Source organism: Streptomyces erythrochromogenes (assembly GCF_036170895.1).
Classification (GTDB): domain Bacteria; phylum Actinomycetota; class Actinomycetes; order Streptomycetales; family Streptomycetaceae; genus Streptomyces; species Streptomyces erythrochromogenes.
Genome location: NZ_CP108036.1, coordinates 4,145,187 through 4,200,818, shown reverse-complemented (window position 1 = coordinate 4,200,818; position 55,632 = coordinate 4,145,187). Strand labels below are relative to the sequence as shown.

Below are 55,632 nucleotides of genomic sequence, written 5' to 3'. Positions count from 1 at the left end.
GGAAGGGCATCGTCATGCCGGTGAGGGGGATGAGCCCCATGACTCCGCCGGCGACGACGAAGATCTGGAGCGCGAAGGCGCCGGAGAGGCCGATGGCGAAGAGCTTGCCGAAGGGGTCGCGGGCGGCGAGGGCGGTGCGGACGCCCCGCTCGATGATGAGCCCGTAGACCAGCAGGAAGGCCATCACACCGGAGAGGCCGAGCTCTTCGCCGACGGTGGAGAAGATGAAGTCGGAGTTGGCGGCGAAGCCGATGAGGTCGGAGTTGCCCTGGCCCCATCCGGCGCCGAGGACCCCGCCGGAACCGAAGCTCATGATCGACTGGCCGACCTGCTCGCAGGCACCCGAGGTGGCGTAGCAGCCGAAGGGGTCGAGCCAGGCGTTGACGCGGGCCTGGACGTGGCTGGCGAAGGAGGCCACCACGACCGCGCCGCCGACCGACATCAGCAGGCCGATGACGATCCAGCTGGTGCGCTCGGTGGCCACGTACAGCATGATCACGAACATGCCGAAGAAGAGCAGCGAGGTACCGAGGTCGTTCTCGAAGACCAGGACCAGCAGGCTCATCGCCCAGATCATCAGGATCGGGCCGAGGTCGCGGCCGCGCGGCAGGTAGAGGCCCATGAAGCGGCGGCTGGCCAGCGCGAGCGCGTCGCGCTTCACCATCAGGTAGCCGGCGAAGAAGATCGCGATGACGATCTTCGCGAACTCGCCGGGCTGGATGGAGAAGCCGCCGACGCTGATCCAGATCTTGGCGCCGAAGACGTCGGCGCCCAGGCCCGGGACGACGGGCAGGATCAGCAGCACCAGCGCGCCGGCCATCGAGATGTAGGTGAACCGCTGCAGGACACGGTGGTCCTTGAGGATCAGCAGCACGGCGGCGAACAGGGCGATGGCGAGCGCCGTGTAGAGCATCTGGTTGGGCGCGGAGGGCGAGAAGGCGCCGAAGCTGCGCTTGGCGAGGTTCTGCAGCCGCTCGGACTGGTCCAGGCGCCAGATCAGGACGACGCCCAGGCCGTTCAACAGGGTGGCGAGCGGCAGCAGCAGCGGGTCGGCGTACTTCGCGTACCGGCGTACGACGAAGTGCGCTATGCCGGCGAGGACGGCGAACCCGGCCCCGTAGACGAACATGCCGGGGGGCAGCTCGCCGTGGATCGCCAGACCCACGTTGGCGTAGGCGAAGATCGGGATGACCACGGCGAAGGCGAGCAGCATGAGCTCGGTGTTCCGCCGGCTCGGCAGCTCGATGGCGCCGATGGTGGTCGTATTGGTGACAACGCTCATGGTGTGGCAGGCCCCCTGCGCCCGCGGGCTACTTTCCGCACAGGCCGACCAGCTGCTGCTCCTCGGGAGTCAGGCTGGGGCCGGGTGACTGGCTGTTCTGCGCCTCGGCGCCTCTGCGCTCTTCGTCCTTCTTGCAGGCGGAGACCTGGACGCCGAGGTCGTCCAGCTTCTTGCGGGCACCGTCGAGGCTGCCCTCGCTGATGGTGGCCTCGACCAGCTTCCGCTTGAAGGGCGGCAGGTACTTCAGTTCGATGTCGGGGCGGTCGGTCTCCACCTTGGAGAGCTCCAGCGGTCCGAGCTTCGGACTGATGCCGCGGAAGAGTGCGACGTGCTCGCCCTTCACGCCGACGTAGAACTGGGTCTGGGTCCAGCGCCAGCCGGCGTAGAGGCCGCCGCCGATGACTCCGGCGACGACGAGCAGGGTCAGTGTGCGGGTGGTCCACTTGCGCCCTTTGCTGCGGCGCCTGCGGGGGTGGTCGTACGTGTCGTCGTAGCCGGAGCCGCCGTCGTAGCCGTCGGCCTCGCCGAACGAGCCGTAGCCGCCGCCGCCCTGGCCGTTGTCGCCGTACCCGTAGCCGGAGGCGTCGCCGCTGCCGGGGGGGCCGAAGGCGCCCGCGGGCGGCGGGGCCTGGCGGCCCAGCCCGGAGGCGCGGCCGGCCGGGGTCTGCATGGCGTTGCCGCCGTCGAAGAGCTGGTGCTGGTTCTCGGCGACCGCGCCGACGACCACCGGGGTGTCGCTGACCTGGGCGGCGAGGGTGTCGCCGCTGTCGGTGTCGAGGACGTCGGCGACGATGCAGGTGATGTTGTCGGGTCCGCCGCCGCGCAGCGCGAGCTGGATCAGCGACTGCACGGTCTCGCGGGGGCCGTGGTAGTCGGCGAGGGTCTCCTCCAGTGTCTGGTGGGAGACCACGCCGGAGAGCCCGTCGGAGCAGATCAGGTAGCGGTCGCCGGCGCGGACCTCACGGATGGAGAGGTCGGGCTCGACGATGTCGCCGCTGCCCAGCGCGCGCATCAGGAGGGAGCGCTGCGGATGGGTCGTCGCCTCCTCCTCCGTGATGCGGCCCTCGTCGACCAGGCGCTGCACCCAGGTGTGGTCCTGGGTGATCTGCGTGAGGACGCCGTCGCGGAGCAGGTAGGCGCGGGAGTCGCCGACGTGGACGAGGCCGAGGCGCTGGCCGGTCCACAGCAGGGCGGTGAGGGTGGTGCCCATGCCCTCGAGCTGGGGGTCCTCCTCGACCATGACGCGCAGCTGGTCGTTGGCGCGCTGCACGGCGGTGGCGAGGGAGGTGAGGATGTCGGAGCCCGGGACGTCGTCGTCGAGCTGCACGAGGGTGGAGATCACCTCGGAGCTCGCGACTTCGCCGGCGGCCTGGCCTCCCATGCCGTCGGCGATCGCCAGGAGACGCGGGCCGGCGTAACCGGAGTCCTCGTTCCCCTCGCGGATCATGCCCTTGTGGGATCCGGCTGCGAACCGCAGGGACAGACTCATGCGCACCTGCCCTGTCGACGAAGCTTCCTCCGGGTACAACCGGTCTCGAGCCACACTGCCCACCCTCCGGTCGGGAGCGCGCCCGTGTCCGTGTCCTCGGTGGCACGGATCACCGCCGCACGCTCGCTCCGCTCGCTCATTCTCGTACTACTTCCGCAGCTCGATGACGGTCTTGCCGATGCGGATCGGTGCGCCCGGCGGAATGGGCGTCGGGGTGGTCAGCCGGGTCCGGTCGAGATACGTGCCGTTGGTGGACCCGAGATCCTCGACGATCCACTGGCCGTCACGGTCGGGGTAGATCCTGGCATGGCGGCTGGACGCGTAGTCGTCGTCCAGCACGATCGTGGAGTCGTGGGCGCGGCCCAGGGTGATCGTCTGTCCGGCGAGGGCCACGGTGGTACCCGTGAGGATGCCCTCGGAGACGACGAGCTTGGTCGGCGCACCGCGACGCTGGCGCTGCTGCGGAGGAGCGGCCTGGCGGCCGCCGCCCTGCTGCGGGGCGCCGCCGGCGCCGCCGCGGCGGGAGGAGCCGCGTTGGGTCACTCTCGTACCGAAGAGATCGCTGCGGATGACCTGGACGGCCACGATGACGAACAGCCACAGAACGGCCAGGAAACCCAACCGCATGACCGTCAGGGTCAGCTCTGACATTGCCCCCGCTTCACCCTTCGGCTTGCCGGTAAATGATGGTGGTGCTGCCCACGACGATCCGCGAGCCGTCGCGGAGCGTAGCGCGGGTGGTGTGCTGCCCGTCCACCACGATGCCGTTGGTGGACCCGAGATCCTGGATCGTCGAGGGCGTTCCGGTCCGGATCTCACAGTGCCGGCGCGATACGCCGGGGTCGTCGATCCGCACGTCGGCTTCCGTGCTTCGGCCGAGTACGAGCGTGGGGCGCGAGATCTGGTGGCGGGTGCCGTTGATCTCGATCCAGTGCCTCCGCGGTCCGCCGGACCCCGCTGGCGGGGCCGCCGAGCCGGGACCGCCGGGGGCGGGCCGGCGAGCCGGTCCTCCCGGGGGCGGGCCGGCGGGCATGGGCGGTGCGGCGACCGGCGGGTAGCCGTAGCCGCTCGCCGGGGACGGAGCTGCCCCCTGCGGCTGGGAGGTGCTGGAGGCGAGGGTGCGACTGCGGACCCGGTAGAGCCCGGTGTCGAGGTCCTCGGCCTTCTCCAGATGGACCTTGATGGGGCCCATGAAGCTGTACCGCTGCTGCTTGGCGTAGTCGCGGACGAGGCCCGCGAGCTCGTCGCCGAGCTGCCCGGAGTAGGGGCTCAGACGGTCGTAGTCGCCGGCGCTGAGCTCCACGATGAAGTCGTTGGGGACGACGGTCCGCTCGCGGTTCCAGATGGTGGCGTTGTTGTCGCACTCCCGCTGGAGGGCTCCGGCGATCTCCACCGGCTGGACCTCGGACTTGAACACCTTGGCGAAGGTGCCGTTCACCAGACCTTCGAGTCGCTGCTCGAACCGCTTCAGAACTCCCATGGGGCACCTCCTCCGTCGTTGTCGCCCTGTACTGCTTACTGATCGTATCCACGCGTGGCGGATTCGGGTGGTTCCCCATCGCTCCTGTGAGGACGAGTGTTGGTCCTCACAAGGGATCGTAGGGGCGCCCGAGGAACAGTGTCCCGCACCGGGAGCGGAGTGCGGGAGGGGCAGGCCACGCCGGGGCGTGTGCCCCCGGGGAAAGCGATGTGAACCCACCCCGTTCTACGTGCTAATGTTTCGACGTCGCCAGGGGAACGGCCCGAAAGGGAAGACCACTGGGACGCTGCTCGGGCGAGTGGCGGAACGGCAGACGCGCTGGCTTCAGGTGCCAGTGTCCTTCGGGACGTGGGGGTTCAAATCCCCCCTCGCCCACATCGACGAGACGGTCGTCACTGCGAAAGCGGTGGCGGCCGTTTCGCTTTGCCCGCGACCGGGTGCGCGTGACGCGGAACGCACCGGCGGGTGGTGCCCGGCGTCGGGCGTGTGGCGTCGGTCACGGCGGAACCCCTCGCAGGGGCGTACGCAGTCAACTGCTGCCGCAGGATCCGACTTTCGTCACCGCGGATGAGACGAAAGAGGACGGCCGGTGCGGGGGCCGGGTGTCTAGGGTCGGGCGCGTGGATGTGATGGCGAAGACACGAGCGGGCTGGGACTGGCTGCGGGGCCCCGAGCCGTGGACGTGGCGGATGTTGGCGGGGGACCTCGCCCTCGCCGGTGTGCTGGCCATCCTCGGACTGGGCGTCGAGGAACTCGACCGGGGGTCCGGGCAGCGGATGCTGCTGGGCGCCGTCGTCGTGGTGGTCCTGGCCCTGCTGCGCCGGCGGCTGCCGGCGGCGACCCTCGTGGCGGGTTCGGCGCTGAGCGCCGCCCTCCCGGGGCTGTTCTTCGTCCTGCCGCTGCTGGGCTGGTCGGCCGGCCGGCGGATCGTCGGCGTGGGCCGGGCGCTCGGCGCCTTCACGCTGGCCTTCGTCGCGTCGATCGCCCTCAGCGTCCTGGACCAGTGGTCGCAGATGCGGCCGCTCCTGGTGATCGTGTTCTCCACGCTGATGTTCCTGGCGGTCACCGTGATGCCGGGGCTGGCCAGCCGGTACTGGTCCCAGCGCCGCACCCTGCTCGCGGCGCTGCACGAGCGCAACGGCCAGCTGCTGCGCGAGCGGGCCATGGTCGCCGGTCAGGCGCGGCTGCGCGAGCGCCAGCGCATAGCCCAGGACATGCACGACAGCCTCGGCCACCAGCTGGCGTTGATCTCCGTGCACACGGGTGCGCTGGAGGTGGATCCCGAGCTCACCGACCGTCAGCGGGAGGCCGTGGGCGTGCTGCGGCAGGCCTCGGTGTCCGCGATGCACGAACTGCGCGAGGTCGTCGGCATCCTGCGCGACGGCGTGGAGGCGCCCGCGCCGGTGGAGGAGGCGCAGCCCGCGGCGCGCGGAGTCGCCGGGATCGCGGGGGTCGTGGAGGCGGCGCGGGGCGCGGGGACCGAGGTGCGGCTGACCACCTCGGGGCGGCCGAGGCCGCTGGTCGCGGCGTGCGACCACGCCGCGTACAGGATCGTGCAGGAGGCGCTGACGAACGCGTACAAGCACGCTCCGGGGGCGCCGATCACGGTGGAGCTGCGCTACGAGGACGACTCGCTGGTGGTGGAGATCGCCAACGGGCCGTCGGCCGGACCGGACGAGGACGTGGTGTCGGGCGGGCAGGGCCTGACGGGGCTGCGCGAGCGGGCCCGGCTGGTCGGCGGCATGGTGCACGCGGGCCCCGCCGACGGCGGCGGGTTCCGGGTGGCCGGCGTGCTGCCGTACGGCACGGAGCCGGCCGGCGCCCAGGACGTGGCCGACGACTTCGGACAGCAGGCGCAGGCGCAGAAGGGCACCCCGCCCCAGGTGCGGGGGCGGCGCGGCGAGCAGCAGCCGATGGACTGGGCCGCGGTGGACCGGGACCTGGCCGTACGGGTCCCCAGCCGCGCCGGCGGGATCGCGGTGGGCTGCGGGATCGCCTTCGCGGCGGTGGTGGTGCTGGTGATCGTGATGGTCGCCGCGGCGGTGATGTTGATGGACACGGCGAGCGACTCGATGATCGGCCGGGACGAGTACGACGCCGTGCACGTGGGCGAGAGCGAGAAGTCGGTCCGCGGGCGGTTGCCGAGCGGCGAGAGCTTCCTGACCGCGGGGGCCGAGCGGAAGGGGCCGCCCCGGCCGGAGGGCGCGCAGTGCCTGGTGCTGCTGGCCGACCATCAGCCCAGCACACTGACCACGGACCTGGTTTTCCGGTTCTGCTTCCTGGACGGCAAGCTCGTGGACAAGCAGGCGTACGAGGTCAAGCAGTAGGAGCACGGGGTGACAGCCGAAGTGATCAGAGTGGTGATCGCCGACGACGAGCCGCTGATCCGGGCCGGGATCAGGATGATCCTGACCTCGGCGCCGGACATCGAGGTCGTCGCGGAGGCGGCGAACGGCCGGGAGGCGGTGGAGCTGGCCCGCTCGCACACCCCCGAGGTGATGCTGCTCGACATCCAGATGCCGGTGATGGACGGTCTGACCGCGCTGGTCGAGCTCCGGCGGGCCGCGCCGGAGGTGCGGGCCCTGATCCTGACCACCTTCGGCGAGAAGGAGAACGTGCTGCGGGCGCTGGGCCAGGGCGGGGCGGGGTTCCTGCTGAAGGACTCGGCGCCGGGCGAGCTGATCGGGGCGGTCCGGGCGGCCGCGGCCGGGGACGCCTACCTCTCGCCCGGGGCCACCCGGCACGTCGTGGACCAGCTGGCGTCGGGCAAGGCCGCCGCGCGCGGCGAGGAGGCCCGCCGGCAGGTCGCAGAGCTGAGCGAGCGGGAGCGGGGCGTGCTGGCGCTGCTCGGCGAGGGCCTGTCCAACGCGGACGCGGGCCGTCGCCTGCACATGAGCGAGGCCACCGTGAAGACGTACGTGAGCCGGATCCTGGCGAAGCTGGGCTGCGAGAACCGGGTCCAGGCGGCGCTGCTGGCCAGGGACGCCGGGCTGTAGCCGCTGGCCAGGGATGCCGGGCTGTCGATACGGTCAGCCCGTTCTCGAAGCGATCACATGACGAACGGGTGGGGGCGGCACCGATGGCGGCGACAGCGGGACAGCGGATTCCGGACGTGGCGGGGTTCGCGCCGCGCGTGGCGGCGGACTCGCCGAAGGAGGCGGGCAAGGCGCTGCGCGTCCGTGTGCCGCGGGCGGCGCACGCGGGCTTCACGATGCCGGCCGGGCGGCCGGACGCGGTGCGGGCGGTGGAGGAGTCCAACGCCGGGCGGGTGGCCGAGCTGACGCCCATACGGGTCGGCCGGATGGCCGCGAACCCCTTCGCGTTCCTGCGCGGGGCGGCCGGGCTGATGGCGCACGACCTGTCCGGCAGTCCCGTGACGGGCGTCGGTGCGCAGATCTGCGGCGACGCGCACGCGGCCAACTTCGGCCTGTACGGGGACGCGCGCGGCCGGCTCGTCATCGACCTGAACGACTTCGACGAGACCGTGTTCGGTCCGTGGGAGTGGGACGTCAAGCGGCTGGCGGCCTCGCTGGTGCTGGCCGGCCGGGTGGTCGGGGCGGACGAGGACACCTGCCGGGCGGCCGCGCTGGACGCAGTGGGCGCCTACCGGCGGACCATGCGGCTGCTGGCCAAGCTGCCCGCGCTCGATGCCTGGAACGCCATCGCCGACGAGGAACTGGTCTCGCACGCCGACGCCCGCGATCTGCTGGGCACCCTGGAGCGGGTCTCCGAGAAGGCCCGCAACAACACCTCCGCGCGGTTCGCCACCAAGTCGACCGAGATCGGACCGGACGGCGGTCGCCGCTTCGTCGACGCGCTGCCCGTGCTGCGCCGCGTCACGGACGGGGAGGCTGCGGCCGTCGCCGCCTCGCTCGGCCCCTACCTGCAGACCCTCCAGGGCGACCGGCTGCCGCTGCTGGCCCGGTACGCGATCCACGACGTGGCCTTCCGCGTGGTGGGCACCGGGAGCGTCGGCACCCGTTCGTACGTGGTCCTGCTGCTGGACCACCGGGGCGAACCGCTGGTCCTCCAGGTGAAGGAGGCCCGGCCCTCGGTGCTGCTCCCGCACCTGCCGGGGCTGGGCTTCACCTCGCCGCCGGAGGAGCACGAGGGCCGCCGGGTGGTGGCCGGGCAGAAGCGGATGCAGGTGGTCTCCGACATCATGCTGGGCTGGACCACGGTGGAGGGGCGCCCGTACCAGGTCCGCCAGTTCCGCAATCGCAAGGGCAGCGTGGACCCGGCGGCCCTGACCCCCGACCAGATCGACGACTACGGGCGGATGACCGGAGCGCTGCTGGCCCGGGCGCACGCGCACAGCGTCGATCCCCGGCTGCTGGCCGGCTACTGCGGGAAGAACGAAGAGCTGGACGAGGCGATGGCGGCGTTCGCCGTGGCCTACGCCGACCGGACCGAGGCCGACCACGCCGACCTGGTGGCCGCGGTGCGGGCCGGCCGCATCGCCGCGGAGACCGGAGTGTAGGTCGCGCGGGTCGCTGCGCGACGGGCGATGTTTCACGTGAAACATCGCCCGCGCGGGCGGGCCGTACCCTGGCCGGGTGAGCGAGCAGACCGAGCAGCCTGAGCAGACAGTCCCCGGTGGATCCGGCGACTCCGCCGTCACCGGTGAGGAGCGTCCCGAGGAACGCCCCGAGGCGCGCCTGGAGCGGGCCGTACGGGCCGCCGAGCAGGCGCTGATCGAGTTCGAGATCGCGGTGGAGACCTTCCGCGTGGAGGTGGAGAACTTCTCCCGCCTGCACCACCAGAAGCTCGGACCCATGTACACGCGGCTCGACGAGCTGGACGCGCTGATCGCCGAGGCGAAGGCGGCGCGCACCGGCGATGCCGAGGACCTGCGGCGGGCCCGGGACGCGCGCTCGCTGGTCATGCCGATGCCCGGGGTGGACGAGCTCTTCCACGACTGGCTGGGCTCGGAGGGCATCTCCGACGACGCCGCCGCGATGCTCACCGACCGGCCCGTCCGGCCGCCGGAGCGGGTGCGGCCCTCCGAGGAGGTACGCCGCCTCTACCGCGAGCTGGTCCGCCAGGCCCACCCCGACCTGGCCCAGGAGGAGGGCGAGCGGGAGCGCCGCGACGCGTTCATCGCGCGGGTCAACGCCGCGTACGGGCGGGGCGACGAGGGGCTGCTGCGCGAGCTGGCCGAGGAGTGGGCGGCCGGGCCGGCGCCCGAGGCGGCCGCGCCCGGCGAGAGCGAGGAGCTGTACGCCCGGCTGGAGTGGCTGGCGCGCCGCAAGGAGCTGCTGTCGCTCGTGGCGAAGGAGCTGGAGGAGAGCGCGATCGGGTCGATGCTGCGGATGGCTCCCGACGACCCGGACCGGCTGCTGGAGGAGATCGCGGAGCAGCTGTTGGCACAGGTCTCCGAGCGCGAGGCGGAGCTGGCGGCCGAGCTCGCCGCCGAGTGAGAGCGGGGCGCCCCGCACGGACGTGGCCGGGGCTGCGGGTCGGATAGGTTGGCCGCAGACCTGTGAAGAGAGAAGGCGACAGTTATGAACTTCGGACCGCTTCCCTCGGTGGATGCCGCCGCGGTGCCCTCCGAAGGCTTTGTCCTCGACGTCCGTGAGGACGACGAATGGGCGGCCGGGCACGTCGAGGGCGCTCTGCACATCCCCATGAGCGACTTCGTGGCCCGCTTCGGCGAGCTGACGGAGGCCGTCGAGGACGGCCGCCGCGTGTACGTGATGTGCCGGGTCGGCGGGCGCTCCGCGCAGGTCACCCAGTACCTGGTGCGCCAGGACATCGACGCCGTGAACGTCGACGGCGGGATGCAGGCCTGGGACGGTGCCGGGCGCCCGATGGTGACGGACAGCGGAAACCCGGCCTTCGTGCTCTAGGGGGTCAGGCGAGGGGGTGGGCGGCCAGCAGGTCGCCCAGGGCCTCTTCGTGCGCGGCCGCCGGGCCCAGCTGGAGCTCCAGCTGCTTGGCCCAGGCGTGATAGCGGTGCAGCGGGTAGTCGGTGTCGGCACCGAAGCCGCCGTGCAGGTGCTGGGCCGTCTGTACGACCCTGCGCACGCCCTCCGAGGCCCAGATCTTGGCGACCGCCACGTCGCCCGCACTCGGCAGCGGACCGCCGGCGCCGCCCGTGGCGGCGTCGAGCCGCCAGGCGGCCTGCCACAGGGTGACCTCCATGGCGCGCAGGTCGATGTAGCGGTCGGCGGCCTGGACGGCGACCGCCTGGAAGGTGGCCACGGGGAAGCCGAACTGCTCGCGCTTGCTGGTGTATTGGCTCGTCATGCGGAGGACGCCCTCGCCCAGTCCGAGCGCGAGGGCGCAGGTACCGGTGGTGAGGAGCTGGCGGAGCCGCTCCCAGGCCTCCGGGTTGTCGATCAGGTGGCTGCGCTCCACCCGTACGCCGTCCAGGGCGAGTTCGGCGAACCGCTCGCCGCTGGTGGAGACCTGCTCGGCGAGGGCGAGACCCTCGGCGGTGCGCGGGACCAGCGCGAGGACGGACTCGCCCTCGCCGGTGTGGGCCGGTACGGCGATCCAATCGGCGGTGTGCGCCCAGGGGACGGCGGTCTGGGTGCCCTCCAGGACCCACGCTTCGCCGTCGAGCCGTGCGGTGACGGCGAGTTCGGCCGGGTCGTGGCCGGAGCGGCCGTTGGCGGCCGCGGTGAGGACGAGCGTGCCGCGTCCGGCGCCGGGCAGCAGGGCGGCGGCCAGTTCGGGGCTGCCGTGCGCCTGGACGGCCATGGCGGTGGCGCAGTGCTCCAGCAGCGGGACCCGGGCCAGCACCCGGGCGGCCTCGCGCAGGACGAGGCACAGGGCGATGGTGTCCAGGCCTGCGCCGCCGTGCTCCTCGGCGAGGACGAGGCCGAGCAGGTCGGACGCGGCGAGCTTGGCCCACAGCGGGCGGTCGAAGTCGTCGGCGACGGCGCCCGGGGTGAGCGCGGGGCTGGGCACGCCGTCGGGCGCGACGTCCGCGAACACGGCCCTGGCCGCCTCGACGGCGGCCCGCTGCTCCTCGGTGAAGGTGAAGTCCACTGCCTGTCCTCCCGTTCTGACCTGACGGGGCGTCAAGATAGAACACGTTCCTGAAAATGGACAGGGGAGGACGGCCGGGGCGGGACCGGGGGGCAGTGACTAGCGGTCGAAGTCGATCTCCACTTCCTCGGTGACCGGGTGCGACTGGCAGGCCAGGACGAAGCCGGCGTCGGTCTCCTCGGCCTCCAGGGCGAAATTGCGGTCCATCCGGACCTCACCCGACACCACGAACGCCCGGCAGGTGCCGCAGACACCGCCCTTGCAGGCGTAGGGGGCGTCCGCGCGGTTGCGGAGCACCGCGTCCAGCAGCGACTCGCCGTCCTGGACGGGCCAGGTGCCGGAGCGCCCGTCGAGCCGTGCGGTGACCCGGCCGTGCGTGGCAGCCGCCGACGCCGTCGCGCGGGCCGGCGCGGGGGTGGTGTCCTCGACGTGGAAGATCTCCTCGTGCACCCGGGTCCGGGCGACGCCGAGCGAGCTCAGGGCGCGCTCTGCTCCCTGCACCAGGCCGTAGGGCCCGCACAGGAACCAGCCCGTGACCTCCGCCACCGGCAGCAGCGCGGGCAGCAGGGAGGCCAGCCGCTCCTCGTCCAGCCGGCCGGAGGGCAGTCCCGACTCCTGCTCCTCCCGGGAGAGGACCGTGACCAGCTGGAACCGCGACGGATAGCGGTCCTTGAGGTCGGCGACCTCCTCCAGGAACATCGTCGAAGCGGCCGTACGGTCGCTGCGCACGAGGCAGAAGCGGGCGTCGGGCCGCGCGGCCAGCAGGCTCGCGGCGATCGAGAGCACGGGTGTGATCCCGCTGCCGCCGACGATCGCGGCGTAGTGCCCGGAGGCGGGGGCCGCGGCGGGGTCCAGGACGAAGCGCCCGGCCGGGACCATGACGTCCAGCACGTCGCCGGCCGCGATCTCCTTGTGCGCGAAGGTGGAGAACTCGCCGCCCTCCACGAGCCGCACGCCGACCCGCAGCAGGGCCGGGCCCGGGCCGTCCGCCGTGGGGGCGGGCGAGCAGATCGAGTAGGTGCGGCGGACCTCGGTGCCGCCGTCGGGGGCGGTGCGGCGCAGCGTCAGGTGCTGGCCGGGGGCGTGCCGGTAGTCCTCGCGCAGCTCCTCGGGAACCCGCAGGGTCAGCGCCACCGAGTCGTCGGTGAGCCGGTCGACGTCCGCCACCGTCAGCGGGTGGAACGCGCCGTGGCGGGGGGCGGCCATCTACAGCTCCTTGAAGTGGTCGAACGGTTCGCGGCAGGCGGTGCAGCGGCGCAGCGCCTTGCACGCGGTGGAGGAGAAGCGGCTCAGCAGCTCGGTGTCGGTCGATCCGCAGTTCGGGCAGCGGACGGACAGGGTCACCGGGACGGGCCCGCCGGCCGCGTGCGGCCGGGGCGGGGCGATGCCGAACTCGGCCAGCTTGCGGCGGCCCTCGGCGCTGATGTCGTCCGTGGACCAGGCCGGGGCAAGCACGGTGGTCACCCGCACCTGGGGGATGCCGTGGCCGGTCAGGACCCGCTCGATGTCGGCGGACATGGCCTCGATGGCCGGGCAGCCGGTGTAGGTGGGCGTGAGGGTGACCTCGGCGTGGCCGTCCTCGTGCATCCGCACACCGCGCACCACGCCCAGCTCGCCGAGGGTGAGCACCGGCAGCTCGGGGTCCGGGACGGATCCGGCCAGCTCGGCCAGCTCGGCCTCCAGGCGGGTGGTCGGGACGCCGGCGGTGGTCACCATGACGCCCCCGGGTGGCTGCGGTGCAGATGCTGCATCTCGGCCAGCATCCGGCCGAAGGACTCGGTGTGCAGGCCCTGGCGGCCGGACCCGGCTGCCCAGGCGCCGGTGCGCGGTCCTTCGGGCAGGGTGAGCCCGGCCCGCTCGACGACGTCGGTCAGCGCGGCCAGCCAGCGCTCTTCGAGGGCGGCCCAGTCCACGCCGTCGAGGCCGTCCACCGGCTGGAAGAGCTCCCCGGTGTACTTCCACAGGGCCTTCAGCGCGGCCTGCATGCGGGCGCGGCTCTCTTCGGTGCCGTCGCCGAGCCGCAGGGTCCACTGCTCGGCGTGGTCGCGGTGGTACGCCGTCTCCTTGACGGCCTTGGCCGCGAGCGGCGCGAACGGGCCGTCCCCGCGGGCGAGTTCCGCGTAGAGCTCGTGCTGGTGGACGGAGAAGTAGAGCTGGCGGGCGATGGTGTGGGCGAAGTCGCCGTTCGGCTGCTCGACCAGCTGGAGGTTGCGGAAGGACCGCTCCTCGCGCAGGAAGGCCAGCTCGTCCTCGTCGCCGGCCATCGACAGCAGGATGCGGGCCTGGCCGAGCAGGTCGAGCGCGATGTTGGCGAGGGCGACCTCCTCCTCCAGGACGGGGGCGTGTCCCGCCCACTCGCCGAGGCGGTGGGAGAGGATCAGCGCGTCGTCGCCGAGGGCGAGGGCCGCCGCGGTGACGGTGGCGGCGTTGGTGTCGGTGCCGGTCACAGGTGGCTCACTCCCTCCGGGATGTCGTAGAAGGTGGGGTGCCGGTACGGCTTGTCGGCGGACGGGGCGAAGAAGGGGTCCCGCTCGTCCGGCGAGGAGGCGGTGATCGCGGTGGAGGGGACCACCCAGATCGAGATGCCCTCGTTGCGCCGGGTGTAGAGGTCGCGGGCGTTGCGCAGGGCCATCTCCGCGTCGGGGGCGTGCAGGCTTCCCGCGTGCGTGTGCGAGAGGCCGCGGCGCGAGCGCACGAACACCTCCCACAGGGGCCAGTTCTGCGTCATACCCGTGCCTCCTCGTTCTGTCCGGCGTGCTTCGCCGCTTGCTGTGCCGCCTGCTTCTGCGCGTACGCGGCGGCCGCGTCGCGCACCCAGGCACCTTCCTCGTGGGCCCGGCGCCGCTGGCCGATGCGCTGCTCGTTGCAGGGGCCGTTGCCCTTGAGCACGTCCCAGAACTCGGCCCAGTCGATGGCACCGAAGTCGTGGTGGCCGCGCTCCTCGTTCCACTTGAGGTCCGGGTCGGGCAGGGTCAGGCCGAGGGACTCGGCCTGGGGGACGGCGATGTCCACGAACCGCTGGCGCAGCTCGTCGTTGGAGTGGCGCTTGATGCGCCAGGCCATGGACTGCGCCGAGTGCGCCGACTCGTCGTCCGGCGGGCCGAACATCATCAGCGAGGGCCACCACCAGCGGTCGACCGCGTCCTGGGCCATGGCGTGCTGGGCCTCGGTGCCCTTGGAGAGGGCCATGAGGAGCTCGAAGCCCTGGCGCTGGTGGAAGGACTCCTCCTTGCAGATCCGGACCATGGCGCGGGCGTAGGGCCCGTAGGAGCAGCGGCAGATCGGCACCTGGTTGGTGATCGCCGCGCCGTCCACGAGCCAGCCGATGGCGCCGACGTCCGCCCAGGTCAGGGTGGGGTAGTTGAAGATCGAGGAGTACTTCTGCTTCCCCGAGTGGAGCTTGTCGAGGAGCTCGTCGCGGCTGGTGCCGAGGGTCTCGGCCGCGCTGTAGAGGTACAGGCCGTGGCCCGCCTCGTCCTGGACCTTGGCCATCAGGATCGCCTTGCGGCGCAGCGAGGGCGCCCGGGTGATCCAGTTGGCCTCGGGCTGCATGCCGATGATCTCGGAGTGGGCGTGCTGCGCCATCTGCCGGACCAAGGAGGCGCGGTACTGCTCGGGCATCCAGTCGCGCGGCTCCACGCGCTCGTCCGCCGCCACGGCGGCGTCGAACGCCGCCGCGAGCTGTGCGCTCAGGTCAGCCGTCATGCCCGTCCCGTCCGTCCCGTCTGTCCCCAGGGCCGTGTCCGGGCCCGTTTCCGGGGTCACTCCCACCATTCCGGCCCCTTGTCAGAGTCTGCCGTCCGCCCGACCGACCGATCGTTCGGTTCATTCGCTTCAATGGTGAGACGGCGGCCCGTAGGGTGTCAACCTCTGTGGTCAACCCTGTGGACGCCGGACGATCGGGGCGGGATGGATTCGAACGGGCACGAGCTCGCCGAAGAGACCGCTCCGCGACCCCGCAGAGCGCCCGGAATCGCCGGTCTGTCCACCCCGTACCGGGTCGTGACGGCCCTGGCGCTGGGCGCCATGGGGCTTGCCGCGTGCACGCACCTCGCGCTGGTCTTCCTGCACGTGGCCCCCTCCAACACGGTGAGCAAGCAGCACGCGCGGACGATCGACGCCTGGATCTATCCCGAGTTCGAACAGAACTGGAAGCTCTTCGCGCCCAACCCGCTCCAGCAGAACATCTCCGTGGAGGTCCGTGCCGAGGTCCGGACCGCCGGCGGCGAGCTGATCACCACCGGCTGGCGGGACCTGAGCGCCGAGGACGCCGCGGCGATCCGGCACAGCCTGCTGCCGAGCCACACGGAGCAGAACGAGCTGCGCCGGGCCTGGGACTTCTACACCGGCTCCCACGACGAGGACGAGAAGCCCGTCGGCGAGCGCGGCGAGCTCTCCGAGGAGTACCTGCGGCGGATCGCGATGAACCGGCTCACCCCGGACCGCGAGGGCGGGCGCATCCTGCGGATCCAGATGCGCTCGGCGACGACGGCCGTGCCCGCGCCGAAGTGGAGCTCCGAGACCACCGACACCCAGACCTACTACCGGGAGCTGCCGTGGTGGAAGGTGTGAGACGGGCCCGCGCCGCGCTGGCACGGGCCGTCGCCAAGGTCAGCGGGCAGGCGCTGGGCCCGTACCAGAGCGCCGTAGTCCGCATCGGCTTCGCCGGCACCTGGCTCTTCTTCCTGCTGCGGGAGTTCCCCCACCGCGCCGAGCTGTACGGCCCGGACGGGCCGTGGAGCCAGGAGCTTGCGCAGCGGCTGCTCGACTCCAACGGCGCCTTCACCGTCCTGACGTGGTCGGGCTCGGCCCTGTGGTTCGAGGCCGTCTACGCCGTGGCCGTGCTGGCGAGCATCGGCCTGCTGCTGGGCTGGCGGACCCGGGCGACGTCCGTGGTGTTCATGATCGGCGTGCTGTCCCTGCAGAACCGCAGCGTGTTCATGGGCGACGGCGGGGACAACGTGATCCACCTGGTCGCGATCTACCTAGTGCTGACCCGGTGCGCGCAGGTGTGGTCGCTGGACGCGCGCAGGGCGCGTACGCGGGGCACCGCGACGGCCGGGGCGGCCGGGCCCGTGCTGTGGGGTGTGCTGGGGGCGGTCTTCGCGTACGGGGCGGCCACCGGGCGGTTCAGCCTCGGCTGGCTCGCGGGGTTCGCAGCGCTGTGGGTGGTCTGCGGCCTGTGGTGGCTGGTCGACCGCTACGAGCCCGAGGGCGAGGGGCGGGCGGTCCTGGACGTCCTGGCCAACCTGCTGCACAACGCGGGCATGCTGGTGATCATGGCGGAGGTCTGCCTGATCTACGCGACGGCCGGCTGGTACAAGATCCAGGGCTCGCGGTGGCAGGACGGGACGGCGCTGTACTACCCCCTGGGGCTGGACTACTTCACCCCCTGGCCGGCGCTGTCCGAACTGCTGGCCGGCAGCGGGACGCTGGTGATGCTGCTGTCGTACGGCACGGTGGCCGTGCAGGTGGCCTTCCCGTTCACGCTCTTCAACCGGCGGATCAAGAACGTCCTGCTGGCCCTGATGATGCTGGAGCACGCGGGGATCGCGGTGCTGCTGGGACTGCCGTTCTTCTCGCTGGCGATGATCGCCGCCGATGCCGTCTTCCTGCCGACCGGGTTCCTCGTGTGGCTCGGCGCACGGGCCGCCGCCCGGCGGCGGGCCCCCTTCCTGCGGGGCGCCGGCGCCGGCGCCGGCGGCGGGGTCCCGGGAGCCCGTGCGGAGCCGGAAGCGGAGCAGGAGCCGGAACGGGAGCAGGAGCCGGAGGGCCGTAGGGTCGGGGGATGAGCGAGCGGGCAGGTGCGGACGAGACGGCGCGGCAGTGGCGGGAGGACGCCGGGCGGGAGGGCCTCGTCCTCCTCGACGGGTTCCACGCGCTCAAGCACGCGCTGCGCTTCGGGGCCGACGTGCGCAGGGTCGTCGCCGACGATCCCGGGGCCGTACGGGAACTGGCCCGCGAGCTGGCTCCGGACGTCGAGGCCGACGTGGCCCGCCTGGTGCGGCCGGCCGTGCTCAAGGAGCTGCTGCCCCGCGTCCACCCCACCGGGGTCGCGGCCCTCGCCGTACGGCCCGACCGGGCGGCGGGCCTCGCGGGCCTGGGGCGGATGCCCAGGCCGGCGCCCGTCGTCGTCCTCGACAACCCCCGCAACCTCGGCAACGTCGGAGCCGTCGTCCGCCTCGCCGCCGGCTTCGGCGCCACCGGCGTGGTGACCCGCGGCGACCTCGACCCCTGGCACCCGAACGTGGTCCGGGCCGGGGCCGGACTGCACTACGCCACCACCGTCGAGCGCCTCGCACTGGAGGAGCTGCCGCCCGGCCCGCTCTACGCGCTCGACCCGGAGGGCGAGGACATCCGCGGCCTCACCCTCCCGGACGAAGCGCTGCTGGCCTTCGGCTCGGAGCGGCACGGGATCTCCCCCGAGCTGCGCGCGCGGGCCGACCACCTGGTGTCCCTGCCGATGCGCCCCCAGGTCTCCAGCTACAACCTCGCCACCAGCGTGGCCATGACCCTCTTCCACTGGGGCGGCCCCCCGGCGGCCTCCGAACGGGGCGGCGAGGACTCCTAGGACTCCCCCGGCCAGGACCCCGGCGCCGGTCCGCGCCGCCCTGCGCAGGACGGCCCGGGCGGACGCCTCCGTCCGCACTTTCGGGGAGGAGGCGTCCACCGCCCGACGCGGGCCGGGCGGGGCTCTGACGACAGGGCCTACGCCTGGCGGCGGACCTCCACCACGCGGAAGCGGTTCGAGACGAAGGCGCCGTCGCACAGCGCGGCGTTGGCGGCCGGGTTGCCGCCGGAGCCGTGGAAGTCCGAGAAGGCCGCGGTCTGGTTGACGTAGACCCCGCCGGTCAGGTTCAGGGAGAGCTGCGCGGACTCCTCCAGGCAGACCTCCTCGAGGGCCCGCTCGGTGTCCGGGGAGGTGGTGTAGGCGCCCACGGTCATGGCGCCCTTCTCGCGCACGGTGCGGCGCAGCAGGTCCAGCGCGTCCGCAGTGGAGTCCACGGCCACCGCGAAGGAGACCGGGCCGAAGCACTCGGAGAGGAAGGGCGCCTCCGGGTCCGGCTTGGCGGCGTCCAGCTTGACCATCACCGGCGTACGGACCACGGCGTCCGGGAACTCGGGGTTGGTGACCTCGCGGGAGGCCAGCGCGACCTCACCGAGCCCGGCCGCCGCCTCCAGGCGCGTCTTGACGTCCGGGTTGACCAGCGCGCCGAGCAGCGCGTTGGCCCGGGCGTCGTCGCCGAGCAGGCCGCCGACCGAGGCCGCGAGGTCGGCCACGACCTCGTCGTAGGACTTGTGTCCGGCGTCCGTCGCGATGCCGTCGCGCGGGATCAGCAGGTTCTGCGGGGTGGTGCACATCTGGCCGCTGTAGAGCGACAGGGAGAAGGCCAGGTTGGCCAGCATCCCCTTGTAGTTGTCGGTGGAGTCCAGGACGACGGTGTTGACGCCCGCCTTCTCCGTGTAGACCTGCGCCTGTCGGGCGTTGGCCTCCAGCCAGTCGCCGAACTCCGTGGACCCGGTGTAGTCGATCAGCTTGATCTCGGGGCGGACGGCGAGGTCCTTGGCGATGCCCTCGCCCGGACGCTCGACCGCGAGCGCCACCAGGTTCGGGTCGAAGCCGGCCTCCGCGAGCACCTCCCGCGCCACCTGCACGGTCAGGGCGAGCGGCAGCACGGCCCGCGGGTGCGGCTTGACCAGCACCGGGTTGCCGGTGGCCAGCGAGGCGAACAGGCCCGGGTAGCCGTTCCAGGTGGGGAAGGTGTTGCAGCCGATCATGAGGGCGATGCCGCGGGGGACCGCCGTGAAGGTCTTGCCGAGCTCCAGCGGGTCCTTCTTGCCCTGCGGCTTGGACCAGTCGGCCTGCCCCGGGACGCGGGTCTGCTCCTCGTAGGCGTAGGCCACGGCCTCCAGACCGCGGTCCTGCGCGTGGGGGCCGCCCGCCTGGAACGCCATCATGAAGGCCTGGCCGCTGGTGTGCATGACCGCGTGCGCGAACTCGTGGGTACGGGCGGAGATGCGGGCCAGGATCTCGATACAGACCAGGGCGCGCGCCTCGGGTCCGGCGTCGCGCCACGCGGCCATGCCGGCCTTCATCGCGGGCAGCAGCACGTCCGGGTCCACGTGCGGGTACTCGACACCCAGCTCCGGGCCGTACGGGGACTTCTCGGCGCCCGTCCAGCCGTCGGTGCCGGGCTGGCCGAGGTCGATGCGGGTGCCGCGGAGCGCCTCGAAGGCGGCGAGCCCGTCGGCCGGGGCGGTTTCGCCGTAGGCCTTGGGGTGCTCGGGATGCGGGGACCAGTAGGCACGGCTGCGGATCGCCGACAGGGCCTGGTCCAGAGTGGGCCGGTGCTTGGCGGACAGCTGGGGGACGGTGAGCTCGGCGGCCATCAGGGACCAACTCCTCGTTGAGCCGGGCGAAGGAGAGCAGACTGGAGTTAGAGTAACCGAACGATCGGTCGGGACAAGAGGGCCCGGCGGACCTGTGGATAAGTCGGTGCGGGAGGATCAGGACATGACAGCAATCGAGCGGTCCCGCACTGTGGCGGTCGTCGGCGCGGGCACCATGGGCCAGGGCATCGCCCAGGTCGCCCTTCTCGCAGGTCACCGCGTGCTGATCTACGACATTGACGCCTCCCTCGCCGCCGACGGCGTCGGGATCGTGCAGGACCGTGTCGAGCGGATGGCCGCGAAGGGCCGTCTGGACCGGGCCGAGGCCGAGGAGACGGTCGGCCGGATCGCGGCCGCCGGCGCCCTCGCGGACCTCGCCGGCGCCGCCCTCGTCATCGAGGCCGTCGTCGAGAACGTCGGGATCAAGCAGGCGCTCTTCGCCGCCCTCGAAGAGGTGGTCGAGCCGGACGCCCTGCTCGCCACGAACACCTCCTCCCTCTCCGTCACCGAGCTCGCCGCCGGCCTCGCGCACCCCGGCCGCTTCCTCGGCCTGCACTTCTTCAACCCCGCCCCGCTGCTCCCGCTCGTCGAGGTGGTCAGCGGCTCCGCGACCGACCCGGCCGCCGCCGAGCGCGCGTACCGCACCGTCCTCGGCTGGGGGAAGACGCCGGTCCGCTGCGCCGACACCCCCGGCTTCATCGTCAACCGGATCGCCCGCCCCTTCTACGCAGAGGCCTTCGCGGTGTACGAGGAGCAGGGCGCCGACCCGGCCACCATCGACGCCGTGCTCCGCGAGAGCGGCGGCTTCAAGATGGGCCCCTTCGCCCTGACCGACCTGATCGGCCAGGACGTCAACGAGGCCGTGACCCGCTCCGTGTGGGAGTCCTTCTTCCGCAGCCCGAAGTTCACCCCGTCCCTCGCGCAGCGCCGGCTGGTCCAGTCGGGCCGCCTGGGCCGCAAGTCGGGGCACGGCTGGTACCCGTACGGCCCGGACGCGGTCGCCGCGCAGCCGCACACCGCAGGGCCCGAGGAGGCCCCGGACAAGGTGACCGTCGTGGGCGACCTCGGCCCGGCCGCCGACCTGGCCCACCTGCTGGAGGAGGCCGGGATCGCGGTCACGGCCACCGAGCACGGGGGCCCGTACATCCAGCTGCCCGGCGAGGGACAGCTGGTCCTCGCGGACGGAAAGACCTCCGTCGAGTTCGCGGACGTCGTCTACTTCGACCTCGCGCTCGACTACCGCGGCGCCACCCGCATCGCGCTGTCCGCCAGCGCGGACACCAGCGAGCGGACCCTCTCCGAGGCGATCGGCCTCTTCCAGAAGCTCGGCAAGCAGGTCTCCGTCATCGGCGACGTCCCCGGCATGATCGTCGCCCGGACCGTCGCGATGCTGATCGACCTCACCGCCGACGCCGTCGCCCGCGGCGTGGCCTCCGCCGAGGACATCGACACGGCGATGCGGCTCGGCGTCAACTACCCGCTGGGCCCCTCCGAATGGCACGACCGGCTCGGCCAGGACTGGGCCTACGACCTGCTGCACCACCTCGACGAGCGCTGCCCCGGCGGCCGGTACGCGCCCTCGCTGGCGCTGTTCAAGCTGGGTTACGCGGGCGACGAGGAGGGCACGGAGTGACCACGGCCAAACGCGACACCTACACCCCCGAGACCCTGCTGTCCGTGGCCGTCCAGGTCTTCAACGAGCGCGGCTACGACGGCACCTCGATGGAGCACCTCTCCAAGGCCGCCGGCATCTCGAAGTCCTCGATCTACCACCACGTCACGGGCAAGGAGGAGCTGCTGCGGCGGGCCGTCAGCCGCGCCCTCGACGGGCTCTTCGCGGTACTGGAGGAGCCGGGGGCGGTCCGCGGCCGCGCCGTCGACCGCGTCGAGTACGTCACGCGGCGCACGGTCGAGGTGCTGGTCAGCGAGCTGCCGTACGTGACGCTGCTGCTGCGGGTCCGGGGCAACACCCGCACCGAGCGGTGGGCGCTGGAGCGCCGCCGCGAGTTCGACCACCAGGTCGCGGACCTGCTCAAGGCCGCCGCCGCGGACGGCGACCTGCGGGCGGACGTGGACATCCGCCTCGCCACCCGCCTCCTCTTCGGCATGGTGAACTCGCTGGTCGAGTGGTACCGCCCGCACCCGGGGACCGGCCAGGACCAACTCGCCGACGCCGTGGTCACCATGGCCCTGGACGGCCTGCGCACGAGCCGCTGACCCGGTCGGCCTACTCCTCGGCGATCGCGGGGCCGCCGGCCGGGCCGGGGCCGGCGTCCAGGAGGTCCGTCTCCTCGAAGACCAGCAGGGTGCGCGTCGAGAGGACCTCCGGGATGGCCTGGAGGCGGGTCAGGACGAGCTCGCGCAGGGTCCGGTTGTCCGGGGTGTGCACCAGGAGCAGCACGTCGAAGTCACCGCTGACCAGGGCGATGTGCGCGGCGCCCGGGAGCTCGCGCAGTTGTTCGCGCACCGTGCGCCAGGAGTTCTGGACGATCTTCAGGGTGATGTAGGCCGAGGCGCCTTGGCCCGCGCGCTCGTGGTTGACGCGGGCCGTGAACCCGCGGATCACCCCGTCGTCGATGAGCCGGTTGATCCGCGCGTACGCGTTCGCGCGCGAGACGTGCACCTGCTCGGCCACCGACCGTATGGACGCGCGGCCGTCCGCCTGGAGCAGCCGCATGATCGACCGGTCGATCGGATCCAGGGGACGGGGTGCGACGGGCGGGACCCCGGGGGCTCCCGGTGCGGTCCCCGGTGCAACCGGTGCGGAACCTGTTCCGGCCATTTGTTCATCCGGCATTGCCCGATGCCTCCCTCTTCTGGACGTCCTGCGTCCATCCCAGGGCCCCGGCGCCAGTTTGTCCACAGCCTGGAGCCGCCTGTAGCCAAATTGCGCGGACAACCGAACAATCGGTAGGTGAGGGGCCTCACACCCGGGGCCCCCCTGCCCGCTTCCCACGAGGAGGTGTACGCCGCCATGACGGTCCAAGAGCTGCCCGGTGCCGGTGCGTCCCACCGTTCCACCCCGCCGCCCGCCTGGAGGCCCCGTACGGACGCCGCTCCGCTGCTCCCGGACGCCGAGCCCTACCGGGTGCTGGGCACCGAGGCGGCCGACCGCCTCGACCCCGCGCTGATGCGCCGGTGCTACGCCGAACTGGTGCGCGGCCGTCGCTACAACGCCCAGGCCACGGCGCTCACCAAGCAGGGCCGGCTCGCCGTCTACCCCTCCACCGTCGGCCAGGAGGCCTGCGAGATCGCGGCCGCCATGGTCCTGGAGGAGCAGGACTGGCTCTTCCCGAGCTACCGCGACACCCTGGCGGCCGTGGCGCGCGGACTGGACCCCGTACAGGCGCTGACCCTGCTGCGCGGCGACTGGCACACCGGCTACGACCCGCGTGAGCACCGCATAGCCCCGCTCTCGACCCCGCTCGCCACCCAGCTGCCGCACGCGGTGGGCCTGGCGCACGCGGCCCGGCTGCGCGGCGACGACGTCGTCGCCCTCGCCATGGTCGGCGACGGCGGCACCAGCGAGGGCGACTTCCACGAGGCGCTGAACTTCGCCGCCGTCTGGCAGGCCCCGGTGGTCTTCCTCGTGCAGAACAACGGCTTCGCGATCTCCGTCCCGCTCGCCAAGCAGACCGCCGCCCCGACACTGGCCCACAAGGGCGTCGGGTACGGCATGCCGGGCCGGCTGGTCGACGGCAACGACATCGCGGCGATGCACGAGGTGCTGTCCGAGGCCGTCCGGCGGGCCCGGGCCGGCGGCGGCCCGACCCTGATCGAGGCCGTCACGTACCGCATGGAAGCACACACGAACGCCGACGACGCGACGCGCTACCGCGGTGACGCCGAGGTCGAGGCGTGGAAGGCGCACGACCCGATCGACCTGCTGGAGCGGGAGCTGACAGCGCGCGGGATCCTCGACGAGGCGGGCATCACGGCCGCGCGCGACGAGGCCGAGGCGATGGCGGCGTCCCTGCGCGACGGGATGAACGCCGATCCGGTGGTGGACCCGATGGACCTGTTCGCGCATGTCTACGCGGAGCAGACCGACCGCCTGCGCGAGCAGGCGGCCATGCTCCGTGCCGAGCTGGAAGCCGAGGACCAGGCGTGACGACGGTGGCGGCGAAGTCCGCGAAGACGGGGGCCAAGCCCGCGACGATGGCGCAGGCCCTGACGCGGGCGATGCGCGACGCGATGGCCGAGGACCCGACGGTCCACGTGATGGGCGAGGACGTCGGGACGCTCGGCGGCGTCTTCCGGATCACGGACGGCCTCGCGAAGGAGTTCGGCGAGGACCGCTGTACGGACACCCCGCTCGCCGAGGCCGGAATCCTGGGCACGGCCGTCGGCATGGCCATGTACGGGCTGCGGCCCGTGGTGGAGATGCAGTTCGACGCCTTCGCCTACCCGGCCTTCGAGCAGCTGATCTCGCACGTCGCGAAGATGCGCAACCGCACCCGCGGCGCGATGCCGCTGCCGATCACCATCCGCGTGCCGTACGGCGGCGGGATCGGCGGCGTGGAGCACCACTGCGACTCCTCCGAGGCGTACTACGTGGCCACCCCCGGCCTCACCGTGGTGACCCCGGCGACCGTCGAGGACGCCTACGGGCTGCTGCGCGCGTCGATCGCCAGCGACGACCCGGTGGTCTTCCTGGAGCCGAAGCGGCTGTACTGGTCGAAGGCGGACTGGTCGCCCGAGGCGCCGGCTGCCGTGCCGGGCATCGGGAAGGCGCTGGTCCGGCGCACGGGCACCAGCGCCACCCTGATCACCTACGGGCCTTCACTGCCGGTCTGCCTGGAGGCGGCCGAGGCGGCCCGCGAGGAGGGCTGGGACCTGGAGGTCGTCGACCTGCGCTCCCTGGTCCCCTTCGACGAGGACACGGTCGTGGAGTCCGTACGCCGCACCGGTCGCGCGGTCGTCGTCCACGAGGCCGGCGGCTTCGGCGGGCCGGGCGCGGAGATCGCCGCCCGGGTCACGGAGCGGTGCTTCCACCACCTGGAGGCCCCGGTGCTGCGGGTGACGGGCTTCGACATCCCGTACCCGCCGCCGATGCTGGAGAAGTACCACCTGCCCGGCGTCGAACGGATCCTGGACGCCGTGGCCCGCCTGCAGTGGGAGAACTGATGCCGCAGGTCATGGAATTCAAGCTGCCGGACCTCGGTGAGGGCCTGACCGAGGCCGAGATCGTGCGGTGGCTGGTGGCGGTGGGCGACGTCGTCGCCATCGACCAGCCGGTCGTCGAGGTCGAGACGGCCAAGGCGATGGTGGAGGTGCCCTGCCCCTACGGCGGCGTGGTCACCGCCCGCTTCGGCGAGGAGGGCGAGGAGCTGCCGGTCGGCGCCCCGCTGATCACCGTGGCGGTGGGTGCGCAGTCGCTGCCCGCCGCGGCCGCGGAGGCTGCCGGGGACGAAGGCTCGGGCGAGGCTCCCCGGCCGCTGATCGGCTACGGCTCGGACCACTCGCGTCCGGCGCGTCGGCGACGGGTGCGACCCGTCACCGCCGCGGTGTCGGCGCCCGTCGCGGCCCCGGCCCCGGCCGCGGTCGTCGCGGCTCCGGTGGCTCCGGCCGCTCCCGTGGCTCCCGCCGGGCCGGTGCCCGTCATCTCGCCGCTGGTCCGCAAGCTGGCCAAGGACGGCGGGGTGGACCTGCGCGCGCTGCACGGGTCCGGGCCGGAGGGTCTGATCCTGCGGGCCGACGTCGAGGCGGCCCTGGCCGCGCTGCGGGCGCCCGCCCCGGCTCCCGCCCCCGCGGCGGCGGTGGCGGCGCAGGGCGAGCGGATCCCGCTCAAGGGCCTGCGCGGTGCGGTCGCCGAGAAGCTGTCGCGCAGCCGCAGCGAGATCCCGGACGCCACCTGCTGGGTCGACGCCGACGCCACCGAGCTGATGGCGGCCCGGGCCGCGATGAACGCCGTGGGCGGGCCCAAGATCTCGGTGCTCGCGCTGCTGGCGCGGATCTGCACGGCCGCGCTGGCCAAGTACCCGGAGCTGAACTCCACCGTGGACCTCGCGGCCAAGGAGATCGTCCGGCTCCCGTCGGTGCACCTGGGCTTCGCCGCGCAGACCGAGCGGGGCCTGGTGGTCCCCGTGGTCCGGGACGCGCAGGGCCGCAACCCGGAGTCCCTGTCGGCCGAGTTCGCGCGGCTGACCGAGCTCGCCCGCTCGGGCAAGCTGGCCCCGGCCGACCTGACGGGCGGCACCTTCACCCTGAACAACTACGGGGTGTTCGGGGTCGACGGCTCCACGCCGATCATCAACCACCCTGAGGCGGCGATGCTCGGCGTCGGCCGGATCATCGACAAGCCGTGGGTCCACGAGGGCCAGTTGGCGGTGCGCAAGGTCGTCCAGCTGTCGCTGACCTTCGACCACCGGGTCTGCGACGGCGGTACGGCCGGCGGCTTCCTGCGCTACGTCGCGGACTGCGTGGAATCCCCGGCGGTGCTCCTGCGCAGCCTCTAGCCGTGCGGCGCGGGGCGGTGTCCTGAGGCTCCGCCCCGGACCCCGGTCCTCGGACTCCCCCAGCCGTCACCGGGGGAGTCCGAGGCACGGGGGTTCACGTCGTGAGCAGGAGTTTGCCCACGTGGGCGCCGGATTCCAGGACGCGGTGGGCTTCGGCGGCATCCCGCATCGGGAACGTCGCGTGCACCACCGGCCGGACGCGGCCCGCGGCCACCAGCGGCCACACGTGCTCCCGGACCGCCGCGACGATCGCCGCCTTCTCCTCCAGCGGCCGCGCCCGCAGCGAGGTCGCGGTGATCGCCGCCCGCTTCGACAGCAGCGCACCGAGGTTCAGCTCGGCCTTGACCCCGCCCTGGAGCCCGATCACCGCGAGCCGGCCGTTGACGGCCAGGGCGTCCACGTTCCGCGCGAGGTACTTGGCTCCCATGATGTCCAGGATCACGTCCGCCCCGGCCCCGCCCGTGGCGGACCGCACCTCGGCCACGAAGTCCTGCTCGCGGTAGTCGATGAGGACGTCCGCGCCCAGCTCCTTGCAGCGGGCCAGCTTCTCCGGGCCGCCGGCCGTGACGGCGACCGTCGCGCCGACCGCCTTCCCCAGCTGGATCGCCATCGTCCCGATGCCGCTGGCCCCGCCGTGCACCAGCAGGGTCTCGCCGGGGCGCAGTCCGGCCACCATGAACACGTTGGACCACACGGTCGTGACGACCTCGGGCAGCGCCGCCGCCGTCACCAGGTCCACCCCGGCCGGGACCGGCAGGAGCTGGCCGGCCGGCACGGCCACCCGCTGCGCGTACCCGCCGCCGGCCAGCAGGGCGCACACCTCGTCGCCCACCGACCAGCCGGACACCCCCGCCCCGAGTGCGGCGATCCGCCCGGAGCACTCCAGGCCCGGGTAGCGCGAGGCGCCGGGCGGCGGATCGTAGAAGCCCTGCCGCTGGAGGAGGTCGGCGCGGTTCACGGCGCTCGCCGCGACCTCGACGAGGACCTCGCCCTCGCCCGGTACCGGATCGGGGACGTCTGCCCAGACGAGGGCCTCGGGGCCGCCGGGCTGCTCGATGGTGATCGCATGCATGGCCCGGAGGCTACGCCACGGCGCGGCTACTCGGCAGGACCCAGTGCCGTCCTCGGAGCGGTGGGCGGTACCGCCCGCACGATGGTGATGAGACGGTCCGTCAGCTGGAGCGGGCTCGCGTGCGGGTCGTCGTACGGGAGCAGCCGGTGCCCGCGCAGCACGTTGACGACGAGGTCGTCGGTGTCGCGCACCGACTTGCCGACCTCGGACTTGCGGACGGGCCGTTCGATGAGGTCCAGGCCGCTGCCCTGCTGGATCAGGTCCTCCATCACGGTGCCCGCGCTCGGGCTGAGCACCGAGAGGCCCAGCAGCCGGCCGGCCGCGCTCGCGCTCGTGATGACCGCGTCCGCCCCGGACTGGCGCAGGAGCGGGGCGTTCTCCTCCTCGCGCACCGCGGCGACGATCTTCGCCCCGCGGTTGAGCTGCCGGGCGGTCAGCGTGACCAGCACCGCCGTGTCGTCGCGCTGCGTGGCGATGACGATCTGACGGGCCTTCTGGAGCTCGGCGCGCAGCAGTACGTCCGAGCGGGTGGCGTCGCCGACCACGCCCGTGAACCCTTCGGCGTTGGCCGTGTCGATGACCTTGGCGCTCGGGTCGACGACGACGACCTGCTCCTTGGAGAGGCCGGTGGCCAGCAGTGTCTGCAGGGCCGAGCGGCCCTTCGTGCCGAAGCCGACGACGACCGTGTGCTCGCGCAAGTTCTTCCTCCAGCGCTTCAGCCGCCACTCTTCCCTCGTCCGTTCCGTCAGGACTTCGAGGGTGGTACCGACGAGGATGATCAGGAACAGCACGCGCAGCGGCGTGATCAACATGATGTTGATCAGCCGTGCGCTGTCGCTGTAGGGGACGATGTCGCCGTAGCCGGTCGTCGACAGCGTCACCGTCGCGTAGTAGAAGCAGTCGAGGAGATCGACCTGCTCGTTGGCGTTGTCGTGGTAGCCGTCGCGGTCCAGCCACACGATGAAGACCGTGAGGAAGAGTACGAACAGGGCCATCAGGAGGCGCTTGACGACCTGTCGAAGCGGATGCTCGACGATGCGCTTGGGCAGCTTGATGCGCCGGGAGACGAGTTTCTCGTCGGCCTCGCGGGCCATGGCGTCCTGTCCGGGAAGTTTCACGTGAAACATCCTCCCGAAGCCCACGGCAGATCGAGGACCTCAAGCTCCTGTCCGGACCGGGCGCCCTTGGGCGGTACGACGGCCAGCGCGTCCGCGGCCGCCACGCCGCGCAGCATCGCCGGGCCGTGGTAGCGCAGCGGTACGGCCTGCTCGTCGTCGAGCCGGACCGGTACCAGCCGGGTGTCGTACGGGTGCCCGGGCACGTCGCCCTGCACGGTCGCCGTGTAGCGCGGGCGCGGGCGGCGGCCCGCGAGGGCGCGCAGCAGCGGCTCGGCGAGGGTCAGCAGCCCGGAGACGGCGGCGAGGGGGTTGCCGGGGAGCCCGACCACGTGCCGCCCGTCCGCCCGGTCGCCGATCCGCGCCAGCAGCATCGGATGCCCGGGCCGGACCGCCACCCCGTCGACGAGCAGCCGGGCGCCGGCCTTCTCCAGCACGGGGTGGACGTGGTCGACGGGTCCGGAGGCGGTGCCGCCGGTGGTGACCAGGACGTCGGCGGTGGAGGCGGTGACGGCCTCCAGCAGGGCGGCCGCCCCGGCCGGGTCGTCGCCGAGAGTCCGGGTGCCGGTGACCTCGGCGCCCAGGCGCGTGAGCCAGGGCTCCAGCATGGGGCTGAGGGCGTCGCGGATCAGCCCGTCGTGCGGGCGGCCCTCGGTGAGCAGCTCGTCGCCGAGCACCAGGATCTCCACGCGGGGGCGGGGGCTGGTGGTCAGCCGGTCGTACCCCGCGGCCGCGGCGAGCCCGAGCACGGCGGGGGTGACCAGCGAGCCGGCGGGCAGCAGCAGGTCCCCCGAGCGGCACTCCTGGCCGCGCGGGCGGATGTCCTGGCCGGTGACGACGGGCCGGTCGGCGAAGAGCTGCCCGCCCGCCTCACGGCAGTGCTCGCTGCGGATGACGGCGGTGGTGTCGGCGGGGATCCGGGCGCCGGTGGCGATCCGGACGGCCTCGCCGTCGGCGAGCGGCTCCGGACGGCCGGAGCCGGCCAGGACGCCGCCGCCTTCGCGGACGTGCCACGGGCCGGGGCCGGCCACGGCCCAGCCGTCCATGGCGGAGGTGTCGAAGGAGGGCAGGTCGGTCAGCGCGTCCAGGGAGGCGGTCAGGACCTCGCCGAGGGCGTCCGCGAGGGGGACGTCGTGGGGGCGGGCCCGCACCCCGGCCCCGGCGTGGGCGGCGGCTTCCCGGGCGCGCGGCCAGGAGACGGCCCGGTGGCCGCCGGCGCCGCCGCCCTCGGGGGCGCGGCTGACCAGGGCCAGGGCCTCATCAAGGGCCTGTTCGGCGGAGTTCGTGGGGGTCATCCCGAGCCGTTCTCTTCGGAGGCGGCGTCCGTCTCCGCCTCGGCGGCCCAGCGCAGCGCCAGGTCGGCGGCCTTGCGGGAGGCCTCGGCGACGGCCTGGGCGGGGTCGGCGCCGGTGGCGGCGGCGTGGGCGGCCGCGTAGCCGACCAGGAAGGTGGTCAGCGGCGCGGCGGGGCGGGCGACGCCGTGGGCGGCGTCCCGGGCGAGGTCGAGCAGGGTCTTGGTGTCGACGGCGAGGTCGATGCCCAGCTCGTTCTTGACGGCGGTGATCCATTGGTCCAGCACGGTTCCATGCTCTCTGATCCGGGCGCGGGCGGCGGCGAGATCGTCCCAGGTGTCGCAGTCGAACGCGGCGAGTGGCGGAGCCGTTACGGCGGTCAGCTCCAGTTCCGCGGTGAGCGCGCGCAGCGGCAGCCCGGCGAGGCCGCCGTGTTCGGTGGCGAGCAGCGTGATCTCGCGGCGCAGGGGTTCGGCCCGGTAGGCGGCGACCAGCGGCTGGTCCCGGCCGCCGGGGTCCCGCAGCATCGCCCCGTCCGTGCCGTGCGCATCGGGCGCGGCCAGCAGGGCCCGTACGGTGTCCCGGTCCAGGAACGGCAGGTCCGCGGAGAGTACGAGGACCAGCTCGGCGGCGGTACCGCGCAGCCCGGCATCCAGCGCGGCCACGGGGCCGCCCCCCGGCGGGTCCTCGCGGGTCCACCGCACGGGGCGCGCGGTGGGCCGCCGGGCGCCGACCACGACGGTGCTCCGGGCGTCCGGGCAGGCGTCGAGGACGCGGTCGAGGAGCGCCCGACCGCCGACGCTCAGCGCGGGCTTGTCCGCCCCGCCGAGTCGCCGCGCGGCGCCGCCGGCCAGCACGATCGCGTCGTAGCTCATGCCCATGAGTATGCGCGGACCATGTTCCCGGCGCGGAACCGGACTTACCGAAGGCTTGTCCCGCCCGGGCTGTGTTCCGCCCCGGGAACGTGGAAGCGGGTCCGGGCCCCACGCCTGGGCGTGGGCCGGACCCGCTTCGTCTGCAGACCGCCGGAGGCTAGAGGTACGGGCCCGAGCGGACCGCGCCGTGGCCACCGTCTTCGTCGTCGTCGTGCGGACCGCCGGGCGGAAGGGCGCGGCGCATCTGCTCCAACTGGGCCCGCGCGGCCATCTGCTGCGCGAACAGAGCGGTCTGGATGCCGTGGAAGAGGCCCTCCAGCCAGCCCACCAACTGGGCCTGCGCGATGCGCAGTTCCGCCTCGGAGGGGATGGCCTCCTCGGTGAACGGGAGGGACAGGCGCTCCAGTTCCTCCACGAGCTCCGGGGCCAGGCCGTCCTCCAGCTCCTTCACGGAGGCGGCGTGGATGTCCTTGAGCCTGACCCGGCTCGCCTCGTCGAGGGGCGCGGCGCGTACCTCTTCGAGGAGTTGCTTGATCATGCTGCCGATCCGCATGACCTTGGCGGGCTGTTCGACCATTTCCGTCACCGGGACCTCGCGCGACTCGTCATCGGCGTCGCCGACCGCCGTCCCGTCCTGTCCCACGATCAGGACGTGCGGGGGACTGTCCTGCGACCGTTCACTCCTCGGCATCTCCATGCCGTCATTCTCTCGCACACCTTCGTTCTCACACGGTGTGCCCCCGTACAGTCGTGATCCACCCTGTACGGGGGCACCAGCCTGGGGAATCGTCCCCGCGCTCAGCCCGCGGCGCGACGGGCCAGAGCGCCGCTGGAGCGGGTGACCAGCGCCGCCAGCAGGGCCGCGCCCACCGGGACCACGACGAGCAGCCCGGCGAGGGTCTCCCACGGCACGGAGATCGGCACGTACGGGACGGCCTCCCTGACCGACGCGTAGCCCTTGTCGACGGAGTGCTGGTACAGCGCCTCCAGCTCCCGGCGCTGCACCAGGCGCAGGCCCACCGCGGGCAGGATCCCGGCCGCCGTGCCCAGGACGACGCCCATCAGGGCGACCACCCCGCACTGGAAGCCGCTCAGCGTCCGCCGTACCCGGGGCGCCGCCCCCACGGCCGCCAGGGTCTTCAGATCGGCCTCGGCGTCGGCCTGGGCGAGCCCGGTGGCGATGCCGGCCGCCCCGATGGTGACCAGACCCGCGAAGACGGTCAGGGCGAGCAGCGCGAGGTTGTCGTTGCCCTGGTAGCCCTCTTCGATGCGCACGGCCGCCTCGACGCCCATGCGGTCGATCTCGCCGGCGATCCGCTGCCGCTGCTCGCTGGTCGCCTTCCCGTCGAGGGTGAAGTACGCCCCTGCCGGGACGGTGGCCAGACCTGCGGCCTTGGCCGTCGCCGGCGGCAGGACCAGTTCGAGGCCCCAGTTCTTGACCGACTCGGGTGCCAGGTGGACGGGCAGGACCTTGTCCTCACCGGGCGGGTCCTCGCCGACCGGCGGGAAGGGGTTGACGCCCTCCTTGGCGAGGACGGTCCGCAGGGTGATCCTGCCGTCCTTGATCTGGCGCTTGTCGAAGGCGACGGCCCGGCCCTGCTTGAGGGCGGACACGGAGCCCGGGTCGGTCACCGCCAGCACGCCCAGCAGCTTCTCGTCGGCGACGACCACCGGTTCCGGCGCGGGGCGCGCCGTGTCCACGCAGCGCCAGTCCTGGCGCAGCTCCCGGGCCTGTGCCGCGGTGAAGGCATCAGGGCCGTTGGGGGTGTCGTAGAGCGGGCAGCGCTGCTCCTTGGGCTTGATGATCTCGATGCGGCCGCAGCCGGGTTCCGTCGAGTACGACTCGCAGCTCGGCATACCGACGACCACCCGGTCGACGTCCGCCCGCACCGCCACCGGGAGTTGCTTGGAGAGCGCCTCGCGCAGCGCGGGAACCTCCTTGTGGGCGCTGTTCTCCCGGGCTTCCAGCGCTCCCGTGCCGTGCGGCAGGTCGGCGACGTACTCGTGCCGCATCTGCACGTCCCGGCTGTGCTCGTACGTGGCCACCGCGACGGTGCCGGCGACGGCGGCCAGCACCGCGGCCACGGCGGGCGCCGTACGCCCCCGGTTGCGCACGGCGTCGCGCAGCGCGAGCCGCGGCGACAGCGGCAGCCAGCGTCCGAGCCGACCGAACAGGCCGACCAGGACCGGAGTGAGGGCGACGAAGCCGAGCTCGGCGATGGCGCTGCCGCCCACGACGACGGTGGCGCCCATGCGCGACGTGGTGCCGTACAGGGCGATGGCGGCGCCGCCGGCGACGGCGATCAGGCCCAGCACCGGCAGCACCCGGTTGGCGCGGCGCACCCCGCGGCGGCCGGTGAGCGAGGCCAGCACGGTCTGCCGGGAGGCGGTGACGGCGGGGACGATCGCGGACAGCAGGCCGGTCACCACGGCGAGCAGGGCGATGCCGGCCAGTTCCAGCGGGCGGAAGTCCAGGCTGCCGAAGCGGACGCCGAGCTGCCCCTCCAGCACGGGACGCAGCGCGATGGTGAGCCCCACGCCGACCACGGTGCCGATGACGGCGGAGACGGCGCCGATGACCAGGCCGCCGGAGAGCACGATGGAGCGGATGTGGCGCCGGTCGCCGCCGTTGGCGCCGACCAGGCCGAGCTGGCGGCGCGAGCGGCGGGCACCGACCGCGAAGGCCGGTCCGGCGAGCAGGCAGATCTCCAGCATGGCGAGGCCCACGACGGTGGCCAGGACGGCCATGTCGGAGGCCGAGCTGCCGCCCTGCTGGAACCGCTCCTTGGGCTCCTGCTGGAAGAGGGGCACGTCGGCGTCGGCGGGCGGGTCGAGGTGCACGGCTCGGGAGACGACCAGCAGGGACTTGGTGTTGGCCGCCTTCACCATGTTCCACGTGAAACCGTCGCCGCCGACCTTGACCAGGTAGCTGTCGTTGGGCCGTATCCCGTGGCCTCCGGCGGCCTTGAGCACCTGGTCGAGAGGGGCGATCAGGGTCCCCGGCGGGGCGAGGATCTCGTTGTTGCCCAGCTCACTCGGCAGCTCGTACGCCCCGACGATCTTGTACGAGGTGTTCGCGCCGCGCGGAGTGACCGTGGAGCCGACGTAGAGGCCGGAGTTCTTCAGGAAGGCGGTGGTGGCGGCGACCTCTCCGGCGGTCTCGGGCAGCCGGCCGCGGTCGAGCGTGAACATGCCCGCCACCAGCGGGCTCCGGGTGTCGACTTCGTGCAGGTCGGTGTCGAGGAGTCCGTGCTTGGTGCGGACCTTGTTGTAGCCCACGGAGTCCTTGAGGACCTGGGTCCCGGCCGGGAGCTGGGACGTGTCCAGTTCCTGCGGCACCTCCCGCCCCGTGGACGAGCTGCCGGCGTTCTCGTAGCCGCCGACCGGCACGAACGTGGAGCCGTCGGGCATCTGGTAGATGGGCTGGGTCATGTCGAGGGGGCGCACTCGGGCGTCGGCGGTCCCGATCTGCCGCGCAAGGGCCTGCTCGGTCGAGAGTTCGGCGCTGCGCAGGGTGAGGTCGGCGGCGCTCACGCCGACGATCGGCAGGGCGATCATCGCGAGGACCAGGCAGCTGCGGCCCTTCGCGCGCCAGGCGTCGCGGCGCGCGATGCGCAGGGCCGCGACCCAGGAGTGGTACCAGCCTTGGGGCGAGGAGGTCACTGGCCGCCCGCCTGTCCGGAGAGGAGGGAGTCGGCGTGGCTGCGCATGGTCTCGTCGACCACGCTGCCGTCGCGCAGGAAGACCACGCGGTCGGCCCATGCGGCGAAGCGCGGCTCGTGGGTGACGAGGACCCCGGCCGCGCCGGCGTCGCAGCGGGAGCGCAGCAGGGCGAGGACGGACTCGCCGGTCTCGGAGTCGAGGGCGCCGGTGGGCTCGTCGGCGAGGACGAGGCGGCGGTCGCCCACGAGGGCGCGGGCGATGGCCACGCGCTGCTGTTGCCCGCCGGACATCTCGTCGGGGAAGCGGTCGGCGAGGACGCCCAGGTTCATCTCCTCCAGCGCCGCGAGGGCCGCGACGCGGGCCTTGCGGGCCGAGGTCCCGTCCAGTTCGAGCGGCAGGGCCACGTTCTCGGCGGCGGTGAGGGCCGGGATCAGGTTGTAGTCCTGGAAGACGTACCCGATGCTGCGGCGGCGCAGCGCGGCGAGCTGCTTGCGGCTCGCCGCGGTGATGTCGGTGCCCTCGACCAGCACTCGGCCGCCGGTGGGGACGTCGAGGCCGCCCGCGAGGGTGAGCAGCGTGGACTTGCCGGAGCCGGAAGGGCCCATGACGGCGACGAGTTCGCCGGGGTACACGGCGAGGTCGATGCCGCGCAGGGCGTGCACTTCGGTGGCGCCGCTGCCGTGGGTGCGGACGAGCCGCTCCAACTGCAGTACGGGTTGCTGGGGCTGGCGCTGGTCGGGCATGAGGGGTCCCCCCTGGGACGGTGGTTCAGGCGCGCCGCGTACGGGCGGTGCGGGGCCGGGTGGTGGTGGTCGGGGCCGGGGTCTCGGCGGCGGCCTGGGGCGGTTCGGGCGCGGCGGCTCTCCGGTCGGCCGGCAGGGAGAGCCGGACGAGCCGGGCTTCGCAGTGGTCGAGCCAGCGTGCCTCGGCCTCGGTCTGGAAGATCAGCTGTTCCAGCACGAGCAGCCAGGCGACGTCGTCGCGCTCGCCGGAGCGGCCGCTCTCGACCGCCGCGAGCGCGGTGGCCTTGAGCCGGGTGTAGTCCTGCATCGCGCGGATCGTGGCGTGCCGCTGGGACTGGATGACGGCGCGGATGTCCACGCCCGGGGCGCCCACGGCCATGGCGAGCTTGATGGACAGCTCGTCCCGGGGCGGGTTGGCCCGGTCGACGGGGCGCTCGTACCACTCGCGCAGCTCGGCGCGCCCGGTGTCGGTGATGGCGTAGAGGGTGTGTCCCGCGGTGTCCTCGCCGTCGGGTGCGACGAGGCCGTCGCGTTCGAGCCGGGCGAGGGTCGTGTAGACCTGCCCGACGTTGAGAGGCCAGGTGGAGCCGGTCCGGGATTCGAACTCGGTGCGCAGCTGGGAGCCGTACCGAGGACCCCGTTCCAGTAGGGCGAGTAGCCCGTGACGGATCGACATACTCGGTATGTATACCGAGTATGTTCACGCAGGGCAACCATCGGAGGGCGTACGTCGCAAGGGGGACGGTGCTACGCGCTCCGGCGCAGCCGTACGCCCAGATAGCCCAGACCCAGTCCCATCAGGGCGAATCCGGTGCCCAGCGGCAGTATGTGCGCGGCCAGGTCCGCGGCGCGGTCGTTCGGCTCGGTGTCGAGCGCGGTGTCGAGCGCGGTGACGTCGTCACGCGCTGTCGGGGCGGCGGCGGAGGGCCTCGGTGGCGGATGCGGGGAGGGCGGGGGCGGCGGTGTGGGCTCGGTGCGCGGGCGCACCGGCAGCGGCCGGGAGGCGATCAGCAGCTCCGGATTGGCGGGCTCGGCGGCCGGCCGTCCGGGCCGCTCGCGGCCGACCCCGGCGGCGCTCCCCGCGAGCTCCTCGCGGGGAGCGTCGTCCTCGTCGGCCGTGACGCGCAGCGGCTGGGCCGCGAGCGGTGCGGCGCGGTGGGCGTGGGCGCGGTCGGGGTGGGCCGGTGCGAGCGGGACGGCGTACACGGAGGCGGCCGGTGCGAGGGCGGCTGCGGCCAGCGCGGCGCAGGCGAGCCAGTGCGACGGGCGGAAGCCTTGGATCACGGGGAGCCCCTCCCGTCCCGAGCGGCCGGCGTGCTCGCTGGAGTCAGCGATATGCGCTCAGATTTACATAGTGGGGCAAAACCGGCATCCCGGGCGCCCTATCGGGTGCCTGGGGTGCCGGTGTGTCGTGCGGTCCGCTCGGTGCGGCTACTCCGGATTGCCGGTGGACACGGTGAGCGTGTACTCCGTGCCCTCCTTGTTGATCTTGTCGCCGGCGGCCGGGGACTGGCTCAGCACCGTGTCCTTGCCGTACACGGCCTCGTCCTTCGGGACGATGGTGTACTTGCCGCCCGAGGCCTGGATGCAGGCCTTCACGGACAGCAGGTTCTTGTACTTGAGGTCCGGCGCCGAGTACTTGCCGGCCTCGCTGTAGTGCTTCACCGGCTCCGAGCACTTCTTGGGGTCGATCGTGCGCGTGACGTCGGGTCCCTTGAACCCGGCCTTCGCGGACGCGGACGTGGAGGCGCCCGGATCGGCCGTGGTGCCGCCCTTGTCCTTGTCGTCCCCGTTCATCGAGATCGCCGCGATCAGACCGCCGACCGCCAGCAGCGCCACCGCGACCGCACCCACGACCACCGGCATGTTCCGCTTGCCGCCGCCGGAGCCCGCCGGGCCCGCCGCACCCGCCGGGGAGATCGTGTACGGGGGCGGGGTCTGCGGCGCGTACTGCGCCTGCGGCGGGGGCGTGTGCGGGTAGGCGTAGCCGCCCTGCGCGTGCGGCTGCGGGGCCGGCGTCGGCGCGTACGGGGCCGGCGTCGGGGTGTGCGGCGCCTGGTAGGGCTGCTGCACCGACTGCGGCGGCGCCTGGAAGCCGGACTCCACCGGCGGGAACACGGCCGAGGACACGCCCGCGCCGCTGCTCAGCGGCCCCTGGCCCTGCACGATGACCGGCGCCCCGGCCTGCCCGGAGCCCAGCACCCGCGCGACCTCGTCGCCCATGGCCGCGGCCGTGGGGAAGCGCTCGTTCGGGTTCTTCTTCAGCGCCCGCGCCACCAGGGCGTCCATCGCCGGGGTCACCGACCGGTTGATGGAGGACGGCGCGACCGGCTCCTCCTGCACGTGGGCGTACGCGATGGCCAGCGGCGAGTCCGCGTCGAACGGGATCCGCCCCGTCAGCAGCTGGAAGAGCATGATGCCGACCGAGTACAGGTCGGACCGGGCGTCGACGCCGCGCCCCAGCGCCTGTTCGGGCGAGAGGTACTGCGGGGTGCCGACGACCATGCCGGTCTGCGTCATCGAGGTGACCCCCGACTGCATGGCGCGGGCGATGCCGAAGTCCATCACCTTGACCACGCCGCGCTTGTTCACCATCACGTTGCCGGGCTTGATGTCGCGGTGGACGAGCCCCATCTCGTGGCTGGTCTCCAGGGCGGCGAGCACGTCGGCCGTCACCTTCAGCGCCTTGTCCGCCGGCATGGCCCCGTACTGCCGGATGTCCGCTTCGAGCACCGAGCCGAGCGGCTTGCCCTCCACGTACTCCATGACGATGTACGGCATCACCGCGCCGTCGCCCGAGCGGCCGCCGCCGAACGTCACTTCGCCTTCACCGGTGTCGAAGACCGAGACGATGTTCGTGTGCGACAGTTTCGCTACAGCCTGGGCCTCGCGGCGGAAGCGCTCGCGGAAGGACTGTTCCCGGCCGAGGTCGCTGTGCAGGGTCTTGATGGCCACCTGCCGGTCCAGCGCCGAGTCGTACGCGAGGTATACAGAGGCCATGCCGCCCGCACCCAGCAAGTCCCTTAGCTGGTAACGGCCACCGGCCAGAGAGCCGCCCGCGTACTGGCCCTGAGTGCCGTCCTGGCTCATGACTGTTGCTTCCCCTCGGGATGTGCCTTCACGCCTCTGGCCGGGCGCACGTGGCGCCCAGTCTGCCCCAGGGCAAGCACACGTCAAGCCAGGTGCCCGTTCCGTGACCACACGTGCACAGGGTGGCCTTGTCCGAACGGTGACCGGTTCGGAGGCTGTAGCGTTCACCGGAGCACCAATAAAGAGGACTACCGCTGAGCGGCGGCCGAGAGAGACGACGGCGAGGACTGATGGCACCCGAACCCGAGGGAAACGGCGCCGGGATGACCGATGGTCCTGAGCACTGGGGCGACGGTGGCCTGGTGGGCGACGGCCGTTACCGGCTGACGCACCGGCTGGGTCGCGGTGGCATGGCGGAGGTGTTCGCCGCCGAGGACGTGCGCCTGGGCCGCACCGTCGCCGTGAAGCTGCTGCGCGCCGACCTGGCCGAGGACCCGGTGTCCAAGGCCCGCTTCACGCGCGAGGCGCAGTCCGTCGCCGGGCTCAACCACCACGCCGTCGTCGCCGTGTACGACTCGGGCGAGGACCGGGTCGGCCCGAACACCGTCCCCTACATCGTCATGGAGCTGGTCGAGGGCCGCACCATCCGTGACCTGCTGATCAGCGCCGAGGCCCCGGGCCCCGAGCAGGCGCTCATCATCGTCTCGGGCGTGCTCGAAGCCCTCGCCTACTCGCACCAGCACGGCATCGTCCACCGCGACATCAAACCGGCGAACGTCATCATCACCGACGCCGGCGCCGTGAAGGTGATGGACTTCGGCATCGCCCGCGCCCTGCACGGCGGGCAGGCGACGATGACCCAGACCGGCATGGTCATGGGCACCCCCCAGTACCTGTCGCCCGAACAGGCCCTCGGCAAGGCCGTCGACCACCGCTCCGACCTGTACGCGACCGGCTGCCTGCTCTACGAACTCCTCGCGCTGCGGCCCCCGTTCACCGGCGAGACCCCGCTCTCCGTGGTCTACCAGCACGTCCAGGACGCGCCCGTGCCGCCCTCGCAGCTGCCGGAGGGCCACCACATCCCGCAGGAGCTCGACGGCCTCGTCATGCGCTCCCTCGCCAAAGACCCGGACGACCGGTTCCAGAGCGCCGAGGAGATGCGCGGGCTGGTCCAGTACGGGCTCCAGATGCTGCACGACCAGGGCCCGAACACCGGCACCTGGAACACCGGCCCGGTCACCATGTCGCTGCCGCACGGGCGCGGCGGCGTCGCCGCCACCACGGCCATGCCCGTGGGCGGGAACGGCGGCGGGCAGCGATACGCCCCGAACGCCTCGACCTCGCAGTTCCAGCAGCCGATGGTGCCGCCGCTGAACCCGGACGACGGCACGGCCTTCCCCGGCGCCCCCGGCAGTCACGGCGGCGGCCACAGCGGCGGCTACGAGGCCTACGACGACCGGCGCGGCAACGGCGGCGGCCGCTGGAAGATGTGGCTGTTCGCGGTGCTCGCGATCGTCGCGATCGCGGGCGGCGTGGCCTACGCCGTCAACGGCGTGGGCGGCAAGGGCGGCGGGAAGCAGGATCCGGGCACCACCCAGACCTCCCCCAGCGCCAAGCCGAGCCTGTCCGACTCGCCGAACCCGACGCAGTCGCGCCAGACCACGGACAACACGCCGACGAACAACGACACCCCGCCGCCGGCGACCCGCACCCGGACGCAGACCGCCAGCCAGCCGCCCACGGCGACGGCGTCGCAGTCGCCGACCGCGACGGCGACCAAGAGCAGCACGGCGACCGCGACCGCCACGCCGACGAAGACGGCCACGGCGACCGCGACGGCGACGAAGTCCCAGCCGCCGCCGCCGGGTCCCGACAGCGCGGAGTAGCGCGGCGCGAGCACGCAACGGGCCCGGCGGAATCGATTTCCGCCGGGCCCGTCCGCATGGGCGCCCCGTCAGATGGCGTGCCCGCAGAGCCGGTCGGGATTTCCGTTCCCGGCGAGCGAGTGAACGGTGATGAACTGGGGTTCGATTCGCATGTGGACGGGGTCGAACACCTCGCCGTTCACGAAATGCGGACCCGGACCGAAGAGTTCCAGTTCTGCCGTGGTCGGCTCGATGACCTGCGCCGTTCCGGTGAACTGCACCGACCAGAGCCGAGGGTCCGGGGAATTGAAATTGTCGGCCCCGTACGACACCACGCTGCCGTTGCACGCCTGGTGGTGGCCGAAGCCGGCGTGCATTCTCAGGACGACCCCGCCGTCCGCCACGATGTGGCGGGCGGGTGCGAGGAAGGGCAGCGCGCGCATGCTGGCGGCCACCCGGCCGTACGGCACCCGGCGCAGCAGTTCGAGGGCGTGGTGATCCTCTGGGGACATGCCGTCCACTGTCCGGTACCGACACCGTGCCGGGAAAGAGGAGCCCGCCCCGACGACCGGGGACGTTGGTCCCGAATGAAGCGGCCTAGCGCTTCTCGGCCTGGAGGCGGGCCACGTAGGCGGCGGCCTGGGAGCGGCGCTCCATGCCCAGCTTGGACAGCAGGCTGGAGACGTAGTTCTTGATGGTCTTCTCGGCCAGGTGCAGGCGCTCGCCGATGACGCGGTTGGTCAGGCCCTCGCCGATCAGGTCGAGGATCTTGCGCTCCTGCTCGGTGAGGTTGGCGAGGCGGTCGTCGCCCTTGCCGCCCTTGCCGTCGCGCAGCCGCTCCAGTACGCGGGCGGTGGCCACCGGGTCCAGCAGCGACTTGCCGGCGGCGACGTCACGCACGGCGCTGAGCAGCTCGTTCCCGCGGATCGCCTTGAGCACGTAACCGGAGGCGCCCGCCATGATCGCGTCGAAGAGGGCCTCGTCGTCGGCGAACGAGGTCAGCATCAGGCACTTGACGTCCTCGTTCTGGGAGCGCACCTCGCGGCACACCTCCACCCCGCTGCCGTCCGGCAGCCGGACGTCGAGCACGGCCACGTCGGGGCGGGTGGCGGGGATGCGGACCAGCGCGTCGGCGGCCGTGCCGGCCTCGCCGACGATCTCGATGTCGTCCTCGACCGACAGCAGCTCGTGGACGCCCCGACGGACCACTTCGTGGTCGTCCAGGAGGAATACCTTGATTTTTCCGTCTTCGCGCACGAAGTCAGTTTCACACACTCACCCCTTCCCTGCCGGAGTTACCCGGGATAACGTGCCGTTGTTCCCGGCCCCTGCAAGGCTGTGACCAGTGGTTGTTCCCGTCGCTGCGGATTTACTTGGAAATCCAAGCAAAAACGCAGGTCAAACGGGGTTTCGCAGTTATGCGGCGCACTGGGTAACGTGCATTGCGCAGGGCACTCGCCGGGACGCCTGTCACGCCTGAATCCCGTACGCGACGCGCACCCACCCCGTGCGCTCGTTACGGATGCAGGTGAGCCGCACTGGACCCCGGAGAACCCGGGTGCCGGACCGACGGAGGAGCACAAGTGACCGTGGAGAGCACTGCCGCGCGCAAGCCGCGACGCAGCAGCGGCACCAAGCGGGCGGCAGGTGCGGCGAGCGCCGCCAAGCCCGCCGCTGCCACCGCGCAGACGCAGGACGCTGAACCTCAGCTCGTACAGCTGCTGACGCCCCAAGGGGACCGGGTCGACAACGCAGAGAATGCGGAGTTCGCGCCCTTCGTCGCAGACATCACCACCGAGGACCTGCGCGGCCTGTACCGCGACATGGTCATGACCCGCCGCTTCGACGGTGAGGCGACCGCCCTGCAGCGTCAGGGCGAGCTGGGCCTGTGGGCCTCGCTCCTCGGCCAGGAGGCCGCGCAGATCGGCTCCGGCCGGGCGCTGAACGACGCGGACTACGTCTTCCCGACCTACCGCGAGCACGGCGTGGCCTGGTGCCGCGGGGTCGACCCGACCAACCTGCTCGGCATGTTCCGCGGCGTGAACCACGGCGGCTGGGACCCGAACACCAACAACTTCCACCTCTACACGATCGTCATCGGCTCGCAGACGCTCCACGCGACCGGTTACGCGATGGGCGTGGCCAAGGACGGCGCGGACGCGGCCGTGATCGCCTACTTCGGCGACGGCGCGTCCAGCCAGGGCGACGTGATGGAGGCCTTCAACTTCTCCGCCGTCTACAACTCCCCCGTGGTGTTCTTCTGCCAGAACAACCAGTGGGCGATCTCCGAGCCGACCGAGCGCCAGATGCGCGTGCCGCTCTACCAGCGCGCGCAGGGCTTCGGCTTCCCCGGCGTCCGCGTCGACGGCAACGACGTCCTGGCCTGCCTGGCCGTGACCCGCTGGGCCCTGGACCGGGCGCGCCGCGGCGAGGGCCCGACCCTGGTCGAGGCGTTCACGTACCGCATGGGCGCGCACACCACCTCCGACGACCCGACGAAGTACCGGCGGGACGAGGAGACGGCGGCCTGGGAGTCCAAGGACCCGATCCAGCGCCTGAAGGCCCACCTGCTGGCCACCGGCGGCGCCGACGAGGCGTTCTTCGCCGAGCTGGAGGCCGAGAGCGAGGCCATGGGCAAGCGCGTGCGCGAGGCCGTGCGCGCCATGCCCGACCCGGACACCATGGCGATCTTCGAGAACGTCTACGCGGACGGGCACGCGCTCGTCGACGAGGAGCGCGCCCAGTTCGCCGCCTACCTCGCGTCCTTCGAGTCGGCCGAGGAGGGTCACTGATGGCTGTCGAGAAGATGTCGATCGCTAAGGCGCTCAACGAGTCGCTGCGCAAGGCCCTGGAGCAGGACCCGAAGGTCCTGATCATGGGTGAGGACGTCGGCAAGCTGGGCGGTGTCTTCCGGATCACCGACGGCCTGCAGAAGGACTTCGGCGAGGAACGGGTCATCGACACCCCGCTCGCCGAGTCCGGCATCGTCGGGACCGCCATCGGCCTGGCCCTGCGCGGCTACCGGCCGGTCGTGGAGATCCAGTTCGACGGTTTCGTCTTCCCCGCGTACGACCAGATCGTCACGCAGCTCGCGAAGATGCACGCGCGTGCCCTGGGCAAGATCAAGCTGCCGGTCGTCGTGCGCATCCCGTACGGCGGCGCGATCGGCGCGGTCGAGCACCACTCGGAGTCCCCGGAGACGCTGTTCGCGCACGTCGCGGGCCTGAAGGTGGTCTCCCCGTCGAACGCCACCGACGCCTACTGGATGCTCCAGCAGGCGATCCTCAGCGACGACCCGGTGATTTTCTTCGAGCCGAAGCGCCGCTACTGGGACAAGGGCGAGGTCGACACCGAGGCCATCCCCGGCGAGCTGCACAAGTCGCGCGTGGTGCGCGAGGGCGCGGACCTCACCCTGGCCGCATACGGCCCGATGGTGAAGGTCTGCGTGGAGGCGGCGGCCGCGGCCGCCGAGGAGGGCAAGTCGGTCGAGGTCCTGGACCTGCGCTCGATGTCCCCGGTCGACTTCGACGGCATCCAGGCGTCGGTGGAGAAGACCCGCCGGCTCGTGGTCGTCCACGAGGCGCCGGTCTTCCTCGGCGTGGGCTCGGAGATCGCCGCCCGCATCACGGAGCGGTGCTTCTACCACCTGGAGGCGCCGGTACTGCGTGTGGGCGGCTTCCACGCCCCGTACCCGCCGGCCCGCCTGGAGGACGAGTACCTGCCGGGCCTGGACCGGGTGCTCGACGCCGTCGACCGCTCGCTGGCGTACTGAGGAGCCACGTTCCATGACCATCCGCGAATTCAAGATGCCCGACGTGGGCGAGGGCCTCACCGAGGCCGAGATCCTCAAGTGGTACGTCCAGCCGGGTGACACCGTCACCGACGGCCAGGTCGTCTGCGAGGTCGAGACGGCCAAGGCCGCCGTCGAGCTGCCGATCCCGTTCGACGGCGTCGTGCACGCGCTCCTCTTCGAGGAGGGCACCACGGTCGACGTCGGCCAGGTCATCATCTCGGTGCAGACCGGCTCTGGCGAGGCCGCCGAGGCTCCGGCCCAGGAGATCCCCGCCCCCGCCGAGGCCGAGGAGGCCGCTCCGGCGGCCCGCCAGCCGGTGCTCGTCGGCTACGGCGTCTCCGAGGCCTCCACCAAGCGCCGGCCGCGCAAGGCACCGGCGCCCGCCGTCGCCGCGCAGAACGGCACCACGGCCCCGCCGGCGGCCCCCGCCGCCCCGGTGGCGCCTGCGGTTCCGGCGCAGCCGACCGGTGAGCGTCCGCTGGCCAAGCCGCCGGTGCGCAAGCTCGCCAAGGACCTCGGCATCGACCTGGCCTCGGTGGTCCCGACCGGTGACGGCGGCGTCGTGACCCGGGAGGACGTCCACGCGGCGGCCGCCGCGGCGATCGCCCCGCAGGCCGTGCCCGCGGCTGCGGCTCCCGCCGCCGCCCCGGCGCCGGTGGCCGAGGCCGTCGCGGTGTCCGCCGCCCCGGCGGCCGACCCGTCGGCGCGCGAGACCCGTATCCCGGTCAAGGGCGTCCGCAAGGTCACCGCCCAGGCCATGGTCGGCTCGGCCTTCACCGCGCCGCACGTCACCGAGTTCATCACCCTCGACGTGACCCGCACGATGAAGCTGGTCCAGGAGCTCAAGGACGACCCGGACCTCGCCGGTCTGCGGATCAACCCGCTGCTCCTGATCGCGAAGGCCGTCCTGGTGGCCATCCGCCGCAACCCGGACGTCAACGCGTCCTGGGACGAGGCGGCCCAGGAGATCGTGCTCAAGCACTACGTCAACCTGGGCATCGCGGCGGCCACCCCCCGCGGGCTGATCGTCCCGAACATCAAGGACGCCCACGCCAAGACCCTGGGCGAGCTGTCGGAGTCCCTGTCCTCGCTGGTCGCCACGGCCCGCGACGGCAAGACCTCCCCGGCCGACATGCAGAACGGCACGATCACCATCACCAACGTCGGCGTCTTCGGCGTCGACACCGGTACGCCCATCCTGAACCCCGGCGAGTCCGCGATCCTCGCGGTCGGCGCGATCAAGCTCCAGCCGTGGGTCCACAAGGGCAAGGTCAAGCCCCGCCAAGTCACCACGCTGGCGCTGTCGTTCGACCACCGTCTCATCGACGGCGAGCTCGGCTCCAAGTTCCTCGCCGACATCGCGGCGGTCCTGGAACACCCCCGCCGGCTGATCACCTGGTCGTAGCGGACACGCGCACGAAGCCGACGGCCGGCCTCCCCCGGGGAGGCCGGCCGTCGGCTTCGGCCGTCGGCTTTCGGCGGGGCGGGAAAGCCCTGGTCCGTGCCGTGCACACCGTGTGATCATCTGCGGATGCTCTTTCGCGCTGCCATCGCAGACCCCGCGCACCTGGACCGCGCCGTCGCCCACCCGGCCGACGGTCCCGTCCCCGCCCTGACCGCCGAGAAGATCCGCGAGGAGCTCGCCGGGAACCGGATCAGGCCCGAGTGGATCTGGACCGCCGAGGACGAGGACGGGCGGATCCTGGCCCGCGCCCTGTGGTGGGGCCGGACCGACAGCGAGCAGCCGATCGCGCTCGACTGCCTCCAGGTGGGACCCGGGGTGGCCGACCCGGCAGGGGTCGCCGCCGGGCTGCTGGACGCCGGGCACGCCGCCTTCGGCGGGCTCCCGGGCTACAACATCTCCCTGCCCCGCGGCTGGCGCGCCGACCCGGAGCTGGCCGCGGCCGTCGCCTGGCGCCAGGAGGCCGCGCACCGGACCGGGCTCACGCGCGAGATCGAGCGCCTGCGCTACGAGTGGACCCCGGCCGCGGGGACGGCGCAGACCACCGGCCGGCTCGTCTTCCGCGAGGGCACCGACGAGGAGATGCTGGACGCCTTCGTCCGGCTCTCCCAGGGCAGCCTCGACCTGGCCACGCGGCACGAGCTGGAGCTGATGGACGCCGAGCAGCTGGCCCGCGAGGACTTCGACTTCTACCTCGACTGCCCCGGCGAGCGCTCCTGGTGGCGCCTGGCCCACCTGCCCGACGGCCGCCTCGCCGGTCTGGCCGTGCCCTCGGCGACCCCGTACCACCGCAACGTCGGCTACCTCGGCGTCGTACCGGAGCAGCGCGGCCAGGGACTGATCGACGAGGTCCTCGCCGAGATCACCCGCTTCCACGCGGCGCAGGGCGCCGAGCGCATCACCGCGACCACGGACACCGTGAACCTGCCGATGGCCGCGGCCTTCGACCGCGCCGGCTACGAGGTCACCGAGATCCGCCTCGTGCTGGAAGCCCCGGCGCGGTGAACCGGGCGGCGTCGTCACGCGCGACGCCGGCGGCGGGCGCCGGCGGGCCACGGCGACCGGCACGAGCCGCAGCCTGAGCCTTCCCCCGGGAGGTAACCTGCCGCCCGGGGAAGGGGGCCGGGGTGTCCATCGCCGAACTGCAGGTCTACTCCGTCGAGGAGGCCGACGTCACGGGTGGCGTGTGCGTGGTCCGCTGCATCGGCGGGGTGGCCCGCGCCGGGCAGGTCTACGCCGTGGGCGAGTCGCGCATGGGCCTGCGCCACATCGAGCGGTACGGACGGCCCGTCGGCTCCTTCGGCGCCGGGCACACCGCGAAGGTCCACTTCAGCGGCGCCATGGTCGCGCTGCTCTCCCGGGGACAGGTGCTGACCTCGGTGCCGCCCGACGGGCACTCACTGGAGGACCTGGAGGCCTGGCTGGCCACCGACCCGCCGCTGGGGGACGAACCCCACCCGCGGACCCTGCGCGTCCTGGCCGGCGTGCGGATGCGCGACGACCGGCTGCCGGACGGGATCCGGCTGCGCTGGGGCCGGGTGGCGCTGGCCGCCACCCACCGCTGCGCGGCAGCCGAAGGCACACCGGATCTGGTCGGGGCGCCCGAACTGGCCTTCGTACGGAGCTACTTGATCCAGCAGTTCGGGCCGGACCGCGGCGGCGACCCGGTGGCCCTGTGCCGGGACCTGCTCGCACTGATCGACCTGACCCCGGACCAGGCGGCCGCGCAGGGCCGCGTCTGGCGCGACCTCCCGCACCACCGCATCCGCCACCTGCGCCGCATCAAGAACCTGATCGCATGGCTGACGGCGGTCCGCCCCCACCTCCCGGACGACGCCCCGGTGGCGACCTCGGTCGACGCGTGGACGCAGGTCAGAGCCCTGCTGCCCTAGGCCGGGGGGTGACAGCATCCCCCGGACCCAGGATGATGATCGCAATTTCGGGGATCGCGGTCCTGCGGGCGCCGTGGCGCGGTGCTCAACCTGACGGCGACCGAGGCCCCGGTCCCGCACACCGCGGGGAGCGGGGCTCCGGGCCGTTCCGGGGCCGTCTCAGCCCTGGCGGGCGGCGTTGCCGAGGACCTTGGACGGGGTGATGCGGACGACGACGCGGACGTCCTCGGGCGGGGCGTCCTGGTACTCCTTGCCGGCGCCCGGGCCCATGTACTCCTCGGCGATGCGGACGGCCACCGCGCGGCCGACGTCCTCGGTGACGGTGGCCGTGCCGCGGATCTCGGCGTAGAGGAAGGGGTTGGCCAGGTCGAAGACGGTCAGGCCGACCCGGCCGTCGCGGACGATGTTGCGCTCCTTGCGGCGGCCCTGCTCGGTGGAGATCAGCAGGTCGTCGCCGTCGCGGGTCACCCAGATCACGGAACTCTGCGGGCTCCCGTCGGGGTTGATGGTCGACAGCACGGCGGGGTGCGGTGCGTCGAGCAGCCCGCGCACCGTTTCGTTCAGCTCAACAGTCATGGAACAGAGGCTAGTTGCGGGGCGGTGCGGGACGCGGGCGGATTCCGGCCGGGCCGCCGACTACCCGAGGTCGGTCACTTCCAGGGGATGTTGCGCCAGGGGCTGGCGGGGTCGGTGGTCAGCGTGACGTGGGCGGCGAGGGCGCCGGTGTACCAGGTGCCGAACTCCTCCTCGTCGAAGTGCAGGCACCGGCCGAGGACGTACCCGGCGGAGAACTCCTCCCACGAGCGGTACGTCTGGCGGGCCGCCTCCCCGGCGCGCAGTACGGCCTTCTCGGCCTCGTGCAGGGTGCCGTAGCGGCAGCCGATGCCCCAGCGGGCCATCTGGGAGGCGCGGCCCAGGTCCCAGGCCTCGACGGAGCGGACCCAGCCGTCCTCGGGCAGCAGCCCGTCGGCCCGGAAGCGCTGTTCGTAGCGGGCTATCCGGCCTATGAGCCGCTTGACGCCGGCTATCTCCCCCTCGACCTCGGCGGTCGGGCGCGGCCGGGCGACGGTGACCCCGTCGGGGGTGAGCTGCGGCTCGGCGGAGCGTTCGGCGTTGCGGCGCATGCTCGCCTCGGCGGCGTGCCGCCAGTGCTCGACGTCCACGGGTCCGGCGAAGTCGGAGGCGAGGACGCGGCGGACGCGGAGCGCGAACTCCCAGACGGGGCTGACCACCGTGGTGCTCAGCAGCTGTTCGAGCGTGGCGAGCCAGTCGGCCCGGTCGGTGATGCCCCAGCTCTTCGCGACGCGGCGGCGCTCGTGCTGGTAGCCGCTGCCGTGGTAGGCGAGCGCGTTCCAGAACTCGCCGTTGCTGACGGCGAGATGCCCGCCGACGGCGAGGCCGTGCGCGATGTCCCCGTGCAGAGGGCCGCCGCTGAACAGGGCGTGGACCTTGAGCTCGGGTAGGCCGTAGCCGGGCGCGGCGTCCGCGTGGGCGCGCCAGCGGGCCAGGTCGGCGGGGGTGGTGGTGAGGTACGCCTCGGCGGGCGAGCCCGGGTTCACGGCGAGGAAGGCGGGATCGTCGGGGGCCCACACCTTGGAGAACCACCCCAGGCTCCGGGACTCGAAGACCGTCTCGGGGGTGGGCGCGGGCAGCATGCCGGCGGTGTGGACGACGAGCATCCGGTCCGGGGTGGGGTGGAAGAAGATCGAGTCGGGGTGGGCGTCCGACTGCACGCGGGGCTGCACCAGGTAGAGCTGGGCGCGGGCGAGCACGTCGAAGTACGCGGCCCAGTCGCCCGCGTTCTTGGCCTCGTACAGCTCTCTCTCGATGACGCTCGGCGCTATCCAGGTGCCCATACGGGGACCCTATACGGACCCCTCCGCGGGCAAGTCGGCCCATTCCGCCTTCCCGCGGATACCGTCCTCCCGGGCAGGTGGCAAGTCGGTCGAAGGGGTGGGGACATGGCGCGGTTCGCTTCCAGGGGGTCCGGCGGCGCCGTCACCGTGTACTGGCGGCCCGGATGCGTCTTCTGCATCAAGCTCCGTACGCAGCTCCGGGCGGCGCGGATCCCGTACCGGAAGGTCAACATCTGGCGGGACCCGGACGCGGCGGCCTTCGTCCGCGGGGTGGCCGACGGCAACGAGACGGTCCCGACGGTGGTCGTCGGCGACCACCCGCCGATGGTGAACCCGTCCCTGGCACAGGTCAGGCAAGCCCTCGCCGACGGGTGACCCGCCCGAACAGCGGGCGCAACCTCAGACGTTGCTCTGAACCCGGCGCCCGCGCGGTTGGGCGGGGCCCGCGCGGACATCACCCCTCCACGGCGGGCGGGAACGGCGGGGGCGGGGGCAGGCGATGGTGCTGGACGTGTACGAGGTGGCGTATCTCGCCGCCGGGCCGCGGCGGGTGGCCGAAGTGGCCCTGCTCCGGCTGCGGGAGCGCGGCCTGGTCGGCGTGGTCGGGCCGCGCGTGCGGGCCGAACGGCCCGCGGACGGCGCGCATCCCGTCGAGCGGGCCCTGACCGGGTGCTGCCCGCGCGGCAAGAGTGTGGCGGCGGTGCTCGCGGCCGTGGCCGGCGGGCCGGAGGTGGCAGGGATCCGGGACCGGCTGCGCGCCGCCGGGCTGTTGGGACGCGTACGCTCCCGCCCCACCGCGGCCGGGCGGCGCCGGGTCGCGGAGGCCCGCGCGGAGGGTGCCTGGCCCGCGTACGTCTTCGACGGCCCGCCGGCGGTGGCCGACCGCATGCTGCGGCGCGTCGTCCAGGAGGCGGGCCCCCTGCCGTCCGGGCTCGGCCGGCACCTCGTCCGGATGGGGAGGGCACTCGACCGCGCCGAGCACGGGCACAGCCACGGCCACGGCCACGACGGCGGCTCGTGCGGCGGTGGAGGCGGCGGTGGCGGCTCGGACTGAGGCGGGTCGGACCGGGCCCGTCGGCACGCCCCCCTCGTGCCACCGCGCGACCGTGCGGACCCCCTTGACGGGCTCCGGCGGCGGAGGGACGCTCCCCGGATCTCGGATCCGAACGGTTGCAGCTGGGGGGCCGCCATGCCGCAGGAGTCTGTTCAATCGGTGGGGGAGCTGCGTGCGCAGCTGATCGCGCGGGGGGCGCGCTGGTCGGTCCTGGAGCACCTGGCCGACGAGGAGCCGGTACCGCGGCCCTCGCTCGGTCTGGAGCCCGGGGCGAACCTCACACCCGCCGAGGACGTGGGCACGATCGACCTGCGGGGGATCGTCGGGCACGCCAGCGGCAACCCGCACCTGACCCGGCGCCGGGCCGCGCACGGGCTGCTGGCCGGGGCGGCCGGGCGGGAGCCGGTCGTCGGGGCCCGGCCGGCCGCCGTGGACTGGCGCAACCGCTGGGGCTGGCCCTGGATCACCAAGGTCAAGGACCAGAACCCGTGCGGCTCCTGCTGGGCCTTCGGCGCCGCCGGCCTGGTGGAGTCCATGGCCCGCATCGAGCACGACGTGTGGGCCGAGCGTTCCGAGGGGGACGTCCACGACGGCCTGCGCTTCAGCTGCGGCCAGGGCAGCAACCCGGAGACCGCCCTCGACTGGATCAAGGCCAACGGCGGTCTCGCCGACCCGGAGTGCTGGCCGTACAGCACCCCGCCGGCCGGTCTGCCGGCCGCCCGTCGCGACGCCTGGCGCGCCGAGTACACGCCCAGCTGGGACCGGTCCGGCCGGACCGTCCGGATCTCCGACTACGTCCGGCTCGGCGACGTCGAACAGCAGAAGGTGTGGCTGGACACCGTCGGCCCGCTGACCGCCTGCTTCGACGTCTACGACGACTTCTTCGGCCTCGGCTCCGGGGTCTACCACCGCACGAGCGACCGTCTCGCGGGCGGCCACTGCGTGCTGGTCGTCGGCTATGACGACGCGGCGGGCTGCTGGCTGTTCAAAAACTCCTGGGGCACCGGCTACCACGTCGGCGGCTACGGCCGGATCGCCTACGGCGAGGTCAACATCGACTACTGGGCCAAGTGCGGGCTGCGCGGCACCAACCCCGACCCGTGGACCAAGCGCCGCCTGCACACCGGCAACGTCTACGAGAGCGGCAACGGCCGCGCCCACCGCAACTTCGAGCTCCTGGCGACCACCACGGGCGCCCGCCTCCAGCACTGGTGGCGCGAGGGCGACGCGCCCTTCGCCTGGGCCCGCGCGGGCGCCTTCGCCGGCGACGCCTCCGGCCAGCCGGCCTTCACCGGGACCACCTACAACCGCAACATGGAGTCCCTGCACGTGACCACGGGCGGCCGGCTGCGCCACTGGTACTACGAGCAGTCCGCGGCGGTGTGGCGCGACGGCGGCGTCTTCGGCCCGGGGGACGCGGCCGTCGGATCCACCCCGGCGTTCATCCAGAGCGACTACGGCAAGCCCGGCAACTTCGAGGTGGTCGTCCGCACCGCCGACGGCCGCCTGAACCACTGGTGGCGGATCAACGGCGCCCCCTGGACGTGGAACGACGGCGGCCGCTTCGCCTCCGGCATCGCCCACTACGGCCCGGCGCTCGTCCAGACCCGCTCCCGCCACCTCGACCTGGTCGCCGCCCGCACCGACGGCCGGATGCAGCTGTGGTGGCGCGACGACCCCAACGGCTTCGCCTGGCGGGCCGGGGAGGTCTTCGGCAGCGGTACGCCGGCCACGTCCGCCCCGTGCCTGATCGAGGGCCAGTACGGGGCCGCCGACGAGGACACCGCCGGAAACTACGAGCTGTGCGTGGCCGTGGCCGGCGGGCAGGTGGAGCACTGGTGGCGCGGCAACGCGGGCGGCTCCCCCTGGCGGCGCAGCGCGGTCTTCGGCCACGACGTCGCCTCGGTCACCGGGATGCTCCAGGGCAGCTTCGGGTTCAACCTGGAAGTCGTCGTCCTGCGCACCGACCGCCGCCTCCAGCACTGGTGGCGCGACGGCGCGGGCTGGCACGAAGGGCCGGTGATCGGCCCCGTCTGAGAGGACCGTGCGGGCGTGGAGGTACGCAGTGTCGTGCTGAGCCCCGGTGAGCCGTACGAGCTGCGGCTCACCGGGCGAGGGGCGCGCGGGTACGTGTGGACCTGGCAGGTCACGGGGGACGCGGACGTGGTGGCGGTGGCGCCGGGGCCGACCGTCGCGCGCGCCGCGCAGCCCGGGGCGGCGGTGGAGCTGAGCTACGTCGTCAGGGCCCGGCCCCCGGGCGGGGGCCGGGCCAGGATCCGCTTCGCACAGGTCCGGCCGCCCTACCCGGACGAGGACCCGTACGACGAGTTCGTGCTGGACGTGGAGGTCACGCCGGGGAGCGGCGGCGCGGACTGAGCACCGCGTGCTGCAGGGCCTCCAGCGGGCCGCGGTCGAAGCGGCGCAGCCACAGCCACGACCCGGCGGCCAGGACCAGGCTCACGCCCGCCCACAGGCCCATCACCCACCAGGGGCCGCTGCCGGCCGGCCGGTCGGCCAGACCGAGCCCGATGCCGTAGCAGAGCAGCATGCACAACAGGTTCTGGGCGACGTAGCAGGACAGGGCGGTCCTGCCGACGGAGCCGAGGGCGCGGGTCGCGGCCCGGGGGATCCACAGCCGGTCCAGGGCGATGCCGATCAGGCCGATGTAGCCGAGGGCGAGCAGCGGCGCCGCTCCGTAGCGTCCCAGGACGAAGAAGTCCTCGCCGCCGAGGGTGGCCGCGGCGTTCAGCGGCAGCCCGAGGCCCAGCCCCCAGGCGGCCAGCCGGTTGCGGATGCGGCGGCCTTCGGCGGTGGCGGTGAACGCGCCCGCGCGGTGGAGCCGTACGCCGAGGAGGAAGAGGAACACCAGCAGCCCGAAGGAGAAGACGGGCTCGATGCGCAGCGCCCCGGTGTTCTGCAGGCGGAAGGCGATCTGGGCGCCGTAGCCGCCGTGGGCGTACAGCTCGACGGCGGCCGGGTCGGGCCCGTCCGGTCCCTCCGGCGAGGTGTCCGACGCGCTCATCAAGGCCAGGGTCACCAGCGCGACCAGCGCCAGGTGCACGCCGCCGGCCGTCCACATGGCCACGCGCCGGACCCTCTCCGAGCGGGCCAGCAGCCAGGCGACGAGCAGCGCGGTCACGGCGTACCCCATCAGCACGTCCCAGGCGAAGACGAGGACGAAGTGGACGGTGCCCTCGACGAAGAGGAAGGCGGCGCGCTTCGGATAGCGGCCGGGCCACGGTTCACCGCGGCGGGCGGCGGAGTCGAACTGGATGGCCAGGCCCACCCCGAACAGGACCGTGAGCAGGGCCAGGAACTTGCCGTCCGCGAGGAAGCGGAAGACGGTTTCGGCGATGTTCGCCGCCGACGGGTCCGCGATCGGGTCGGGCGCCCCCAGACCGCCCTGGAGCACGCTCCACTCCGAGCCGGGGGAGGCGAAGATCCAGACGTTGGTCATGAGCGTGCCGAGGACGGCGGCGCCGCGCAGGACGTCCAGCAGGGGGAGCCGGGTGGTCGTGCGGACCACCGGGGCGAGGGTGTCGGCCATGACTCCAGGCTCCCGGCGCGGGGGGCCGGGTTCGTCCTGCGGGTGGACGAAGGCGGCGTACATCCTTCGGTGCAGGTGGGCGGCGGTCGAGGTCGCAGGAGGCCGGGGTCCGCCTCCTGCCAGGGGCCGATGTCCTGCCGCGGGTCCACATCCCGGACGGGGCCGCAGGTTGCACCTCTGTTGTATCTATGCTGTGCGCATGCCAGCCGCCACCAGCACCGCGACCGCCGCCGAACGCGTCTACCAGCACGTCAAGCACGGTGTGCTCGACCGGCGCTACGAAGGCGGCACCCTCCTCACCGAGGGCGAACTCGCCGAGGCGGTCGGGGTGTCCCGGACCCCGGTCCGCGAGGCCCTGCTGCGCCTGGAGACCGAGGGGCTGCTGAAGCTGTACCCGAAGAAGGGCGCGCTGGTCCTGCCGGTCTCCGCGCAGGAGATCAACGACGTCCTCGAAACCCGGCTGCTGGTCGAGGAGTTCACCGTACGCAGGGCCGTGCCGGCGCCACCCGGCCTGCTGGACCGGCTCGAAGCGCTGCTCGGCGAACAGCGCCGGCACGCCGCAGCGGGGGACCTCGCCGCGATGATGGCGGCGGACCGGGGCTTCCACGCCGAGATCGTGCGCAGCGCCGGGAACCAGATCCTGTGCCGGCTCTACGACCAACTCCGCGACCGGCAGCTGCGGATGGGCGTGGCCCTGCTGCACGCCCACCCCGACCGGCTGGAGCGGACGCTGGCCGAGCACGCCGAGATCCTGGACGCGCTGCGGGCCGGGGACGCCGGGGCGGCCGCCGCGGCGGTGCGCGGGCACATCGGCCGGGTCGAGTCGCTGGTGCGGGGGCCGGGCCTGTGAGTGCCGGCCGGAGGAGCCGGACGAGCCGGGCCTCGGCGGCCTCGGCGGCCGCGGTGCCCCGGGGCGCCGGGCCCGAGGACCCGCCGGGCGGCGGGAAGGCCGTCGCCGTCTGGTGCATCGGCGTCGCCGTCTACTTCGTGGCGGTGATCTTCCGTACCAGCCTGGGCGTGGCCGGTCTGGAAGCGGCGGACCGCTTCCACGTCAATGCCTCGGCCCTGTCCACCTTTTCGCTGCTCCAGCTCCTCGTCTACGCGGGCATGCAGGTCCCCGTCGGCCTGATGGTGGACCGGCTCGGCACCAAGAAGGTGCTGACCCTGGGCGCGGTGCTCTTCACCGCGGGGCAGCTCGGCTTCGCGCTCGCCCCCTCGTACGAGACCGCACTCGCCGCCCGGGCACTGCTGGGCTGCGGCGACGCGATGACCTTCATCTCCGTGCTGCGGCTCGGCACCCGCTGGTTCCCGGCCCGGCGCGGGCCGCTGATGGCGCAGCTGGCCGGGCTGGTCGGCATGGCGGGCAACCTCGTCTCCACGCTCGTGCTCGCGCCCGTGCTGCACGGGGTCGGCTGGACCGCGGCCTTCGCCGGCAGCGCGGCGGCCGGGCTGGTGGTCCTGGTGCCGCTGGTGCTGTTCCTGCGCGACCACCCGGAGGGGCACGAGCCGACGCCGGCGGCGCGCACGGGCGGCGCGGGCTTCGTGCGCCGCCAGATCAAGGAGTCCTGGAGCGAACCGGGCACCCGGCTCGGCCTGTGGGTGCACTTCACCACGCAGTTCCCCGCGATGGTGTTCCTGCTGCTGTGGGGCATGCCCTTCCTGATCGAGGCGCAGGGGCTGACGCGGAGCACCGCGGGCGGGCTGCTGACGCTGGTCGTCGCCTCGAACATGGCGCTCGGGCTGGTCTACGGCCAGATCATCGGCCGCCGCCAGTCCTCGCGGATACCGCTGGCCCTGGGCACGGTGGGCCTGACGGCCCTGCTGTGGGGGGCGGTCCTCGCGTACCCGGGCGGGCACGCGCCGATGTGGCTGCTGATCACCCTGTGCCTGGTGCTGGGCGGCTGCGGCCCGGCGTCGATGATCGGCTTCGACTTCGCCCGCCCGGCCAACCCGGCCGAGCGCCAGGGAACCGCCTCCGGGATCACCAACATGGGCGGCTTCATCGCCTCGATGACGACCCTGCTGACGGTGGGCGTCCTGCTGGACGCCACCGGCGGCGACTACCGCATCGCCTTCTCCACGGTCTTCGTGCTCGAAGCGCTCGGCGTCACCCGGATCCTGCGCCTGCGCCGGCGCGCGCTGTCCCGCGAAGCGGCCCGCGGCCGCGTCACCGTCCCCGCGCAGGCGACCGCACCGACGACGCCACCGACGACGGTGCAGGAGCCCGGGCCGGAGGCGGAACCGCGGCCGCGGTCCACCGCGTGTCCCCTGCCGGAA

General features: G+C 73.0%; 51 protein-coding genes, 1 tRNA gene and 1 pseudogene (2 of these 53 running past the window's edge). 26 read left to right on the top strand and 27 right to left on the bottom strand.

Features of this window, described 5'->3' with window-relative positions; translation table 11 throughout:
• The 4 genes from OHA91_RS19030 to OHA91_RS19015 all read right to left on the bottom strand — a co-directional run.
• Positions 1-1,282, bottom strand: partial view of an FtsW/RodA/SpoVE family cell cycle protein gene (locus OHA91_RS19030; RefSeq protein WP_031155962.1) — the 5' portion only. The gene continues 143 nt to the left of window position 1, outside the view; only the first 1,282 of its 1,425 coding nucleotides appear in the window; its start codon is at positions 1,280-1,282; its stop codon lies off the left edge, out of view.
• Positions 1,283-1,310: 28 nt separating this feature from the next.
• A complete protein-coding gene (locus OHA91_RS19025) occupies positions 1,311-2,825 on the bottom strand; it encodes a PP2C family protein-serine/threonine phosphatase (protein WP_078959531.1) in 1,515 nt (504 codons plus the stop codon).
• A gap of 93 nt (positions 2,826-2,918) precedes the next feature.
• A complete protein-coding gene (locus tag OHA91_RS19020; protein WP_030839213.1) occupies positions 2,919-3,422 on the bottom strand; it encodes an FHA domain-containing protein FhaB/FipA in 504 nt (167 codons plus the stop codon).
• A gap of 10 nt (positions 3,423-3,432) precedes the next feature.
• Entirely contained in the window at positions 3,433-4,251 is an 819-nt protein-coding gene (locus tag OHA91_RS19015) for an FhaA domain-containing protein (protein WP_031155957.1), read from the bottom strand.
• A gap of 292 nt (positions 4,252-4,543) precedes the next feature.
• On the opposite strand from OHA91_RS19015, the gene OHA91_RS19010 reads away from it, so the two are divergent.
• From OHA91_RS19010 to OHA91_RS18985, 6 genes are all read left to right on the top strand, one after another.
• A tRNA-Leu gene (locus tag OHA91_RS19010) sits at positions 4,544-4,626 on the top strand.
• Between the two features lie 254 nt (positions 4,627-4,880).
• Positions 4,881-6,578: a sensor histidine kinase gene (locus OHA91_RS19005; protein ID WP_031155955.1), complete on the top strand. Its 1,698-nt coding sequence runs from the start codon at positions 4,881-4,883 to the stop codon at positions 6,576-6,578.
• Positions 6,579-6,587: 9 nt separating this feature from the next.
• Positions 6,588-7,247 (top strand): response regulator transcription factor, encoded by a 660-nt coding sequence (locus tag OHA91_RS19000; RefSeq protein ID WP_328739655.1) that lies wholly within the window; start codon positions 6,588-6,590, stop codon positions 7,245-7,247.
• A gap of 83 nt (positions 7,248-7,330) precedes the next feature.
• The gene (locus tag OHA91_RS18995) at positions 7,331-8,731 is read left to right on the top strand and encodes a DUF2252 domain-containing protein (protein WP_328739654.1); all 1,401 of its coding nucleotides are present in this window, start codon (positions 7,331-7,333) and stop codon (positions 8,729-8,731) included.
• Between the two features lie 76 nt (positions 8,732-8,807).
• The gene (locus OHA91_RS18990) at positions 8,808-9,671 is read left to right on the top strand and encodes a hypothetical protein (RefSeq protein ID WP_037633577.1); all 864 of its coding nucleotides are present in this window, start codon (positions 8,808-8,810) and stop codon (positions 9,669-9,671) included.
• An 84-nt stretch (positions 9,672-9,755) separates the two neighbouring features.
• Positions 9,756-10,100: a rhodanese-like domain-containing protein gene (locus OHA91_RS18985; RefSeq protein ID WP_030647619.1), complete on the top strand. Its 345-nt coding sequence runs from the start codon at positions 9,756-9,758 to the stop codon at positions 10,098-10,100.
• Between the two features lie 4 nt (positions 10,101-10,104).
• Here OHA91_RS18985 and OHA91_RS18980 read toward each other — a convergent pair whose 3' ends face one another.
• The 6 genes from OHA91_RS18980 to paaA form a co-directional block, all read right to left on the bottom strand.
• Entirely contained in the window at positions 10,105-11,247 is a 1,143-nt protein-coding gene (locus OHA91_RS18980; protein WP_266499362.1) for an acyl-CoA dehydrogenase family protein, read from the bottom strand.
• A 99-nt stretch (positions 11,248-11,346) separates the two neighbouring features.
• On the bottom strand, positions 11,347-12,453 hold the full coding sequence (gene paaE, locus OHA91_RS18975; protein WP_031155943.1) for a 1,2-phenylacetyl-CoA epoxidase subunit PaaE: 1,107 nt from the start codon (positions 12,451-12,453) through the stop codon (positions 11,347-11,349).
• Positions 12,454-12,963, bottom strand: coding sequence for a 1,2-phenylacetyl-CoA epoxidase subunit PaaD (gene paaD / locus OHA91_RS18970; RefSeq protein ID WP_031155941.1), 510 nt, complete (start codon positions 12,961-12,963; stop codon positions 12,454-12,456).
• Positions 12,957-13,694 carry a 1,2-phenylacetyl-CoA epoxidase subunit PaaC gene (paaC, locus tag OHA91_RS18965; protein ID WP_031155938.1) on the bottom strand — a complete coding sequence of 246 codons (738 nt, stop codon included), beginning with the start codon at positions 13,692-13,694 and terminating at the stop codon, positions 12,957-12,959. The genes paaD and paaC overlap by 7 nt, the downstream gene beginning before the upstream one ends.
• Positions 13,691-13,975, bottom strand: coding sequence for a 1,2-phenylacetyl-CoA epoxidase subunit PaaB (paaB, locus tag OHA91_RS18960; protein WP_030026914.1), 285 nt, complete (start codon positions 13,973-13,975; stop codon positions 13,691-13,693). Before paaB ends, paaC begins: the two co-directional genes overlap by 4 nt.
• Positions 13,972-15,021 (bottom strand): 1,2-phenylacetyl-CoA epoxidase subunit PaaA, encoded by a 1,050-nt coding sequence (gene paaA, locus OHA91_RS18955; RefSeq protein ID WP_408059173.1) that lies wholly within the window; start codon positions 15,019-15,021, stop codon positions 13,972-13,974. The genes paaB and paaA overlap by 4 nt, the downstream gene beginning before the upstream one ends.
• Before the next feature lie 135 nt (positions 15,022-15,156).
• On the opposite strand from paaA, the gene OHA91_RS18950 reads away from it, so the two are divergent.
• Genes OHA91_RS18950 through OHA91_RS18940 form a run of 3 tightly spaced genes read left to right on the top strand, consistent with a single transcriptional unit; the run spans position 15,157 to position 17,818 of the window.
• The gene (locus tag OHA91_RS18950; RefSeq protein ID WP_308289016.1) at positions 15,157-15,819 is read left to right on the top strand and encodes a DUF5819 family protein; all 663 of its coding nucleotides are present in this window, start codon (positions 15,157-15,159) and stop codon (positions 15,817-15,819) included.
• Entirely contained in the window at positions 15,816-17,039 is a 1,224-nt protein-coding gene (locus tag OHA91_RS18945; protein ID WP_408059242.1) for an HTTM domain-containing protein, read from the top strand. Before OHA91_RS18950 ends, OHA91_RS18945 begins: the two co-directional genes overlap by 4 nt.
• On the top strand, positions 17,036-17,818 hold the full coding sequence (locus tag OHA91_RS18940; RefSeq protein WP_031155932.1) for a TrmH family RNA methyltransferase: 783 nt from the start codon (positions 17,036-17,038) through the stop codon (positions 17,816-17,818). Before OHA91_RS18945 ends, OHA91_RS18940 begins: the two co-directional genes overlap by 4 nt.
• Before the next feature lie 137 nt (positions 17,819-17,955).
• On the opposite strand, the gene paaN is transcribed toward OHA91_RS18940, so the two are convergent.
• Positions 17,956-19,638 (bottom strand): phenylacetic acid degradation protein PaaN, encoded by a 1,683-nt coding sequence (gene paaN, locus OHA91_RS18935; RefSeq protein ID WP_266499344.1) that lies wholly within the window; start codon positions 19,636-19,638, stop codon positions 17,956-17,958.
• Between the two features lie 124 nt (positions 19,639-19,762).
• Here paaN and OHA91_RS18930 point away from each other — a divergent pair, with 124 nt between their 5' ends.
• Together OHA91_RS18930 and OHA91_RS18925 are read left to right on the top strand one after the other, a co-directional pair.
• On the top strand, positions 19,763-21,271 hold the full coding sequence (locus OHA91_RS18930) for a 3-hydroxyacyl-CoA dehydrogenase (protein ID WP_328739652.1): 1,509 nt from the start codon (positions 19,763-19,765) through the stop codon (positions 21,269-21,271).
• The gene (locus OHA91_RS18925) at positions 21,268-21,855 is read left to right on the top strand and encodes a TetR/AcrR family transcriptional regulator (RefSeq protein WP_266499339.1); all 588 of its coding nucleotides are present in this window, start codon (positions 21,268-21,270) and stop codon (positions 21,853-21,855) included. The genes OHA91_RS18930 and OHA91_RS18925 overlap by 4 nt, the downstream gene beginning before the upstream one ends.
• Before the next feature lie 10 nt (positions 21,856-21,865).
• On the opposite strand, the gene OHA91_RS18920 is transcribed toward OHA91_RS18925, so the two are convergent.
• Complete coding sequence (locus OHA91_RS18920; RefSeq protein ID WP_381623481.1) at positions 21,866-22,435, bottom strand: Lrp/AsnC family transcriptional regulator; 570 nt, start codon at positions 22,433-22,435, stop codon at positions 21,866-21,868.
• Positions 22,436-22,612: 177 nt separating this feature from the next.
• Here OHA91_RS18920 and pdhA (OHA91_RS18915) point away from each other — a divergent pair, with 177 nt between their 5' ends.
• Genes pdhA (OHA91_RS18915) through OHA91_RS18905 form a run of 3 tightly spaced genes read left to right on the top strand, consistent with a single transcriptional unit; the run spans position 22,613 to position 26,096 of the window.
• The gene (gene pdhA / locus OHA91_RS18915; protein ID WP_031155920.1) at positions 22,613-23,749 is read left to right on the top strand and encodes a pyruvate dehydrogenase (acetyl-transferring) E1 component subunit alpha; all 1,137 of its coding nucleotides are present in this window, start codon (positions 22,613-22,615) and stop codon (positions 23,747-23,749) included.
• Positions 23,750-23,796: 47 nt separating this feature from the next.
• Positions 23,797-24,765, top strand: coding sequence for an alpha-ketoacid dehydrogenase subunit beta (locus OHA91_RS18910; RefSeq protein WP_266499925.1), 969 nt, complete (start codon positions 23,797-23,799; stop codon positions 24,763-24,765).
• Positions 24,765-26,096 carry a dihydrolipoamide acetyltransferase family protein gene (locus OHA91_RS18905; protein WP_031155916.1) on the top strand — a complete coding sequence of 444 codons (1,332 nt, stop codon included), beginning with the start codon at positions 24,765-24,767 and terminating at the stop codon, positions 26,094-26,096. Before OHA91_RS18910 ends, OHA91_RS18905 begins: the two co-directional genes overlap by 1 nt.
• Before the next feature lie 94 nt (positions 26,097-26,190).
• On the opposite strand, the gene OHA91_RS18900 is transcribed toward OHA91_RS18905, so the two are convergent.
• From OHA91_RS18900 to OHA91_RS18855, 10 genes are all read right to left on the bottom strand, one after another.
• A complete protein-coding gene (locus OHA91_RS18900) occupies positions 26,191-27,168 on the bottom strand; it encodes an NAD(P)H-quinone oxidoreductase (protein WP_031155913.1) in 978 nt (325 codons plus the stop codon).
• A gap of 26 nt (positions 27,169-27,194) precedes the next feature.
• Positions 27,195-28,295: a potassium channel family protein gene (locus tag OHA91_RS18895; RefSeq protein ID WP_078959547.1), complete on the bottom strand. Its 1,101-nt coding sequence runs from the start codon at positions 28,293-28,295 to the stop codon at positions 27,195-27,197.
• The gene (locus OHA91_RS18890) at positions 28,283-29,578 is read right to left on the bottom strand and encodes a molybdopterin molybdotransferase MoeA (RefSeq protein ID WP_266499334.1); all 1,296 of its coding nucleotides are present in this window, start codon (positions 29,576-29,578) and stop codon (positions 28,283-28,285) included. The genes OHA91_RS18895 and OHA91_RS18890 overlap by 13 nt, the downstream gene beginning before the upstream one ends.
• Positions 29,575-30,450 carry an NTP transferase domain-containing protein gene (locus tag OHA91_RS18885; protein ID WP_328739651.1) on the bottom strand — a complete coding sequence of 292 codons (876 nt, stop codon included), beginning with the start codon at positions 30,448-30,450 and terminating at the stop codon, positions 29,575-29,577. The genes OHA91_RS18890 and OHA91_RS18885 overlap by 4 nt, the downstream gene beginning before the upstream one ends.
• A 157-nt stretch (positions 30,451-30,607) precedes the next feature.
• Positions 30,608-31,147 (bottom strand): bacterial proteasome activator family protein, encoded by a 540-nt coding sequence (locus tag OHA91_RS18880; RefSeq protein ID WP_031155904.1) that lies wholly within the window; start codon positions 31,145-31,147, stop codon positions 30,608-30,610.
• A 101-nt stretch (positions 31,148-31,248) separates the two neighbouring features.
• Positions 31,249-34,008, bottom strand: coding sequence for an ABC transporter permease (locus OHA91_RS18875; RefSeq protein WP_078959546.1), 2,760 nt, complete (start codon positions 34,006-34,008; stop codon positions 31,249-31,251).
• Between the two features lie 101 nt (positions 34,009-34,109).
• On the bottom strand, positions 34,110-34,856 hold the full coding sequence (locus OHA91_RS18870) for an ABC transporter ATP-binding protein (protein WP_031155901.1): 747 nt from the start codon (positions 34,854-34,856) through the stop codon (positions 34,110-34,112).
• A 25-nt stretch (positions 34,857-34,881) separates the two neighbouring features.
• On the bottom strand, positions 34,882-35,532 hold the full coding sequence (locus tag OHA91_RS18865; RefSeq protein WP_037633573.1) for a PadR family transcriptional regulator: 651 nt from the start codon (positions 35,530-35,532) through the stop codon (positions 34,882-34,884).
• Between the two features lie 71 nt (positions 35,533-35,603).
• On the bottom strand, positions 35,604-36,140 hold the full coding sequence (locus tag OHA91_RS18860) for a hypothetical protein (protein WP_266499326.1): 537 nt from the start codon (positions 36,138-36,140) through the stop codon (positions 35,604-35,606).
• Positions 36,141-36,287: 147 nt separating this feature from the next.
• On the bottom strand, positions 36,288-37,946 hold the full coding sequence (locus OHA91_RS18855) for a protein kinase domain-containing protein (RefSeq protein WP_031155893.1): 1,659 nt from the start codon (positions 37,944-37,946) through the stop codon (positions 36,288-36,290).
• A gap of 263 nt (positions 37,947-38,209) precedes the next feature.
• Between OHA91_RS18855 and OHA91_RS18850 the strand changes: the two genes are divergently transcribed.
• Entirely contained in the window at positions 38,210-39,772 is a 1,563-nt protein-coding gene (locus OHA91_RS18850) for a protein kinase domain-containing protein (protein ID WP_266499323.1), read from the top strand.
• Positions 39,773-39,840: 68 nt separating this feature from the next.
• Here OHA91_RS18850 and OHA91_RS18845 read toward each other — a convergent pair whose 3' ends face one another.
• Both OHA91_RS18845 and OHA91_RS18840 read right to left on the bottom strand, forming a co-directional pair.
• The gene (locus OHA91_RS18845; protein ID WP_031155887.1) at positions 39,841-40,263 is read right to left on the bottom strand and encodes a pyridoxamine 5'-phosphate oxidase family protein; all 423 of its coding nucleotides are present in this window, start codon (positions 40,261-40,263) and stop codon (positions 39,841-39,843) included.
• Between the two features lie 85 nt (positions 40,264-40,348).
• Positions 40,349-41,008: a response regulator gene (locus tag OHA91_RS18840; RefSeq protein ID WP_031155883.1), complete on the bottom strand. Its 660-nt coding sequence runs from the start codon at positions 41,006-41,008 to the stop codon at positions 40,349-40,351.
• Between the two features lie 326 nt (positions 41,009-41,334).
• On the opposite strand from OHA91_RS18840, the gene pdhA (OHA91_RS18835) reads away from it, so the two are divergent.
• The 5 genes from pdhA (OHA91_RS18835) (at position 41,335) to OHA91_RS18815 (ending at position 46,898) form a co-directional block, all read left to right on the top strand.
• Positions 41,335-42,543 (top strand): pyruvate dehydrogenase (acetyl-transferring) E1 component subunit alpha, encoded by a 1,209-nt coding sequence (gene pdhA, locus OHA91_RS18835; protein WP_030839114.1) that lies wholly within the window; start codon positions 41,335-41,337, stop codon positions 42,541-42,543.
• The gene (locus OHA91_RS18830; protein ID WP_031155880.1) at positions 42,543-43,523 is read left to right on the top strand and encodes an alpha-ketoacid dehydrogenase subunit beta; all 981 of its coding nucleotides are present in this window, start codon (positions 42,543-42,545) and stop codon (positions 43,521-43,523) included. The genes pdhA (OHA91_RS18835) and OHA91_RS18830 overlap by 1 nt, the downstream gene beginning before the upstream one ends.
• Before the next feature lie 13 nt (positions 43,524-43,536).
• Complete coding sequence (locus OHA91_RS18825) at positions 43,537-44,949, top strand: dihydrolipoamide acetyltransferase family protein (RefSeq protein ID WP_031155878.1); 1,413 nt, start codon at positions 43,537-43,539, stop codon at positions 44,947-44,949.
• Positions 44,950-45,075: 126 nt separating this feature from the next.
• Positions 45,076-46,011, top strand: coding sequence for a GNAT family N-acetyltransferase (locus tag OHA91_RS18820; RefSeq protein ID WP_031155875.1), 936 nt, complete (start codon positions 45,076-45,078; stop codon positions 46,009-46,011).
• 122 nt (positions 46,012-46,133) lie between these two features.
• Complete coding sequence (locus tag OHA91_RS18815) at positions 46,134-46,898, top strand: hypothetical protein (protein ID WP_051893552.1); 765 nt, start codon at positions 46,134-46,136, stop codon at positions 46,896-46,898.
• 159 nt (positions 46,899-47,057) lie between these two features.
• Here the strand turns inward: OHA91_RS18815 and OHA91_RS18810 are convergent, their stop codons facing one another.
• Both OHA91_RS18810 and OHA91_RS18805 read right to left on the bottom strand, forming a co-directional pair.
• Positions 47,058-47,474, bottom strand: coding sequence for a PPOX class F420-dependent oxidoreductase (locus OHA91_RS18810; RefSeq protein WP_031155871.1), 417 nt, complete (start codon positions 47,472-47,474; stop codon positions 47,058-47,060).
• 74 nt (positions 47,475-47,548) lie between these two features.
• Positions 47,549-48,754: a DUF1266 domain-containing protein gene (locus OHA91_RS18805; protein WP_031155869.1), complete on the bottom strand. Its 1,206-nt coding sequence runs from the start codon at positions 48,752-48,754 to the stop codon at positions 47,549-47,551.
• Between the two features lie 105 nt (positions 48,755-48,859).
• Here OHA91_RS18805 and OHA91_RS18800 point away from each other — a divergent pair, with 105 nt between their 5' ends.
• The 4 genes and pseudogenes from OHA91_RS18800 to OHA91_RS18785 all read left to right on the top strand — a co-directional run bounded on the left by OHA91_RS18800 (position 48,860) and on the right by OHA91_RS18785 (position 52,184).
• Complete coding sequence (locus OHA91_RS18800) at positions 48,860-49,129, top strand: glutaredoxin domain-containing protein (protein WP_051893549.1); 270 nt, start codon at positions 48,860-48,862, stop codon at positions 49,127-49,129.
• A 109-nt stretch (positions 49,130-49,238) separates the two neighbouring features.
• Positions 49,239-49,808 (top strand): annotated as a pseudogene (locus tag OHA91_RS18795) (TIGR04222 domain-containing membrane protein); the annotation flags it as partial.
• A 159-nt stretch (positions 49,809-49,967) separates the two neighbouring features.
• On the top strand, positions 49,968-51,845 hold the full coding sequence (locus OHA91_RS18790; protein ID WP_266499311.1) for a C1 family peptidase: 1,878 nt from the start codon (positions 49,968-49,970) through the stop codon (positions 51,843-51,845).
• A gap of 15 nt (positions 51,846-51,860) precedes the next feature.
• The gene (locus tag OHA91_RS18785; RefSeq protein WP_031155859.1) at positions 51,861-52,184 is read left to right on the top strand and encodes a hypothetical protein; all 324 of its coding nucleotides are present in this window, start codon (positions 51,861-51,863) and stop codon (positions 52,182-52,184) included.
• On the opposite strand, the gene OHA91_RS18780 is transcribed toward OHA91_RS18785, so the two are convergent.
• Complete coding sequence (locus OHA91_RS18780) at positions 52,156-53,355, bottom strand: DUF418 domain-containing protein (RefSeq protein ID WP_328739650.1); 1,200 nt, start codon at positions 53,353-53,355, stop codon at positions 52,156-52,158. The genes OHA91_RS18785 and OHA91_RS18780 overlap by 29 nt on opposite strands.
• A gap of 199 nt (positions 53,356-53,554) precedes the next feature.
• On the opposite strand from OHA91_RS18780, the gene OHA91_RS18775 reads away from it, so the two are divergent.
• Both OHA91_RS18775 and OHA91_RS18770 read left to right on the top strand, forming a co-directional pair.
• Positions 53,555-54,205 (top strand): GntR family transcriptional regulator, encoded by a 651-nt coding sequence (locus OHA91_RS18775; protein ID WP_031155854.1) that lies wholly within the window; start codon positions 53,555-53,557, stop codon positions 54,203-54,205.
• 53 nt (positions 54,206-54,258) lie between these two features.
• Positions 54,259-55,632, top strand: partial view of an MFS transporter gene (locus tag OHA91_RS18770; protein WP_328741148.1) — the 5' portion only. It continues 24 nt past the right edge of the window; 1,374 of the gene's 1,398 nt are visible here — the first part of the coding sequence; its start codon is at positions 54,259-54,261; its stop codon lies beyond the right edge, outside the window.

Bases quoted from the DNA above. Each gene is read 5' to 3' on its own strand.
- OHA91_RS19015 (WP_031155957.1), bottom strand. From the start codon at position 4,251: ATGGGAGTTCTGAAGCGGTTCGAGCAGCGACTCGAAGGTCTGGTGAAC.
- paaD (WP_031155941.1), bottom strand. From the start codon at position 12,963: ATGGTGACCACCGCCGGCGTCCCGACCACCCGCCTGGAGGCCGAGCTG.
- OHA91_RS18905 (WP_031155916.1), top strand. From the start codon at position 24,765: ATGCCGCAGGTCATGGAATTCAAGCTGCCGGACCTCGGTGAGGGCCTG.
- OHA91_RS18995 (WP_328739654.1), top strand. From the start codon at position 7,331: ATGGCGGCGACAGCGGGACAGCGGATTCCGGACGTGGCGGGGTTCGCG.
- OHA91_RS18805 (WP_031155869.1), bottom strand. From the start codon at position 48,754: ATGGGCACCTGGATAGCGCCGAGCGTCATCGAGAGAGAGCTGTACGAG.
- OHA91_RS18825 (WP_031155878.1), top strand. From the start codon at position 43,537: ATGACCATCCGCGAATTCAAGATGCCCGACGTGGGCGAGGGCCTCACC.
- OHA91_RS18855 (WP_031155893.1), bottom strand. From the start codon at position 37,946: ATGAGCCAGGACGGCACTCAGGGCCAGTACGCGGGCGGCTCTCTGGCC.
- OHA91_RS18820 (WP_031155875.1), top strand. From the start codon at position 45,076: ATGCTCTTTCGCGCTGCCATCGCAGACCCCGCGCACCTGGACCGCGCC.
- OHA91_RS18890 (WP_266499334.1), bottom strand. From the start codon at position 29,578: ATGACCCCCACGAACTCCGCCGAACAGGCCCTTGATGAGGCCCTGGCC.
- OHA91_RS18865 (WP_037633573.1), bottom strand. From the start codon at position 35,532: ATGTCGATCCGTCACGGGCTACTCGCCCTACTGGAACGGGGTCCTCGG.
- OHA91_RS18775 (WP_031155854.1), top strand. From the start codon at position 53,555: ATGCCAGCCGCCACCAGCACCGCGACCGCCGCCGAACGCGTCTACCAG.
- paaN (WP_266499344.1), bottom strand. From the start codon at position 19,638: ATGGCCGCCGAGCTCACCGTCCCCCAGCTGTCCGCCAAGCACCGGCCC.
- OHA91_RS18950 (WP_308289016.1), top strand. From the start codon at position 15,157: ATGGATTCGAACGGGCACGAGCTCGCCGAAGAGACCGCTCCGCGACCC.
- OHA91_RS18895 (WP_078959547.1), bottom strand. From the start codon at position 28,295: ATGTTTCACGTGAAACTTCCCGGACAGGACGCCATGGCCCGCGAGGCC.
- OHA91_RS18940 (WP_031155932.1), top strand. From the start codon at position 17,036: ATGAGCGAGCGGGCAGGTGCGGACGAGACGGCGCGGCAGTGGCGGGAG.
- OHA91_RS18885 (WP_328739651.1), bottom strand. From the start codon at position 30,450: ATGAGCTACGACGCGATCGTGCTGGCCGGCGGCGCCGCGCGGCGACTC.
- paaE (WP_031155943.1), bottom strand. From the start codon at position 12,453: ATGGCCGCCCCCCGCCACGGCGCGTTCCACCCGCTGACGGTGGCGGAC.
- OHA91_RS18830 (WP_031155880.1), top strand. From the start codon at position 42,543: ATGGCTGTCGAGAAGATGTCGATCGCTAAGGCGCTCAACGAGTCGCTG.
- OHA91_RS18910 (WP_266499925.1), top strand. From the start codon at position 23,797: ATGGCGCAGGCCCTGACGCGGGCGATGCGCGACGCGATGGCCGAGGAC.
- OHA91_RS18880 (WP_031155904.1), bottom strand. From the start codon at position 31,147: ATGGAGATGCCGAGGAGTGAACGGTCGCAGGACAGTCCCCCGCACGTC.
- OHA91_RS18845 (WP_031155887.1), bottom strand. From the start codon at position 40,263: ATGTCCCCAGAGGATCACCACGCCCTCGAACTGCTGCGCCGGGTGCCG.
- paaB (WP_030026914.1), bottom strand. From the start codon at position 13,975: ATGACGCAGAACTGGCCCCTGTGGGAGGTGTTCGTGCGCTCGCGCCGC.
- OHA91_RS18920 (WP_381623481.1), bottom strand. From the start codon at position 22,435: ATGCCGGATGAACAAATGGCCGGAACAGGTTCCGCACCGGTTGCACCG.
- OHA91_RS18780 (WP_328739650.1), bottom strand. From the start codon at position 53,355: ATGGCCGACACCCTCGCCCCGGTGGTCCGCACGACCACCCGGCTCCCC.
- OHA91_RS18900 (WP_031155913.1), bottom strand. From the start codon at position 27,168: ATGCATGCGATCACCATCGAGCAGCCCGGCGGCCCCGAGGCCCTCGTC.
- paaA (WP_408059173.1), bottom strand. From the start codon at position 15,021: ATGGTGGGAGTGACCCCGGAAACGGGCCCGGACACGGCCCTGGGGACA.
- OHA91_RS18810 (WP_031155871.1), bottom strand. From the start codon at position 47,474: ATGACTGTTGAGCTGAACGAAACGGTGCGCGGGCTGCTCGACGCACCG.
- OHA91_RS18930 (WP_328739652.1), top strand. From the start codon at position 19,763: ATGACAGCAATCGAGCGGTCCCGCACTGTGGCGGTCGTCGGCGCGGGC.
- OHA91_RS19020 (WP_030839213.1), bottom strand. From the start codon at position 3,422: ATGTCAGAGCTGACCCTGACGGTCATGCGGTTGGGTTTCCTGGCCGTT.
- OHA91_RS18875 (WP_078959546.1), bottom strand. From the start codon at position 34,008: ATGATCGCCCTGCCGATCGTCGGCGTGAGCGCCGCCGACCTCACCCTG.
- OHA91_RS18870 (WP_031155901.1), bottom strand. From the start codon at position 34,856: ATGCCCGACCAGCGCCAGCCCCAGCAACCCGTACTGCAGTTGGAGCGG.
- OHA91_RS18850 (WP_266499323.1), top strand. From the start codon at position 38,210: ATGACCGATGGTCCTGAGCACTGGGGCGACGGTGGCCTGGTGGGCGAC.
- OHA91_RS18800 (WP_051893549.1), top strand. From the start codon at position 48,860: ATGGCGCGGTTCGCTTCCAGGGGGTCCGGCGGCGCCGTCACCGTGTAC.
- OHA91_RS18985 (WP_030647619.1), top strand. From the start codon at position 9,756: ATGAACTTCGGACCGCTTCCCTCGGTGGATGCCGCCGCGGTGCCCTCC.
- pdhA (WP_031155920.1), top strand. From the start codon at position 22,613: ATGACGGTCCAAGAGCTGCCCGGTGCCGGTGCGTCCCACCGTTCCACC.
- OHA91_RS19005 (WP_031155955.1), top strand. From the start codon at position 4,881: ATGGCGAAGACACGAGCGGGCTGGGACTGGCTGCGGGGCCCCGAGCCG.